Origin of the sequence: Corynebacterium provencense (assembly GCA_900049755.1) — a bacterium.
GTDB classification, from domain to species: Bacteria; Actinomycetota; Actinomycetes; order Mycobacteriales; family Mycobacteriaceae; genus Corynebacterium; species Corynebacterium neomassiliense.
Genome location: LT160592.1, coordinates 766,485 through 822,865, shown reverse-complemented (window position 1 = coordinate 822,865; position 56,381 = coordinate 766,485). Strand labels below are relative to the sequence as shown.

Genomic DNA, 56,381 nt, shown 5'->3' with positions numbered 1-56,381 from the left:
GTAGATGAGCAGGACGGCGCCTCCGAGCGCGGAATAGGGGAGAATCCAGCGGTAGTCCGGGCCGGTGACGGAGCGCACCAGGTGGGGAATCACCAGACCGAGGAAGCTCACCGGGCCTGCGGCTGCGGTAGCGGCCGCGGCCAGCAGTGCGATGATGACCATGCCGAGCACCCGGGCCCGACCGGTGTTGACGCCGAGTGCCGTGGCTACGTCGTCACCCAGGTTGAGCAGGTTGAGTGTGGGACCGGTCATGAAGGCGAGCAGCAGACCGATGAGGACCACGGGAAGGGCGGTCCAGAAGACGCTCATGTCCCGTCCGGCGATGGAACCGACGGTCCAGAACCTCATTCTGTCGAGGTTGTTGCTGTCGGTGAGGACGAACGCCGAGATGATGGCCTGGAGGACCGCATTCATGGCGGCGCCTCCGAGGATGAGAGTCATCGGATTGACGTTGCCTCCGGAGAAAGATGCCAGAGCGAACACCGCTACGGTGGCCAGGCAGGAGCCTCCGAACGCCCAGAGGGAGGTCGCCCAGGTCCCCGAGACGTTGAACACGGCGAAGGAGATGACGACGGCAAGTGCCGCACCGGAGGCGATACCGAGGATTCCGGGGTCTGCCAGCGGGTTACGTGTGTGGCCCTGTATCAGGGCGCCGGCGACACCCAGGGCGGCGCCGACGATGATGCCGATCAGGGTCCGGGGCCACCGGTACTCGACGATGACCTGGAGGTCGGTGTTCTCGATGTCGGTGGCGCCGAGAGTGCCCGGAACCTGCTTGAGCAGACCCCAGATGTCTGAGAGCGGGATGTTTCTCGATCCGAGGGCGAGGCTGAGCACGAAACCGACGACCAGCAGCACGGTCAGTACGGCCAGACCGGCTAGTCGTCGGCGGTGCAGAGCCGCGGTGGCGCTGAGGCCGCCGGGTCCCGGGGCTGTCGTCCCGGGCGGGACATCCCCGGTGGTGGTACCGGTTGTCATGGGTTCGCAGGTTCTTTCGTCGACGGCAGGACAGGTTAACCTTACGTAGCGGTGATTACGGGTGCAATCACCGCTGCAGTCTACGGCCCTGCAGGAACTCTGGTGCGGGGGCCGGTGCAACGTTTTGGTGCCGACGGTGGGGTGGTGGCATACTTGGGCGGTTGCCTGTGGTCCCGCAGCTCCGGCCCGTTGTGTCCGTGCCGTGGACGGTGGTCCCTCCGTCGGGGGGTGCCGTAACGGAACGGAGACCTCCGGGACTCCGCTGTGGAGGAGCCACGTCGAAGGCACGGACCGGTGCGTGCGGGACGGAAATCCACACGCGCACAGAACCACTAGGTCTACAAGGAGACTCGAAGTGATCCAGCAGGAATCACGTCTGCGGGTCGCCGACAACACCGGTGCCCGGGAAATCCTGGTCATCCGCGTGCTCGGCGGATCCACCCGACGTTCCGGCGGTATCGGTGACATTGTCGTCGGAACCGTCAAGGAAGCTGCCCCCGGCGGCGCAGTGAAGGCCGGCGACATCGTCAAGGCCGTCATCGTCCGCGCGAAGAAGGAGACCCGTCGTCCGGACGGCTCCTACATCCGCTTTGACGAGAACGCCGCTGTCCTGATCAAGGGCGCCGACAACACCGACCCGCGCGGTACCCGCATCTTCGGCCCTGTGGCCCGCGAGCTGCGCGACAAGCGTTTCATGCGCATCGTCTCTCTCGCTCCGGAGGTGCTCTGACCCATGAAGATCCGTAAGGGCGACAACGTCCTCGTCATCTCCGGCCCCGACAAGGGTGCCAAGGGCCGCGTCATCGAGGCCTACCCGGCCCGTGACAAGGTGCTTGTCGAAGGTGTGAACCGCATCAAGAAGCATGTCGTGAACTCTGCTCCGGAGCGCGGTGCCGAGTCCGGCGGCATCGTGACCCAGGAGGCTCCCATTCACGTGTCCAACGTGATGGTCCTCGACTCCGACGGGAACCCGACCCGTGTCGGCTACCGTTTCGACGAGAACGGCAAGAAGATCCGCATCTCGCGACGGAACGGGAAGGATATCTGATGAGCGAGAACTACACTCCGCGCCTCAAGGCCCGCTACAAGTCCGAGATCCGCGACGAACTCAGCACCGAGTTCCACTTCGACAACGTCATGCAGATCCCCGGTGTCACCAAGGTCGTCGTCAACATGGGTGTCGGCGAAGCTGCCCGTGACTCCAAGCTGATCAACGGTGCGATCCGTGACCTGACCCTCATCACCGGTCAGAAGCCGCAGATCAGGGTGGCCAAGAAGGCCATCTCGAACTTCAAGCTGCGTGAGGGAATGCCCATCGGTGCCCGCGTCACGCTGCGTGGCGACCGTATGTGGGAATTCCTGGACCGTCTGCTGACGGTGGCTCTGCCCCGAATCCGGGACTTCCGTGGTCTGTCCGACCGCCAGTTCGACGGACACGGCAACTACACCTTCGGTCTCTCCGAGCAGTCCATGTTCTACGAGGTCGACGTGGACTCCATCGACCGACCGCGTGGCATGAACATCACTGTGGTGACCACCGCCACGAACGATGATGAGGGCCGTGCCCTGCTGAGGAAGCTCGGCTTCCCGTTCAAGACCGCGGAGCACCACGACTAGCACAGGGATCTCGCGGAGCCGGCTCGATCGGCTCCGGAGTGCCTGGACCCTGACCCCGTACCGGTTTCCCGGTGCGGGGTTTTCGTGTGTCCGCGTCCGTCGGGGCCCGTGTGTCCCCGGCCGGAACGGGTAGACGCCGGATATGCCGGAAGAGGGGTGGATGTAAGGGGCTCTCAGATAATCCCTGTTGCACATGTTAAGCATGATGCTAATGTGACTGGTGTTACCAGAGAGTTCTGCATCACAGTCCGGAGTCCCCGGCTGTGATGAAGAGTCTGGTGCACGGGAGTGACGTGGTGGTGAACGCCGGCATGTCATGAGGTGAAGTACAGCTGCGTCCCGGGTTGGTCTGGGCGTCCCACCGGCGCATGAGCAGGCGTTCCGCTCCGGGAGGCGACTGTACTGAACCCGCTCTCAACTGCACAGATGCGGGCGGGGGGATTTTTCTCCGGTCTGGACGTAACGCCCGACAACTGTGATAGATATACATGATGAGGCTTCTGCGCCGCTGCCGGCCGCAGACCCGGGCCGAGCCAGCGACCTGCCCGGACTGTCTCACCATGACAACGACGCTTCAGGATTAAGGTCAACAACGATATGAAGAAGCTCTTCCGCTCTGTGAGCGCCGCAGCTGTCGCCGCGGCCGCCGCACTCAGCCTCGGTCTCGGTTCCGGCCCTGCTGTCGCTGACCCCGCTCCGGCCCCTGCCCCCGCCCCCGCCGACATTCCGGTGCCGACGACGCCCGAACAGCTGCTCGAGCAGATCAGCCGGTACGCTCCTCCGGTCAGCTTCACCAATCCGCTGCAAGGAAGCGGCCCCAAGCAGCTCGTCACCTTCGGTGACTCCTTCACCGCGATCGCCGGCAAGAACGGTTCCCGGGGCGAAGAGCCGGGCCAGCTGCCCTGGACCTTCAACTGCTCCACCGACATGGACAACTGGCCCAAGGTCGCGGCACGTCAGGCCAACGTCACCCTCGGCGACTGGTCCTGCAACGGCATGGGCGGGGCGCCGCTGGTCCAGCTGGTCGCCTACCTGGAGTCCGCCATCTTCTACGGTGACATCGGCCCCGGCACCAAGGACGTCGCGCTCATGTACGGCGGGATGGACACCTTCCAGTGGATCGACACCGCCGGACTGGTCTTCGGTTCCCAGCCCACCACCCCGGTCTTCGACGCGATGATGGCCTACGTCAAGCAGCGTGTCGAGACGGTCGCGCCCGGTGCCAAGGTCACGCTGCTGTCCTACCCGGAACTCGCCAACGGCGACGACATCTGCTTCGCGAACGTGTCCCCCGCCGTGATCGAGCGCTACCTGCCCGGCGTCACGGTCCCCGACTTCCCCGAGATCACCGCCAAGGTCACGGTCCCGGGTGCGAAGCACATCCAGGAGTCCCTGCGTGACAACATCAAGCACGCCGCCGACGTCAACGGACTGGGCTTCGTCGACATGTACCAGGCCACCATCGGTCACGGTCCGTGTAACCCTGTCCCGGCGGAACGCTACACGGTCGGCGTCGTCGACACGCAGGTGAGCACCATGCCGAACCACCCGACCTTCACCGGTTCTGAGGCGATGGGCAAGATCTTCGCCCAGCAGGTCTACAACCGCTAGCACCGGCTTCCCGACCGGTTTCCCCGGTCAGCTTCCCCGGTCACCGGGGGAGCGGGGAGGGGAAGTCCGCTGAGCGACGCGCTGAATGACACCGCCGCCGGCCCTCACAGGGGGCTGACGGCGGTGTTCTCTGTAGCCGAGGGCGTGCGGGGGAGTAGCAGGTCACGCCCCGCGCGGACGGACGGCGGCGAGATCGTCCCTGTCCATGGCCAGACGGTAGCCACGCTTGTACACGGTCTGGATCAGGTCGGGCTCGCCGACCGCACTGCGGACCCTGGCGACCGTGACCTCCACCGCCCGCTCAGTCGTCGGACCGTCGCCCCATCCCTCGGGACGTCCACCGTGGATGCCCGACGACAGCTCCTCGGCGATCTCCGACCGTGACATCACCCGGCCGGGACGGGCCGCGAGAATCCTCAGGACATCGGAACCGGACCTTCCCAGGGCGTGGAAGGCACCGTCAAGAAGCGCTCCACCGGTACGCACATGCAACGGTCCGTAGGCAGTGGGGGTGGCGGTCTCAGGTCCGGCGAGCTGCTGCACCGTCTCCCGCACGAGAGCGCCGAGCCGGAATCTCTCGGGGACGACAACCTCCATGCCCCGGGCCCGGAGCGGGGACGCCGTGATCGGACCCACCGCACCGAACATGGTTCGCTCACCGGCCATCTGACGGACCGCGGGAAGAGTTCCGATCTTCTCCGCCGTCCGGAGCCAGGCCCGTGCCCCCGGTGCCGAGGTGAACAGGACCGCGTCAACCGAACCTGAGGCGACCATGCCGGTGGTCCTCGCGACCAGTTCGGGGTCCGGCGGCGGCCCCCAGCGGTAGACGACCAGACCGCGCACCCGGGCCCCGGCGTCCTCGAGGGTTCTCTCCATCGCAGGATCGCCCTCCCCGTGGTGCTGGATGACCACCCGCATCCCCCGGACGCCCTCGGCCAGCAGGAACTCGATGATCTCCGCGGAGGTCTCGGATTCGGCGACCCAGTCGATGTCCAGCCCGACCTGCTGTACAGCCCCGCGGGCCTTCGGACCTCTGACCAGAATCTGCGCGCGGCCCAGGGCCTCGATCAGCTGGTCCTGTGTGCCGTCCTGCTCGGCGGCGTCCATCCAGCCACGAAAGCCGACACCGGTGGTCACAACGACCTTGTCGGGCGGATCCGCGATAAGTCGGTGGGTCTCGTCGAGAAGCTCGGCGTCATCGAAATGGGGGGTGATGGTCAGTGACGGTGCCACCGTGGTCTCGGCACCGTGCCGTTCAAGGGCGGAGGCGAACTCCCCGGAACGTCGGTCGACCGGCAACAGGATCCGGCAACCGTCAAGGGCATGGGAGAGCTGGCGGGCGCCGGTCACACCGCCACCCCCCGGGTATCCGGCACGCGGAGCAGGTCCGGGACCTCAGGCATCCGACCCGGGCGTGCGTGCAGCGCAGGAGCTGTGGGCACCCCGGGCACCCCGGGCACCCCGGGCACCCCGGGTTCGGCGGATTCCCGGGGTTGTGCGGGGCCTCCGGGCCCGGGCACTGCCGGAGGTACTGCGGCGGGGTGACGGAGGTGAGGGTTCACAGCCTGGACGCTAGCGGCCTGACCGACCTGTGTCACCTCGGTGCTGCCGGAGCGGTCCCCGGCGGAGCCCGACCGACGCACCGGTGCCGTCGGCAGCAGACCCTTGTCCAGCAGGTCCCGGATGCGGTGACTGACGCCGGCTGTACGTCGGGGATCGGGTTCCCCGGAGGACAGGGTTCCGATGCTCACCCCGTCCCGGCTGACCGTCGCAGCGATACGGGCAGATCCACGTGGGGCGCTCGCGGCGTCCACGCACCATATCCGGCGCTCGCGGCAGGCCCGGTCCACCTCCTCGTCGACCTGCGGATCACCGGTTGCGGTGTGGACCAGCCACGCCCCGGCGAGGTCGGACTCCCGGAAGCCGCGGGGAATCCAGGTGACGGTGCACCCGGATCGTCCGGGTGAAAGGGGAGGGCGTCCCCGGAGTGTGCGGCATGCCCCGTGGTCTCCGGGGGACCCAGGGGACCCGGGGGACCCGGCCCGGACGAGTGCTGCCGTGCGGGCGGTGATCTCCGGGGCGATGATGCGCAGGACCGCCCCCTCGCCGAGGAGACGTTCGGCACGTCGGGCGGTGACGTCACCACCGCCGACCAGGACGACAAGTCTGTCCCGGACGTCGAGTCCGGTCATCAGGAAAGTCACGGTGTTCCTCCGGGGTCGTTGAACCGCAGTGCGGTCTGCAGTGAGGGGTAGTCGCTGTGGGTCGTCGACTACGACGGTAGGGACCCCGGATTACACTGCCCGGTCACCTGCGCTACGGAACGGCGACAGACTCCGCACAACCGTGGCGACGGCGGTGTGAGATTTCCGTCGGGGGCTCGCCAGTGTCAGCGGACCAGGACCACCCGTCGAGGGCTGTCGGTGCCGTCGGTGACAGTCACCGTGAATGTCTCCAGGTGATGGTCGGGATCCTCGAGGGAACGTCCGTCGCTGAGCACGAAGCGTTGCTTGAGCAGGGGGGACGCCACGGTGCACTCCCCGTGGTGCTCGCCGACGATACCCCGGCTGATCACCGCCGCACCCGTGTACGGGTCGATGTTGGACACCGCGTAGACGGTGGGGAGGTCGCTGCTGCCGGGGGAACTGTCGTCACCGGTGGTTCTGCCGGCACGTCGGCGTCCCGGGGCAGGTATCCGGAACAGTGCGACCTGTGTCCCGTCGTCGAGCAGGACCGCCGCACCGAGATTGTCCTCCAGGTCGTCGAGGAGGCACACGGTGACGCTACGGTCGGTGGCAGGTGCAGTGGTCATGGGGAGGCTCTTCTCTGTGGTCGTGGTCTGTGGTCGCGTGCCGGGCTGGTGCGGGGCGGGGAGGGGTGGATCCGGGGTCACGGGCAGGCGCGTCGTCGGGGCGCCTAGGTCTCTTAGACTCATCGAGAGGGGTATAAGAGACAGCGCCTAGGCGGACTTCCGGGCCAGCGGCGGCAGGCCGGGAAGCGGCAGCGGGACCTTGCGGCCGTCCTGCTCACCGAATCTGACAGTGGGGTCAGGGGACTCCGGTGCGTTGACGAAGGAGACGAATCGACGCAACTTCTCCGGGTCGTCCAGGACTGCCCTCCATTCGTCGGTGTAGTCCGCCACATGCCTGGCCATGAACGCCTCGAGGTCTGCTGCGATGCCGAGGGAATCCTCGCAGACCACGTCACGGATGTGGTCGAGTCCGCCCTCGGTCGCCTCGATCCAGGCGGCGGTGCGCTGCAGCCTGTCGGCGGTGCGGACGTAGAACCCGAGAAACCGGTCGATGTACCGCACCAGGGTGATTTCGTCGAGGTCGGCGGCCAGGAGTTCGGCGTGCCGTGGGGTGGCTCCACCGTTCCCGCCGACGTAGAGGTTCCACCCGTGCTCGGTGGCGATGACGCCCACGTCCTTGGCCCTCGCCTCGGCGCACTCCCGCGCACACCCGGACACACCCATCTTCAGTTTGTGTGGACTGCGCAGGCCCCGGTACCGCAGTTCCAGGTCGACGGCCATCCTCACCGAGTCCTGCTGACCGTAGCGGCACCAGTCCGTGCCGACGCAGCTCTTCACAGCGCGCAGGGATTTGCCGTACGCCTGTCCGGACTCCATGCCGGCGTCCACCAGCCGTCGCCAGATCGCGGGCAGCTGTTCGACCCGGGCGCCGAACAGGTCGAGGCGCTGGGCCCCGGTGACCTTGAGGTACAGGTCGAAGTCGCGGGCGATCTCACCGATGACGATGAGCTGCTCCGGGGTGACCTGCCCTCCCGGCATCCGGGGCACGACCGAGTAGGAACCGTTGCGCTGGATGTTGGCGAGGAAGCGGTCGTTGGTGTCCTGCAGAGCCGCGTGGCCGTCGTCGAGGACATGGTGTGAGGAGTCGAGGATGGCGAAGATGGAGGCCATTGTCGGCTTGCAGATCTCACAACCGTGGCCTGTACCGAAACGCCGGATGAAGCGGGGGAAGTCCCTGATCCGGGTGGCGGCCGCGCATTCGAACAGTTCGGCCCGCGACTGGGGGAAGTGTTCGCACAGGGCCTTGGACTGTTCCACGCCTTCGGCGTCCAGCAGCTGTGACAGCAGTCCTACGCAGGATCCGCAGCTGGTGCCGGCCCGGGTGCAGGTCTTCAGGTCGGCGACGGAGCAGGCACCGTCGCCGACCGCACTGCGGATGTCGCGCTTGGTGACGTTGTTGCAGGAGCAGATCTGTGCGTCGTCCGGGAGAGCCGCCACCCCCACCCCGGCGGGGGCCCCGTCGCCGGCCGGGGTGATGAAGGTCAGCGGGTCGGACAGGGGGGAGCCGACCATGGGACGCAGCATGGCGTAGGAGGAGCAGTCACCGACCAGGACGCCACCGAGCAGCACCGACCCTGTGCTGTCCATGACAAGCTTGCCGTAGATGCCGCCCACAGGGTCATTGACGGTGAGGGGGCGGGCACCTTCGGTGGTGGCGTGGGCGTCGCCGAAGCTCGCGACGTCGACGCCGAGGAGTTTGAGTTTGGTGGACATGTCGGGGTCGCGGAACGGTTCGGGTTGTCTGCCGGTGAGCCGGTCTGCGACGATTTCCGCGGTCGAGTAGCCGGGGGCGACAAGTCCGTAACACATGCCGTCGACGGCGGCGCACTCTCCCACGGCACTGATGTGAGGGTCGGGTGTGCGGCACATCCTGTCGACGAGGAAACCGCCTCGGGGTCCCCGGGGCAGGGGTTCAGGTACGGCGGCGTCGGCGAGGGTGTCGATGGGGCGGACTCCGGTGGAGAAGACCACCACGTCGACAGTGAGCGGGGTGACCGGTGGGGCGGCGTCGGGGAAATCCTGCGCGGAGGCGGAGGGTGACAGGGTCAGGGCGAGGCGTCCCCCCTCATCGGAGATGAGGTCGGTGGCGGTGTTGACGTGGACCCGGACGCCCAGGTCCCGGACCTTCTCCGCCAGCAGGACGCCGCCGTCCGGGTCGACCTGCAACGGCATGAGCCGGGGCGAACGTTCGATGATGTGGGCTTCTGCCCCGAGCAGCCGCAGGGCGTTGGCTGCCTCGAGTCCGAGCAGTCCGCCGCCGATCACTGCGCCGCGGGGGGAGAGTCCCCGGGCCCGGGCGTCCTCCACCATGCGGCGGATGTCGTCGATGTCGTCGATGGTCCGGTAGACGGTGCACCCGGGGAGTTCATGACCGGGCACCGGGGGGACCCAGGCGTAGGAACCGGTGGCGAGCACCAGGTTGTCGTACTCCACGGTGCGGGAGTCTTCACAGGTCACGGTCTGCGAGGTGCGGTCGATTCCGGTGGCGCGGGTGTGCAGGACCTCGACCTGTCCCGGCAGGTCAGGCAGCGGCGGAAGCTCGAGGAGCTCCCGGTCCCAGCTGCCGACGTAGCTGGACAGCGCCACCCGGTCGTAGGCGTGGCACCGTTCCCCGGAGATCACGGTGACGTGCGCCGTGGGATCCCGGTCGAGCAGTTCGGTGGCGGTGCGGTGACCCACCATCCCGAATCCGACGATGACGGTCCGGGGGTTTGTGTGCGGGTTCACCGGGGAAGTCGTCTCAGCTGTGGTCATGTCTGGGACGCTAGGCTTCTCAGATCAGGAACGGCACAGATGAGAGCAGTGTTTTACGGTCGGTTCACGGCGGGGGGAGGGGTGCGGGAACTCCGACACAGCCCCGAAACACGGTGCCCGGGACGGAAATGTCGGGCCCGGTCCGGTGCACCTCTCCGGGCACCCTGCTGGGTGCACCTTGCTGGGTGCACCTTGCTGGGGGGGTACACGTCGCCGCAGGCACGCGTGACCGTCAGTAGACGTCACGGACGTAGCGGTGCTCGGCGGACATGCGGGCGACGAACTCCCCGGCCTCATCCTCGCCCATCCCGCCCTGTTCGGCGATGATGCGGCGCAGGGTCCTGTCGACGTCCCGTGCCATCCGCGCGGCGTCCCCGCAGACGTAGACGTGGGCGCCGCGGTCGATCCACTCCCACAGGTCACGGCCCTGGTCCCGCATCCTGTCCTGGACGTAGACCTTCTCCGCCTGGTCCCGGGAGAACGCGGTCGACAACCTGGTCAGCGTACCGTCACGGTTCATCGTGGTGAACTCGTCCCGGTAGAGGAAGTCCGTGGCCTCGTGGCGTTCCCCGTAGAACAGCCAGTTCTTCCCGGTGGCACCCGAGCCGCGGCGTTCGTGGAGGAAGCCGCGGAACGGGGCGACACCGGTACCTGGACCGATCATGATCATCGGCGCGTCGGGACGCTCCGGTGGACAGAACCTGCGGTTCGGCGAAATGAACAGACGGACCGGGTCACCGGGTGAGAGTCCGGCAAGCCACCCGGAGCACACGCCGCGGCGGTAGCCGCCGGTGGAGGTGAACCCGACGGTCGACACGGTGACCTCCACCTTGCCCGGGTCCGTCAACGGTGACGAGGAGATGGAGTAGAGCCGGGGGCGCAGGGCCGGCAGCGCTTCCAGCCACTCTGCGTCACCGGCCGTGACGGGGAAGGACGCCAGGACGTCGCAGAGCTGACGTCCGTGGGAGAACGTCCGGAGTGCCTGCGCGTCACCGGCCAGAGCCCCCAGCCCGGCAGCGGGACAGTGTCTGTCGATCAACCTCAGTGCCTGTGGTGACACCGAGGTGATGTCCAGTTCGCCGGTGAGTGACTCCACCAGGTCCGGGGTCGGGGTCATGCCGGTACGGGCGAGGAACTCCGCGACGACGGAAGGGTCGTTGCGCGGCCAGATCCCGAGGGCGTCCCCGACACTGTAGGTGAGTGTTCCAGGTGGCAGGTCGAAGGTGTACCTGCGGACCTCCCGCCCGGTCTCCTCCAGTGTCCCTGCGGTCAGTCTCGTTGACGCGCTCAACCTGGTGGTCAGCGGGTTCCTCCTGGACCACTGTCCTGTGCCGGCGGGCGTGGCCGCACCGGTGGCCCGGGGACCGGTGGAGGTCACCGCCCCGGCGTCCCCGCCCAGGGCCCCGATGACCCGGGCCACCCACTCTGACGCTGTGGTCTCGAAATCCGGTTCGCAGGACGCCCTCGGCACTGTCGCCTCTGCGCCGAGCTCGGCGAGCCGCGTGTCGAGGCGTCGGGCGAAGCCGCAGAAATCGGCGTAGGAGGAGTCACCGAAACCGAGGACGGAGTACCGGGTGGACGACAGGTCATGGTCAGCGGAGGTGAGCAGGTCCCACAGGGCGGTGGCGTTGTCGGGGGCCTCGCCGTCACCGGTGGAGGAGACGATGAACAGGACAGTTCCGGCGAGGTCACGGACACCGACCGACTCCGCGCAGCGTGCCCGCGCCGGGATCCCCGCCGCGGACAGTGCGGAGACCACCGCGGGGACATGGTCCTCGACGGTCCCGGTCTGGGAGGCCCACACCACCGTCACAGCTCCGTCATCCGCTTCGCCGTCCTGCCCGGACCTGGCACCGGGTTCCGTGGCGTCCTGCCTGCCCCCGCCCGGTGCCGGGGCAGTCTCGATGACCTTCACCGACACGGCGCAGGCCTTGAACGCCGGCTGGAGGGACTCCGGGTCCACGGCGTCACTGGTCACCGTGTTGACCGGGGTGTCCCGGTAGTGCATCGGGATGAAGAGGGTCCCCGGGGCGGTGTCGTCGGAGACCAGCGCCCGGGCGGACACCTTCCCCCTGCGAGAGGTGACCTCCACCAGATCCCCGTCGCAGATACCTGCCGAGACGGCGTCGACATTGCTGACCTGCACAAAACTGGAGGGGTTGAGCTTCATGAGCTTCGACACCCTCCCGGTCTTGGTCATCGTGTGCCACTGGTGAGGGAGCCGCCCGGTGGTCAGTATGAAGGGGAAGTCGGCGTCCGGCTCCTCGTGCAGGGGAAGGAAGGGACGGGGGATGAACCGCGCCCGCCGGTCCGGGGTGGGGAAGGCCAGCCGGGGGACCCTGCCGTCGGGGGTGACGTGGAGGCGCTGGCTGACACCGTTGTTGAGGTAACGCACCGGATTACGGGGACCGCACCCCGGTGCGGCGGGCCACTGCACCGGCCCGTCGGACAGGCGGCGGTGGTCCACGCCCCGCAGATCCCACCCGGTACGGGGATTGTGGAACTTCCTGATCTCGTCGAACACCTCCGCGGCGCAGGAGAAGTCGAAACCGGGGAACCCCATCTCACGTGCGACACGGCAGATCAGCTCCCAGTCCGCGAGAGCCTCCCCAGGGGGGTCGGCCACCGGCCGGGTCAGGGTCAGGCCCCGTTCGGAGTTGACCATCACCCCGGGGGTCTCCGACCACATCGCCGCGGGCAGGACCGCATCGGCGTGTGCGGCCGTCTCCGTTCCGGCGTAGGCGTCCTGGACGACAACGTAGTCGGCGGCGTCGAGGGCGGCGGTGACGCGGTCGCGGTTGGCCACCGACGCGGCAGGGTTGGTGCAGATCACCCATACCGCCCTGACGTCGCCACTGTCCAGGGCACGGAACAGGTCGACGGTCCCGCCCCCCAGCCTGGTGTGCAGGGTGCCCGGCGGCAGCTGCCAGATCCTCTCCACCTCGGCACGGTCCCCGGGGTCGAGGACTGTCCGCTGGCCCGGCAGACCGGGGCCCATGTACCCCATTTCCCGACCACCCATGGCGTTGGGTTGCCCGGTCAGGGAGAAGGGCCCGGCACCGGTACGGCAGATCGCCCCGGTCGCCAGATGGAGGTTGCACAGGGCGGTGGTGTGCCAGGTGCCGTGGACGGACTGGTTGAGCCCCATGGTCCACAGGCTCACGAACTTCCGGGTCCCGCCGATCCAGGACGCCGCGGTCCGCAGATCCTCGACGGGCACCCCGGTGATCTCCGAGACGGTGTCCGCCGGATAGTCGGCCAGGATCCCGGCCATGTCCTCCCACCCGTCGGTGAACTCGTCGATGAAGGCCCGGTCGGTGTCCCCGGCGTCCACGACCAGTCTGAGCAGGCCGTTGAGCAGGGCCATGTCCGTGCCGGGGCGCACGGCCAGGTGGAGGTCGGCCTTCTTTGCCGTGGCGGTACGGCGGGGGTCCACGACGATGAGTTTCGCCCCCTGTCTGACCCTGTCCATGAGTCTCAGGAAAAGGACGGGGTGACAGTCCGCCATGTTCGCGCCTGCGACGAGGAACACGTCGGCGTGGTCGATGTCGTCGTAGGAGCCGGGAGGCCCGTCGGCACCGAGTGACTGTTTGTATCCGGTGGCGGCGCTGGCCATGCACAGCCGCGAGTTGGACTCGATGAGGTTGGTGCGGAAGTGACCTTTGGCCAGCTTGTTGGCGAGGTACTGGGCCTCGGTGGACATCTGTCCGGACACGTAGAGGGCCACGGCGTCGTCACCGTGGGCGCATCTGATGTCGGTGAAACGGGCGGCGATCTCCGAGACGGCCTCGTCGGTGCTGACCGGTCGACCGTGCAGGAGGGCCGTGGTCTGCCTGCCGCCGGCGCGCAGCAGATCCGCGGTGGTGGTTCCCTTGGTGCACAACCTGCCGTGGTTGGCGGGATGGTCCGGTGTGCCCCGTGAGGTGAGGACGCCGTGCGCGTCGATGTCGAGGGTCAGTCCGCAGCCGACCCCGCAGTATCCGCAGACGGTGTCCACTGTTCTGGTTGCGCTCATGTACCCGGACGCTAAGTCGCCGGTGTTGCGGTGCGGTCTGGTCCGGGTTACCGGGACGGGAAAAGGATCTCACTGCCCCACGGTGTCCGGCGAGAGGCGCCGCACCCGGAGACCGGCGCCGGTGTGCGGAGGTCGACATCTGTGCCGCACCCGGGTGTCAAGCCCAGGAAACACTGTCCTACCTGCGGTGAAGTTCCTGTTTCCGAGTTTCCTGCGGTGTCGGTGACTGCCTATACCTGGAAATCGTCATCAGAAACCGTCATCATCTCCCTCTCAGACAGGAGTCTCCCGTGGCTGTGTCATCCCGAGTCCCGCCCAGTACCGCCGACAGCACCCGTGCCAGTGCCCGTGCCAGTGCCCGTGCCACTGCCCGTGCCACTATCCGGCCCGGTGCCGGAGGCACGTCCCGACCGGACCTCGAGGTCTCCGGGGGACGGTGGATCACCGACTGGCGTCCCGAGGACCCCGACTTCTGGAACGGGCCGGGGCGTCCCACCGCCAGACAGAACCTCATCTGGTCCGTGTTCTGCGAGTTCCTCGGTTTCGCGGTGTGGCAGATGTGGTCGGTCACCGTCATCTTCCTTCCCCGGGCAGGCATCGACCTGACATCGTCCCAGCAGTTCTGGCTGGTGTCCCTGCCGCCGCTCATCGGCGCGGCCGCCAGGATCCCCTACAGTTTCACCGTCCCGGTGTTCGGCGGGAGGAACTGGACAGTCATCTCCGCCCTGCTCCTGCTCATTCCCACGGTGTCCACGACACTGGCGTTGGCGGCGGGCAACCCTCCGGTCTGGCTGCTTTTCGTCATCGCCGCCACGGCGGGACTCGGGGGAGGTAACTTCGCCAGCTCCATGTCGAACATCACCTTCTTCTACCCGAAGTCGGAGAAGGGGCAGGCTCTCGGCATCAACGCCGCCGGAGGCAATCTCGGTGTCGCCGTCGCGCAGCTCGTCATCCCGGTCGCTGTCTCGGTCTTCGCGTTCGGGACCTTCGACCCCAACCTTCCGATGGCCGGGCTGATCTGGATTCCACTGATCCTCGTGGCGGCCTGGGGTGCCCACCGGTACATGCACAACATCGCCGACGCCAGGAACGACATCCGCGGGTCCCTCTCGGCGTTGAAGGAGAAGCACCTGTGGATCATCTCCTTCCTCTACGTCGGTGCCTTCGGATCCTTCATGGGCTTCGGTTCGGTGTTCCCCACCCTGATCAAGAACCAGTTCCCCGACTTCTCCTCCTTCACGGTCCTCGGAGCCAGTCTGACCCTGGCCTTCCTCGGGCCGCTGGTCGGATCCCTGTCCCGGCCCTACGGGGGAAGGCTCGCCGACCGGGTGGGCGGGGCGAAGGTCAGCATCGTCGTATTTCTGTGCATGGCCCTGGTCACCACGGTGATGGTGCTCACCCTCGACAGCATCAGCTTCGCCGTGTACCTGGTGCTCTTCCTGGTCCTGTTCACCCTCACCGGACTGGCCAACGGGTCCGTCTACCGGATGATCCCCACAGTCTTCGAGCTGTCCGTACCCGCCGACGATCCGGTCGGCCATGAACGCAAGAGTGCGGCGGCCCTGGGGTACATCGGTGCGGTCGGTGGTTTCGGGGGCTTCGTCATCCCGCAGGTGCTGAACCTGTCCAAGAACGCGACGGGCAGTTTCAGCACCGCGTTCTGGGTGTTCGCCGCGGCCTACCTGGTGATGGCGGGCGTCACCTGGGCGGTGTACCACCGGCCCGGGACCCGATTCGCCGCGGAGAATGCCTGACCGGTCTCACCGGGTGAGCAGCAGTTCCGCGGCGGCGGTGAGTTCGTCCCGTACCGCGGCAAGATCCCGGTCCGTGGCCGTGTCGAGGAGGGTCATGATCGTCTGGTGGGCCCGGCCCCGGTGGGCACGGTCCTCGTCGTCCCAGTCACCGGACAGGTGTGCGGTGATCAGATGGGCGTCGTCGTCGAGCACGAGCGCGGCGTCCGTGGTCGAGTCCGCCGCAGCTGTCGTCGCGTCGATGTAGTCCGAGACGATTCCACGCAGTTCGGGGGGGCAGTGGGGCAGACGGTGTGGTCATGCACCCCAGTCTTACGTCGGTGCCCGGGGGCGTGCAACCGGTGGGACACACTCCTCTCCGCAGTCGGAGCAGGCCCACGGGCACGCAGACCGCAGCGCCGGCAGGGCGCCGCCGGCTATCCGCCGATGGCGCTCATCGTCCGCTCCGGTTGCACGTATCCGGGATCGTCCAGCGTCACCCCGTCGGATCCGTAGGCCCGTGGCTTCAGCCGCATGGCGCCCGCCCACACCTCGGCGATCTCCCGGTCAGAGGCACCGGAGCGCATGACCGACAGCAGGTCGGTCTCCTGTCTGGAGAACAGGCAGCTGCGCACCCGGCCGTCGGCGGTGACACGGGTACGTGAACATGACGCGCAGAAGGACTCTGTTACCGAGGCGATGACGCCGACCTTGCCGAGGACCGGGGTGTCCTGCCCGGCGGTGGTCTTCTCCCGAACCTCCCACAGCTGGGCGGGTGCCGATCCCCGGGGTGCAGGATCGGGGGTCAGGTCGAACCGCTCCGACAGCCTTCCACGCACCTCGGCACCGGAGACGAGGTTGCGGCGGGCCCAGTTGTGGTCCGCGTCCAGGGGCATCTGTTCGATGAACCTCAGCTGGTAGCCGCGCTCGAGACACCAGGCGAGCAGGTCGGCGGCGCCGGTGTCGTTGACCCCCCGCATGAGCACGGCATTGACCTTCACCGGGTCGAGGCCCGCAGCCTTGGCCGCCGCCAGACCCCGGATGACCTGGGGGAGACGGTCGCGCCGGGTCACCCGGGCGAAGACCTCCCTGTCGACCGTGTCGAGGGAGACGTTGACCCGGGTCAGTCCGGCGGCGACGAGTTCGTCGACGCGCTTGTCGAGGTTGATGCCGTTGGTGGTGAGGGACACCGGAACATCGGGGTGCAGTGAGCGGAAACCGGCGATGATGTCGGCCAGGTCGCGGCGGACCAGCGGTTCTCCGCCGGTGAAGCGGACGTCGCGGACGCCGAACACCCGGACGCCGATGTCGGCGATCCTCACGGCCTCGTCGGCGGTGAGCAGGGCGTCCTTCTTCAACCAGGCCATGCCCTCTGCGGGCATGCAGTAGGTGCAGCGCAGGTTGCACTTGTCGATCAGGGAGATCCGGAGATCGTCGGCGACCCGTCCCCACCGGTCGGACAGTTGCCGGGCCGGCGCGCCGGCCGCCGGCGGGACAGGGGTCGGGAGAACTGTGGTCACGGGGAAGTCACTCTCCCTTCTCTGGCGGGCACCGGTGGTGCACGGCCGTGGTCTCCGGTTGCGCCGAACGGTCGTCAGGCGTCTCCGTCCGCTGGTCAGAGGGTCTGAACGGCGGGTCCGACAGGTACTCGTCCCGTTCTGCGGATACAGTAGGCCACTGTAACCCCCGGCCGCGAAAGCGACAACGGGAGCGAATTTTCCAGTCAGTTTCCCGAGAAGACATCCGGAGGGCCACCCATGCTCAGATCCGTCACGTTCAGATCCGCTCACCTGCCGCGAACCGTCGCTGTCGTCGTCGCACTGTGCGCCGCTGTCGTCCTGCTGCTGTCAGGCTGTTCGAACTCGCAGCATGACAGCAGCGGCACGACCCCGGCGTCCGCGGCGCAGGACGGTCAGGAGGACGCCGCCGTCACCGTCTTCGCCGCTGCGTCACTGAAGAACGTCGGCGACGAACTCGCCGCCGCCTTCGTCGCCGACGGGCACCCCGGAGCCCGGATCACCTGGAACTACGCCGGATCGTCCAAGCTGGTGCAGCAGATCGGGCAGGGCGCGGAAGCCGACCTGTTCATCAGTGCCGACGAGGAGAACATGGCGGAGGCCCGGAAGCTCGACGAGTTCCGGGACGCCGACCCGGTCGTCGTCGCCACCAACCGGCTGGTGCTGGCCACCGCTCCCGGGAACCCCGGTTCACTCACTTCGCTCGACGACCTGAAGACGGACCGTGAGCTGCGCATCGCCCTGTGCGCCGACGGGGTGCCCTGCGGCACGCTGGCGCACCGCTACCTCGACTCCGCCGGGGTGAGCCTGGAGTCACCTACGGAAGAGGCCAATGTCTCCGACGTGTCCACGAAAGTCTCGGCAGGGGACGTCGACGCCGGGTTCATCTACTCTACCGACGCCCAGGCAATGCAGAAGAACCTCCGTCCGGACCAGGGGAAGGTCGAGACCTTCGACATCCCCGGAATCGAGGACAACCGTTACCCGGCGGCCCTGACCACCGGGGGCGCGCAGAACCGGACCGCGCAGGAATTCCTCGACTGGTTGAAGACCGACCGCGCCCGCAGCATTCTCGCCGGCTACGGTTTCGGCGCCGCGTAGCGACGGGACCGTGTCACGGCGATGAAGGACAACCGTTCCGGTGACGGGCCCCGGGCTGCGACAGCGGTGCCCGCGGCTCTCGTCGTCGTGGCGTTCGTCGCGGTCCTGTTCCTGCTCGGGCCGCTGGTCGCACTCCTGCTGAACATTCCGTGGGACCGCGCGGTGGAACTGGTCACCGGTGCCGGGGCAGTGGAGGCTTTCGGACTGTCGCTGACGACTGCGGCGGTGTCGACCGTCCTGTGTATCGTCCTCGGACTTCCGTTGAGTCTGTGGCTTGTCGAGCTGATCCGCCGGCGTCCCCGATTCGGCGACGCGGTGACCCTGGTCGTCTACGCGCCACTGGTCCTGTCACCGGTGGTGTCGGGGCTGTCGCTGGTGTTTCTGTGGGGACGGCACGGTCTGATCGGAGAATGGCTGGACACGGTCGCCGGCGTCCGGGTCGCCTTCACCCCGCTCGCGGTCATCGTCGTGCAGGTTTTCGTCTCCCTTCCCTTCTTCGTCTCCACCACGGTCACCTCGTTGCGGGCTGTTCCCGCTGTCGTGCAGGAGGCCGCACGTGTCGACGGCGCTTCGCGTTGGCAGGTCCTCGGCCGGATCACGGTACCGTTGGCGGGCCCGGGGATCGCGGCAGGCACCGTCCTGGGGTTCGCCAGGGCCCTGTCCGAGTACGGCGCAACCCTCACCTTCGCGGGTAACGTCGCAGGGGAGACCAGGACGATCCCCCTTCTCATCGAACTCGGTCTGAGTTCCAACGACATGGACCAGGCCCTGGGCGCCTGCATCCTGCTTCTCGGCATCTATGTGCTGGTTGTCGGCGGGATCGCCACGACCACCCTGCTGGGACGGAGACGCTGAGACCATGGAGAAAGGCTGCACCAGAACCACGCGTGAACATGTGGACGCCGTCCGCGCACTGCTCGACCCCGCGAGGTTGACGCCGGTGGTGGACATGCCTGTCGCGTCAGCCGTCGGACTGCCGCTCGCCGCGGACGTCCCCGCCACGGAGGACTCGCCCCGGTTCGACAACTCCCAGATGGACGGCTACGCCCTCGGGACGGCGCATCTGGGCGGGGGGAGTTTCGGTGTGGGGCCGACCGTTGCGGCGGGGGCGGACCCGGGCCTGGTCGTCCCCGCCGGGGTGGAGGACGCCGTGGTGCCTGTGATGACCGGTGCGAAACTTCCCGCCGGCACTGCCGCGGTGGTGCCGGTGGAGGACTGCGTCCCCGGAGAGTTCGGCGTGGGGACCGTGACGGTACCGCCGACGGTGGGGGGCAGGTTCATCCGGCCCCGCGGATCGGACATCGCCGCCGGGTCGGTGCTGCTGCGGGCCGGTCATGTCGTCAACGCCCGCACCGTCGGGGTGTGCGCGGCGCAGGGGATCACCCGTCTGCCGGTGCGCAGGCCCGCCCGGGTCCTCATCTGCACCGGTGGTGACGAGGTCGGCGACGGAGGGGGTGCGGGATCCGGCGTGGCGATGATCAGGGACGCCAACGGTCCGATGCTCGAGGCCTTGTGTGCCCGCCACCGGATCACGGTCGCCGGACATGTGCGCACCACCGATGATCCGGTGGCCTTCGGCGTCCTGCTGCGGGCGGCGGTCCGCCGTCACGGGCCTGACCTGGTCGTCACCAGCGGGGGGATCAGTCACGGGCGGTTCGAGGTGGTGCGGCAGCTGCTCTCCGACGGGCCGGACGCCTGGTTCGGGCATGTCGCCCAGCAGCCGGGAGGCCCGCAGGGTCTGGCGTCCTTCGACGGCACCCCGGTGGTGTGTCTGCCGGGCAACCCGGTCTCCACCGCCGTGAGTTTCCGCCTCTTCGTCGCCCCGGTGTGCGGGGTGGCCCCGGAGGCCGCGACCGCGGTCCTGGACGCCCCGGTGTCAGGGCTTCCGGAGCGGGACTGCTACCACAGGGCGGTCCGCACGGTCGTCGACGGCGTGGTGCGGGTCCGGCCGGTGGGAGGGGCCGGATCCCACCTGCTGGCACAGTCGGTGGCCGCGGACTGTCTCCTGCACGTGCCGGCGGGCCCGCCTCCGCGACCCGGTGACGTGGTCACCGTTCTCGGACTGTGACCCTGCCGCCAGCCGGTGTGCGTGGGCCGGTGTGCCCGGCCGGAATGTAGCGTGTAGCCCATGCTCCTGACCCAGCTCGCATACTTCGAGGCGCTGGCCCGCGAACGGCATTTCGGCCGGGCGGCGGCGTCCTGCTACGTCACGACGTCGACACTGTCCGAGGCCGTCCGGAAACTCGAGGCAGAGGTCGGTACTCCGCTGGTGAACCGGAGCCGCTCGTCGTTCCAGGGTCTGACCCAGGAGGGCGAACTCGTCCTCGGCTACGCCCGCCGGATCACCGCGGACCAGCGACATCTGGAGGAGGATCTGGCAGCGGCCCGCGGTCAGCTTGTCACAGTTCTGCGGGTGGGGGTCGTCCCGGCCGGCTCGGGGTGGGCCGCCGAGGTGCTCGCCAGACTCGGCCGGCGACACCCGGGTGTCCGGTTCGACATCCGGTCCGGGGTCCGCAGTGAGGAGATCATCGAGGACCTCAGGTCCCACCAGCTGGATGCAGGAATCATCCACACAGCCCCCGGAGGGGTGCGGGGCCTGCACGTCACCGCCCTGGGCACGGTGCGATTCTCCGTGGTGGGCACCGGACACGCGTTTCAGCGTGAGTTCGGGCAGGTGCCGTCCCGCATCACCGGCAGTGAACTCTCCCGTCTGCCGGTCGCTCTGCTGTCGCCCCGGATGCTCGCCCGTGAGGAGTTCGACCGGGCCGTGCAGGACAGTGGGGTGACGGTGACGCCGGTGGTCGACGCGGACTCCGTCGGGTCACTGCTGTCATGTGCCGCGACGGGGCAGTGGTTCTCCGTCGTGCCCGAGGGTGACGGGCAGGGGGACGGACTGTGCCTGGTCCCGTTGGTCGACCCCGAGGTCCGTCTCGGCACAGCCGTAGCCAGGCTGGACACCAGGCCGGTCCCGGGTATCGCCACCGCCGTGGACCTGGCGGCGGAGGAGACCGGCGACGCTGTGGCGTCCGACCCCTGTTCACATCCCCCGGTGGGGTGAGGGTACGGTCACTGGGCGTGAACCATGACGTTTCAACCGGTACAGCACAGACCGAGAAGCCGTCCTCCCCGGACGGTGCGATGAACACGGCGGCAGACGCCGCGATCCGGAAGAAATCCGGACTGTTCGCTGACGACCCCCTGCGCTACGGCGTCCGGGCGGTACTCGCAGGAGCGTACCTCACACTCGGGACCGCCTTCGCGGTCGTCGCCGGAGACGCGGTCAACGACGTGGCACCGGGACTCGGCCCCGTGGTGTTCGGGATGTGTTTCTTCATCGGTCTGGCGATGATCCTCCAGGTGGGGGCGGAACTGGCGACCGGGACGATGATGTTCATGGTGTTCGGCGCGGTCCGCGGGCACCTGAGCTGGGGGCGTGCCGTCAGCATCATCATGTGGACGGTCGTGCTCAACCTGGTCGGCGCCGTACTGGTCGCCGTGATCCTCGGACAGTCCGGGAAAATGGGCGGGCTGGGGGCGGACCATCTGCTGGCGACCCTCTCGGACGGGAAACTGCACAAGGGACCGTGGGGCGTCCTCTCAGAGGGGATCCTGGCGAACTGCCTGGTGAACGTGGCCATCCTCGGTGGCCTGACAATGAAGGACTACGCCGGGAAGTTCCTCTTCATCCAGTTCGTCATCGGCGCATTCGTCGTGCTGGGACTCGAGCACGTCATCGCCAACTTCTCCCTGTTCACTCTGTCCCTGTTCTGCCTCGGGGACGGCTTCGCCTCAGGCGCCGACGTCCTGCCATCGTTGACCTGGTCGAATGTGCTGGACAACTGGGGGATGGCATTGCTGGGCAACTTCATCGGCGGCGGACTGATCATCGGCGGACTCTACTCGTGGCTCAACCACGGCTCGTCGCAGGGGGCACGGCTCTACCGGGACTGAGCCGGGACACCCGGTGCTCACAGCCGGAGGAACTGCACCTCGGCACCGGCTGCAAGCCCGGACGCCGGGACGACGAGCAGGACATCCCCGGTCGCGTACCCGGTGAGCATGTGCGAGTGCGCCCCGGCGACAGGTGAACAGACTCCGTCGGCTCCGATCCGGGCGGGGACCAGCCTGATCCGGTCCCGGTTCAGCGGGGGCAGCTCCACGGCACAGACCCCGGTCGACAGGGCGGCCGGGGCGAACAGGGTGGACGGGGTGACGGCGTCCCGGCCCTCCGGCGTGCCGGCGCCCGGGACCCCCGCACCAGCTGTTCCCGTCCCGTCCGCAGTCCCCTCCTCAAACCCCTCCGTACCAGCGGCGATGAATGCTGCAACCGCGGGTGCGACGAAGGAGTGCAGGGCCACATGGGCGGCGAAAGGATTCCCGGGAGCGCCGACGATCAGCTGGGAGCCCCGTCGAGCGAGCAGCGTCGGGTGCCCCGGCCGGCACCGGACCTCGGTGGACAGGATCTGCCCGTCCGCCCCCGCGTCCCTGACCGACCGGGTGATGAAACGTCGTGCGAAATCCTGGCCGGAATGCCCGGACCCCCCGGTCACCACGACAATGTCGGCATCCAGGGTCGACGGACGGCGCAGCAGGTACTCCACCGCCACCGGGTCGTCGGCGACGGACTCGGTCGTCACCGCTCCCGACCCCCAGGACCGCAGCAGGGCGGGGAATGACACGGAGAAGGCGTCACGCACCTCACCCGGCCCCGGGACCCCTGAATGCACCACCTCGTTACCGGTGAAGGCACAGACCACCTGCGGTCCACGTGTGACCTCCACTGTGTCGACACCGGCGGTGCACAGCATCGCGACATGTCGGGCGGTGAGCCTCGTGCCCGGTTCCACGAGCAGTGACCCCGCGGAACGTTCCTGACCGGCGGGCCGGATGTCCCGGCCCGGTTCCGGTTGCGCGGCATGGAGGATCCTGCCGTCGCAGGTGACCTCGGCGTCCTCGGAACGGACCACCGCCTCCGCCCCGTCGGGGAGCAGAGAACCGGTGAGCACCGGGAGAGCCTCACCGGGGCCCAGGGTTCCGCCGGCGCGGTGGATGTTCCGCCCCGCGGGCCCCTCCACCGGTGCGGCGAGCAGCCTCCACGGTCCGGCACCTCGGACGGCGTACCCGTCCATCGCCGAGGACGTGTAGTGGGGGACGTCAGTGGGGGAGAGCACGGGGGACGCGACGGTCCTGCCGACAGCCTCATCCACCCCGACCGTGGCGGTACCGCGCCGGCCGTGTGACAGGACCGCGGACACCACCGCGTCCCGCGCGTCGAACCAGGTCAGAATTCTGTCCGGTGACTCCGTCACGACCTACCCTTCCTTTCCGGGCGTGTGCCCGCGCGTGCGGCGGTGCGTGAATCCGTGCTCCAGGGCGTCTTCCCAGGTGTCGACATCTGCGACGGTCGCGGCAGACATCCGGATGACCGGGAGGTCGAGTGCCCTGATGATCCGCATGACAGGGGCATCGACGAGGTTCCCGGAGCACGCTGCCCTCAACTGCCCGGCCGGTGCCCGGAAGATCAGCGGCTGGAGGTGCCCGTCCGCCGACACCACCCCGGGCCCGGTGAGGCCCGCCACCACCGCCTCCGGGCGGGCCAGGTCGGCGGGCAGGACAATGAGGGGGACCCGCAGCCCGGCGTCGTCGGCCGCGCGCCCGGTGACAGCCGACAATCGTGCCGACCGGGCATACCGGCCCAGAGAGGCTCGCAAAAAGTACGCTGAAAGTTGTTGCTGGGGGGGGGGGAGATGGGCTCCGCCGCTGACTCGCGAGCCCGAGCACGCGCCCCCCGCCGCGATTCCCGCCGCCGGCCCCGCCAACGGCGGATCCTCACGCAACAGGGTCACGTCCGCCGGCAGCGGTACGGGCCCGGAGACGACGATGCGTCCACGGCAGCTTGTGCAGGCGTCGAGGACGCGGTCGATCAACCTGCGGCCCGTGGCGTCCTCGAGAAGGGGCTTGACGGGGACCGGGGCGGGGGCGGAGGCCCGGAGGCGTTCACCGGTGCCGCCGGCGACGATCACTGCGAACACGGGGACCTACCCTCCGGCGAAAGGTGGAAGGACATCGACTCTGGCAACTTTACCCAGGTCGACGGACGCCGCGGCGTCACGGGTGACCGTCCGCCCGTCGACGAGGAAACTGCACCGTTCGAAGATCTGTCCGAGCGTCATCCCGCCGGCAGTCGCACCGGTGTGCGTTGCCCCGAGGATGTCCAGCAGCTCCGCCAGTGTGGCCGGCACAGCGGCCCCGTCGAGTACCTCCCGTGCGACCCCCCGGGCGGCCCGGGCGGCGGCGAAGTAACGGATCTCAACCATGGTCGTCCAGTGTAGGCGGGACGCCGGAGTTCCGTGGGGCCGGTACCCCGCAGATCATGCCCCTGTGCAGCTCACCGGCATGGGTGGCGGGTGGACCGGTCGACCCGCCTCCACGTGTTCCGGAGCCGGTGGCGACCGCGTAGTCTCGACTGACATGGCAGACCCGACGGCAGACCTTTCCCTCAGTGACGTCACTTCCGGAGAGCCCGGCAGGCCCGGAGTGCCCGGCGGCACGGCCGTCCCCCGGACCGTCTCCGCGACCCCTGACGACCGGGGGACCGGTGGTCTCACCCACGTCCGTGAGGACGGTTCCGCCCACATGGTGGATGTCACCGGCAAGAACGAGACCAGCCGGACCGCCGTGGCCACCGGCAGGGTCCGTACCCGACCGGACGTCCTCGACATGGTCTTCGCCGACGGCAGTGAAGGACTGCCCAAAGGTGACGCCCTTCCCGTCGCCCGCGTCGCCGGGATCATGGGTGCGAAGAAGACCCCGGAGATCATCCCCCTGTGTCACCCACTGCCACTGGGGAAGATCACCGTCGACTTCCGGAGGGAGGACGCCGCCACCCACGGTGCCGACGCGGTCCGCATCCGGGCGTCAGTGAAGACCCGCGGGGTCACCGGAGTGGAGATGGAGGCGCTCACCGCGGTGACCACAGCCGCACTCACCGTCTACGACATGATCAAGGCCGTGGACAGGCACGGCGTCATCGACGATGTCCGGGTGCTGGCGAAGTCCGGGGGAAAGTCCGGGTCCTGGGATGTCCGTGATGCTCCGGCTGACGGGCCGACCGGCGGTCCGGTCAGCGGTCCGGTCAGCGGCCCCCACGGGGAGGGCGCATGACCACCGCCCTCGTCATCGTCGCCTCCACCCGTGCAGCCGCCGGAGAATACACCGACCGCACCGGTCCGGTGCTGGTCGAGTGGCTGCGGGGCCGGGGCCTGACGACCCCGGACCCGGTCGTCGTCGCCGACCGGGACATCCCCGGCTTCCTCGGCGACCTCTTCGCCGGTGACCCACCCACGGTCATCCTCACCACCGGCGGTACGGGCATCAGCCCCGGCGACCGCACGGTCGCCGCAGTGAAGCCCCACCTCACCCACGAGCTTCCCGGACTCCCGGCCGCAGTCTGGCGTCGGGGGCAGGACGCCGGCGTCCCCACCGCCCTGCTGTCCGGCGGGGTCGCCGGAGTAGTCGGCCGGTCCTTCGTCATGACCCTGCCGGGTTCCACCGGCGGTGTGGCGGACGGCGTCGCCGTGCTCGACCCGGTGCTCAGCCACCTCATCGACCAGCTGGAAGGAGAAGGCGACCATGAGTGACCGCAGCAGTACAACCGGCCCTGACCCCGCCTACGTCGCAGAACAGACCGGTGTCGTCGTCCACACCGCCGTCTGCGGTTCACCGCTGGAGGACCGTATCGCCTCAGCCAGGGAAGTGACGGGCACCCCGGCCATGGGTGCCGTCGTCACCTTCGAGGGAACAGTCCGCGACCACGACAACGGCTCTGGGGTCACACGGCTCAACTACACCCACCACCCGACCGCGCCCGAGGTGCTCGCACGCATCGCGGCCGAGACCGTCGACGAGTTCCCCGAGATCCGGCTGTGGGCGGAGCACCGTACCGGGACACTGGACATCGGGGACCTGGCCTTCCTGGTCGTCGTCGCGGCAGCCCACCGCGGCCCCGCCTTCGAAGCTCTGGCGTCCTTCACCTCCAGGGTGAAATCGCAGGTGCCGATCTGGAAGGAACAGGAACACACCGACGGCTCCACCGGATGGGTGGGACTGTGATGCAGGACCGCACCCCGGGAACCCCGGTGGACGTCCCCAGGTTCCGACGCCAGATCTCTCTCGCAGGGTTCGGTATGGAAGCCCAGGAGAAACTCGCCGCCTCACGGGTCGCGGTGATCGGTGCGGGAGGACTGGGCTCGCCGGCCCTGCTGTACCTCGCCGCCGCCGGTGTCGGTGCACTCACCGTCATCGACGACGACACCGTCGAACTGAGCAACCTTCACCGCCAGGTCATCCACACCGACGCCGCGGTCGGGTACCGCAAGGCCCGTTCGGCGCGCCGGGAGATCCTCGCCCGCAACCCCGGCGTGCAGGTCGACGTCGTCGAGGACAGGCTCACCGTCGGCAATGCCGTGGAACTGCTCCGTGACGCCGATGTCGTCGTCGACGGCACGGACAATTTCGCGGCACGGTACGCAGCATCACACGCCTGCGCCGTCCACGGGACCGCCCACGTCTGGGCATCGATCCTCGGTTTCGACGCCCAGCTCTCCGTGTTCGGCGTCCCCGGGGCGGACGGCACCGCCGGCCCGGTGTACGAGGACGTCTTCCCGTCCCCGCCGCCGGCCGGCACCGTACCTTCCTGCTCGACTGCAGGTGTCCTCGGCCCGGTCGTCGGGGTCGTCGGCACAGCCATGGCACTGGAGGCGGTGAAGGTCCTGACGGGGGTGGGGACGCCACTGTCGGGGCAGATCGGCTACTTCGACGGGCTGTCGGGCAGGTGGGAGTACATTCCCGTGTCCGCGGACCCTGCGGTGGCACAACGCGTGAAGGACGCGCCGACGCCTGTCCCCGGGGAGTTCGCGGCGGAGCCGTCGGAGGGTGCGGAACCCGACGGCAGGGACCGGCCCGGCCGGCCCGGTCAGTCCGGTGTGGCAGGCCTGCCCGACCTGGACGGTGCAGTGCTCATGGATGTCCGGGAACCTGACGAGTACACGGCAGTCCACATCCCCGGTGCGGTGAACGTCCCCCTGTCCGTGCTGCGGACGGGAACGGCCGCTGCGGGCGACGAGGTCACCGCACTTGCCCGTGAGGCACGCGAGTCCGGGCGTCCTCTCGTCGTCTACTGCGCATCCGGTGTGCGCTCGGCACGTGCCGTCGAACTCCTCGCCGGTGGCGGTATCACCGCGGTCAGTTACCCCGGAGGTATCGAAGCCTGGCTCGCACAGCGCTATGCCGGCGTCCGCGATCACGCGGGGGCGTAGCACCCCAGAGCACCGGAGAAGAGAACACTGGAACAGCGCCGAAAAAGGAGAAAAGGTGAACACACTGAACTATGCGGACATCGCCTTCGACAACTACGTGAGAGCCAGGCAGAGGGCGAGAGGTGTGGAGAACAGGGTCGACGTCTCCGGGGTAGCCGGGTGTGAGCTTGACCCGCGGGACGCGAAGCTGATCAGACAGGCCCGGACATTCTTCATGGGCACGGTGACCGGCAGTGGCTGGCCCTATGTCCAGCACAAGGGAGGGCCTGCCGGTTTCGTGAAAGTTGAGACAGCGGAGGGAAGGTCGAGGATCCTGTTCCCGGACTTCGCCGGCAACCGTCAGTTCGTCACTGCGGGAAACCTGGACAGGGATGGTCGGGTCTGTCTTCTCTTCGTGGATTTCACCACCCGGTCCCGGGTCAAGGTGTTCGGATGTGCGCGCAGCACAGGCGTGGACGAAGACGCAGCACTCGTCGAACGGCTCCGGGATCTGGGGGACCGCCGCATCTCTTCGGCAGTCGAACGCGCGGTCATTGTTGACGTTGTGGCCTCCGACTCCAACTGCGCGAAGCAGATCCTGCCCCGATGGACCCGCGAGGAGATAGAGGAGAGAATCGACCTGTACCGGGCGGACATAACCGACAGAGACCAGCGAATCAGGCAGCTGGAACAGGAGGTAGAAGACCTGCGGGCGCAGGTGGAACTGTCACGCTCCGGACGGTGACGACAGGTCACCGCTGTAGAGGTTGAAACGGTCGTCCCTGGTGAAACCGGTGAGCAGCAGCCCGGACTCCCGGGCCATGCTCACAGCCAGGGATGTCGCCGCGGAGACTGCGACCAGTCCGGAGAATCCGGCCAGCACCGCTTTCTGCACCAGTTCGAAGGACGCCCGCGAACTCATGACGAGGTACACGGGGGTGTCCGGGTCACCGTCCGGGCCGAGTCCGGAGTTGACGGCACGTCGCCGCACCTCACCGGGCAGACGGTCCTCCAGCAGCAGAGCGCCGATCACCTTGTCGGCGGCGTTGTGGCGTCCGACATCCTCCCGGATGACCAGCGGCCGCCCGTCCGCCGTGAAGGCACCGGCCGCGTGGATCCCACCTGTCCTGCGGAAGGTCTTCTGCCCGGACGTCAGCAGCCGTGGCATGGCCACGATGAGCTCGGCGGTGGGGTGGACCGGGGTGAGCGTGTACCGCTTCTCCTTCATGAGGTCATCGATGGTCGTCGTGCCGCACACCCCGCACGCGGAGTTCGTGACCAGGTTGCGGACGGGCAGTACACGGCCGCCGCGCGGGACGGTGACCCCGCCGACCGGCAGAGAAGGGCAGGACGCCCCGACCGCGGCCGGAACTGCCCGCACACCTGTGTCCGCGGTCCCCGACCCTGAGACGCCCGATCCCGGGACACCTACGTCGGCGACGCTCACGCCGTCGCCGTCACTCAGCGTCACGTCGAGGGTGTTGTAGGTGTTCTCGCCCATCGGCCCCACTGCACCGGCGCAGTAGCGCGCCTCCGTGATGTCCGACCGTCCGGTGATCACGCCCTCGGCGTGCAGTAGACCGTGGACCAGTTCGATGTCATTGCCCGGTGTCCTCATCGTGGTGGTGAGGTCGGTACCGTCGACCCGGATCTGCAGGGGCTCCTCGACAGCAAGGGTGTCTGCCCGGGTGTCCACCGAGATCTCCCCGGCGTGCAGCCGGACTTTCGTGACCCGTGCGTTCTCCGTCAACCTGCCCATGTGGGTGCAGCGTACTCCCGGTCCCTACTTCTCGTCTGCCGGCATCGGGGGCATGTCCCCGGCGCGCCGGCCCGTCGGTTCGAGGTGGATCGGCATGGACTTGGACACCGGTGTGTTCGAGCCGACGGCGGAGTGGTCGAGGGGGATCAGAACGTTGGTCTCCGGGAAGTAGGTGGTGCAACCGCCCCGGGAGTGGTCGTACTCGACCACCCGGAAATCCGGGGCGCGTCGTTCCCCGTCCGACCATTCAGAGACGAGGTCGACCATGTCCCCGTCGCGGACGCCCAGCTCCCGGCAGTCTTCCGGGTTGACGAGCACAACTCGGCGTCCTCCCCGGATACCCCGGTAGCGGTCGTCCATGCCGTAGATGGTCGAGTTGTACTGGTCGTGGGTCCGGACCGTGTTCATCATGAGCTCGCCCGGCTTGAGTTCCACAGGGCTGATCTCGTTGACGGTGAGGTGGGCCTTGCCGTCGGGGGTGGTGAACCGGCGTTCGCGGGGCCCGTTGGGAAGGTAGAAACCTCCGGGATGCAGGATCTTCTCGTTGAAGTTCCCGAAGCCGGGAATGGTGTTGGCGATGTGGTCGCGCAGGACGCCGTAGTCGTCGATCATCGGCTGCCAGAAATCATCGCCGAAAGTCTCCCTGCCGATGGAGCAGAGGATGTCGACCTCACTCTTCAGGTCGGAGTTCCGGTGGGCACGGCGCTTGCCGGTGGAGGCGTGGACCTTGCCCGCGGAATCCTCGACGGTGACGGACTGCCGGCCCGACTTCTGCATGTCCAGGTCGGTACGAGCCCGGACCGGGAGAATCAGCGAGCGGCGGCCGGGCCAGGCGTGGGAACCGTTGGGTTTGGTCGACAGGTGGACCGTCAGCTCATTGGACTCCATGCCCCGTTCCAGGACGGAGGTGTCCGAGGCGACGCGGACGAGGTTGCCACCCAGGGAGAGGAAGAACTTCACCTTGCCGTCCCGCATGGCCTGCAGGGAGGCGACGGTGTCATAGCCGTGCTCACGGGGGACGTCGAACCCGAACTCACGTTCCAGGGCGGAGAGGAAACTCTCCGGCATCTTCTCCCAGACACCCATGGTGCGGTCGCCCTGGACGTTGGAGTGTCCGCGCAGTGGGGCGGTGCCGCAGCCGGGCTTGCCGATTCGACCGGTGAGCAGGAGGGTGTTGGTCATCTCCCGGATGGTCGCGACCGCGTTCTTGTGCTGGGTGGCACCGAGGGTCCAGGTGATGATGGTGGTGGGTGCCGCTTCGATGCGGTCGACGGTGGCGAGGACCTGTTCACGGGGAATTCCGTGTGCCGCGGCGAGTTCGTCGTCGTCCAGGGAGAGGAGGTGGTCGCGAAGTTCCTCGAAGCCGGTGGTGAAGGTCTCGATGAACCAGTGGTCGATTGCCCGGTCGCGTCTGACCAGTTCCTTGTTGATGGCCAGGAACAGGGCGCGGTCACCGTCGAGCCGGACCTGGAGGTAGTCGTCGGCGAGCTTCTGCTTGGCTCCGAGGTAGGTCTTCACGGCCTGCGGTTCGCGGAAGGCCATGAGACCGGCCTCGGGCATGGGGTTGACGGCGACGATCTTGCCGCCGTTCTCCTTGCACCGGGAGTATGCGGTCAGTGCACGGGGGTGGTTGGTCCCGGGATTCTGTCCCACGGAGATGAGCAGATCGGTGGTGTGGAAGTCGTCGATGGTCACCGACCCCTTGCCCAGGCCGAGGGTGGCTGACAGGGCGGTGCCGGTGGACTCGTGGCACATGTTCGAGCAGTCCGGGAGGTTGTTGGTGCCGAGGCGTCGTGCCAGCAGCTGGACTGCGTAGGCCGATTCGTTGACCGCCTTGCCGGAGGTGTAGAAGACCGCCTCGTCCGGTTCGATGGAACGCAGTTCGTCCGCGATGATGCGGAAGGCGTCCTCCCAGCTCACGGGCCTGTAGTGTCCGTCTCCGGAGTCGCGGTCGTAGAGCAGGGGGAGGGTGATCCGGCCCTGTCGGCCCAGCCAGTGGTCCGTCTTCTCGCGGAGTTCCTCGACGGTGTACCTGGCCCAGAAGTCCGCTCCCGCGGTGACGGGGGTGGTCTCCTCGGCGACGGCTTTCGCACCGTTCTCGCAGAATTCGACGATGTTGAGGTCGTGCTGGTCCGGTTCCGGCCACGCGCAGCCGGGGCAGTCGAACCCCTTGTGCTTGTTCATGGTCAGCAGTGAGGGCAGGGCGCGGTTCGGCACCGCGTACTGCATGGCGTGGAGAACCGCGGGGATGCCGGTGGCGACATGCTCGTTCTCGCTGACCCGCGGGTGGTCGAATCGGTTGGCCACCGGATTGACCTGGTCGGTGACCGGTGGGAGTCCCTGCACATTCGTCATGTCGCCGATGGTAGTCGGAGGTGTGACCTGCGTCATGTCAGACGCATCAGTTTCTGCCGAACGGGTGTTTCACTTCTCCGTCCGACCGGCCGCACCGGTGTCCCCGGCGCGGGCGGTGACGTCCCCGAGAATCTGGGAGGGGTCCAGGTCGGACCTGCCAGCCGCCAGGCCGATGAGAAATGCTGTCACCGGGGCTGCCGGGCGGGACCGGTTGTGTGCCACCGCCGAGGTGAGCTTCAGGACGTCCCCCACATACGACCGGGACTCCTGACGGTCGAGCCCCAGCAGGTCCGCGACCTCTTCAAGCCAGGCGTGGGCGGACTGCATCTCTTCCGGTGAACCCTTGGCGGGTGTTGTGTCGCTCATGGTGTTCAGCCTATGTCGGCCCGGGCCGTCACGAGGAGGTGGCCTCACGGTGGGCGTCCGGGTCATACAGTGCGGACGCCGCGGACAGCAGCATTTCGCCGGTCTGGGGTCCGAAGCTGAGTGCCTGGGAATCGGGGATCGCGAGGATCCGACGGTGCTGCCCGGCCTTCGTCTGCGCGATACCGGGTCTGGCGAGCAGCCCGTCGATGTTGCCCGTGGATTCCAGACCCGCCGACATCATCACGAAGATGTCGGGGTCAAGTTTCGCCAGTGCCTCCGCGTTCGCCGGAGCCATGTCCGTGATGCCGTTCTCCTTGGCCACGTCGACCGCCCCGAGCCCCTCGATGAGCTCACTGGTGCCGGAGTCGGGGCCGAGAATGTAGAACACCCCTCCGTCCCCGCGGGCGTAGAGGAAAGCGGCGCGCAGGGGAGTGCCGCCGGTGGCGCCAGAGGCCAGGTCTCCGATGGCAGGGGAGTGCCGCCGGTGGCGCCAGAGGCCAGGTCTCCGATGGCGCTGCGGGCGCGGTCGGCCTCGTCTGCCGCACGGTCCGCCAGCGTCCTGCCTTCCCCGGACAGCCCGACGACGTCCGCGACGGTGGTGATGGATTCCCTGACCGATTCCTCCGTGTACTCGGGGTCCTCCAGTTTCACCACCGGGACGCCGGCGTCCCGGATCTGCTGTACGGCGTCCTCCGGGCCGATCGAGTCATTGAGGATGATCAGCGTGGGGTCGAGGTTCAGGACCGCCTCCGCACTGATCGAGTGACCCCCGTGGGTCACCACGGGCAGGTCCGCCAGGCTCGGTTCCATCGAGGACACGGACCTGCCGACGATGTTGTCCCGAAGACCCAGACCGGCCAGGGTGCGGGAGATCGTGCCCGAGATGTCGAGTGGGACGATCCGGGAGACGTCAGTGACGGTGACGTCCTCACCGTCGGCGTCGGTCAGGTTGACCGGCAGTGCAGGGGCGGCGTCGGTGGTGACAGGAGTGACGTCTCCGACGTATCCGGCGAAGGAGACGTCACGGGCGTCCGCGGCAGGGGGTACGGCGTCCGCCTTCGGCAGTGCGTCCAGGGCGGTGTCGAAGCTGGTCTCGCGGGCGTCACCGACGCCGCCGCTGTTGCCGGCGCCGACGCCGCAGGCGGACAGTCCGAAGGCCAGCACGGCGGAGAGGACCGACGACAGAAGAGCAGCGGGGAAGGCGGGCCGGGCCCGACGGCCGGCAGTCGAGACACTCATAGGGATGAATGTATCACGGCTGTGAGGCCAGGCTAAGCGTGGTGCTGCCGGTCAGGCCGCACCGTCGCCCGTGGAGAGGGCCTGTCGGGCGTGGGCCGCGATCTCGACGGCCATCCGGGGAAGTTCATCCCTCCACGTGGTTCCCGCCGCGTCACCGGCGTCATCGCTGACGACCTTGATCAGCTGCACGGGGACGCCGAACCACCGTGCCACCCGTGCCACCGCGTAGCCCTCCATGTCGACGAGGTCGGCGTCCTGCGCCAGCCGGTCCCGCAGTGGCGCGGACTCCACGAAGACGTCGCCGGTGGCCAGGGTCACCGTCACTGCCGCATCCCGGTCGACCCCGTCGAGGGTGTCGATTTCGGCGCGCTCCCCGGGCAGGTCGGAGTCGAGGTCGATCAACGGGTACTCGTCGGCACCGGTCAGCGCGGCAACCGAGGCATGGGAGAAGTCGTGCAGTCTGACCCGGTTGATCCGGTGCACCCCGGTCAGTCCCGGACGCAGTGCCCCGGCGGTGCCGAGATTGATCACCGCGGCGGGCAGTCCGCCGGCGGCGAGGTAGCGGTGCAGGCAGTCGGTCAGCGCGAGGGTGGCGTTGATCCGGCCGATACCGGAGAGCAGGACGGGGAGGTCGTCGAACCGGGGGTCTCCGGAGGTGAGTTCGGCGGCCTCCCCTGCGGTGGCGACGACCAGCAGGGGGCGCCCCGGGGTGATCTCTCCGTGGTGCAGAGCGGCGGTGGCGGGCAGCTGTCTGTGTGGCGTTGAGTGGTTCACGCAGACCAGCCTAGGACCGTGTGTGCCGGCCGGCACCGGAGTTCCCCCGGACAGGTGTCAGGTCTCCCGCGGACCGCCGTCCACCGCGGGCCGCCGTTGCCGGGAGGTTCAGCTCTCCTGAGCCTCCGCGACCCAGTCGAGGTACTCCTGGGTCACAGTGCCGGTGACGTACTCACCGGTGAAGCAGCTGAGGTCGAGGCCGTCGAGCTTCTGGTCGGTCTGTCCGTCGAGGATCGCCGCCTCCAGATCCTCGACCTCCTGGTAGATGAGGTGGTCGGCGCCGAGCAGTTCACAGATTTCCGGAATGGTCCTGCCGGCGGCGATGAGTTCGGACTCGGTGGGGATGTTGATCCCGTAGACATGCGGGTACCGGATGGGCGGGGCAGCGGAGGCGAAGGTCACCTTTCTGGCACCTGCGGCGCGGGCCATCTCAATGATCTGGGAGCTCGTGGTGCCCCGGACGATGGAGTCATCGACCAGCAGGACGTGCTTGCCCCTGAACTCGGTGGACATGGCGTTGAGCTTCTGCCGGACGGACTTCTTGCGCACGGCCTGGCCCGGCATGATGAAGGTACGGCCGACATAGCGGTTCTTGAAGAAGCCCTCCCGGTACTCGATGTCGAGGACCCGGGCCACCTCCATGGCCGCGGGTCGGGCGGAGTCGGGGATGGGCATGACCACGTCGACGTCCTCCACGGGCATGTGCTCGGCGATCGTCCTGGCGAGCCGGGCCCCCATGCGCAGCCGTGAATCGTAGACACTGATGCCGTTCATCACCGAGTCCGGTCGTGCGAGATAGACGTACTCGAAGGAGCAGGGTTCCAGGACCGGGTGCTCGGCGCACTGCCGTGAGTACAGTTTCCCGTCCGCGGTGATGAACACCGCTTCGCCCGGGGCGACCTCACGGACAAGCTCGTAGTTGCCGTTCTCCAGAACGAGGGATTCGGACGCCACGACCCATTCGTCGTGGGCGTCCGGATGCTCCTCCAGCTGTTGCGGGGTGGGGCGGCGGCGTCCCAGGACCAGGGGCCGGATCCCGAAGGGGTCGCGGAAGGCCAGGAGTCCGTGGTGGGCGATGATCGCGACCACCGCGTAGGCGCCGTCGATGCGGCGGTGGGTCGCTGCGACCGCGTTGAAGATACCGTCGGTGGTGAGGTCGGTGGGGCCGGTGGTGTCCTGGAGTTCGCTGGCGAGCACGTTGAGCAGGAGTTCGGTGTCACTGCTGGAGTTGACGTGACGGCGGTCCCGGTTGCGCAGTTCATCGGTGAGTTCGCGGGTGTTCGTCAAGTTCCCGTTGTGGACCAGGGTGATGCCGTAGGGGGAGTTGACGTAGAACGGCTGCTGCTCCTCCTCCGAGGACGCCGCACCCCTGGTGGCGTACCGGACATGACCGAGGCCGACCGCGCCCGGCAGCGCCCTCATGTCACGGGTGCGCACCACCTCCCGCACCTGGCCCCGGGCGCGGAAAAGGTGGAGATGACCGCTGGCTTCGGCCGTGGCCATGCCGGTCGAGTCCTGTCCCCGGTGCTGCAGGAGCAGGAGGGCGTCGTAGATGTCCTGGTTGACCGGGCTGTTGCCGATCATGCCGACGATACCGCACATGGTTTCTGGGGCTTTCCTCACTGACGGAGACTCCCGCCGGACGGTACCGTCGTGGACGGTGTGCGTCCGCGGACGAGTTCTCGGGCCGGACTGACTCCCAGAGATTACGCCGCCGACCGTCCGGAGACCGAGTCGGGGTGGGGACGCCGTGGGCCGGTTTGACCCTGTTCTGCCAGGTTGCTAGCGTGGACAGGTCCAGTTGCGCGTCCGGTCTCCCGGTGAGGGGGCCGTCGAGGCATGTCGGACAGAAGCATTCAACCACTTTGTCGCAGGCCCTCCGCCCTCATGCGGCCGCGTCGTCACCAGGTAGCGAGCAATCCGGGTTACTGAGTCCGGGGAGCGTGAAGTTGCCGACAAGGACGCGGTGACGCCCGGGTGGAAACGGGAACCGTGACGAGAAAGGCACAAGGTCATTTCGTCATGACGATGACTGATCCCATCGCGGACATGCTGTCCCGCGTGAGGAACGCGTCCAACGCGTACCACGACAGCGTGTCCATGCCCTCTTCGAAGCTCAAGGCGAACATCGCCGAGATCCTCAAGAAGGAGGGCTACATCGCCGACTACACCGTCGAGGACGCCAAGGTCGGCAGGCAGCTCACGCTGGAGCTCAAGTACTCCAACTCGCGTGAGCGTTCCATCGCCGGTGTCCGCCGCGTCTCCAAGCCGGGTCTGCGTGTGTACGCCAAGTCCACCAACCTCCCGAAGGTCCTCGGCGGCCTGGGCGTGGCGATCATCTCCACGTCCCAGGGGCTGCTGACCGACCGTGAGGCGACCGAGAAGGGCGTAGGTGGGGAAGTCCTCGCCTACGTCTGGTAGAAGGAGGACTCCACATGTCACGTATCGGTAAGGCCCCCGTGGCCGTCCCCGCCAACGTCACCGTCACCATCGACGGCCAGAGCATCGAGGTCAAGGGACCCAAGGGGACCCTGACCCAGCAGATCCCGGCCCCTATCACCGCCGCCCAGGAGGGGAACGAGATCATCGTCTCCCGTCCTGACGACAACCGTAAGAACCGTTCCCTGCACGGTCTCTCACGTTCGCTGATCAACAACATGGTCATCGGCGTCACCGAGGGCTACGTCACGAAGATGGAGATCTTCGGGGTCGGCTACCGCGTCCAGGCCAAGGGAAAGAACCTCGAGTTCGCCCTCGGCTACTCCCACCCGGTCCTCATCGAGGCTCCGGAGGGTATCACCTTCGCGGTGGACGGGAACACCAAGTTCTCTGTCGCAGGTATCGATAAGCAGCAGGTCGGACAGATCTCCGCCAACATCCGCCGTCTGCGGAAGGACGACCCCTACAAGGGTAAGGGCATCCGCTACGAGGGTGAGCAGATCCGTCGCAAGGTCGGAAAGACGGGTAAGTAATGTCTCAGAGCAACGACAACAAGCGTCTCCCGGTCGGCAAGGACATCTCCACCCGCCGTCGTATCGCGCGTCAGCGCCGTCACGAACGTCTGCGCAAGCACATCTCCGGCACCGCCGAGACCCCGCGTCTCGTCGTGCACCGCACCTCCCGTCACATGCACGCCCAGCTGATCGACGATGTCGCCGGTCACACCCTGGCGGCGGCCTCCACCATGGAAGCCTCTGTCCGCGCCCTTGACGGTGACAAGAAGGCCCGTGGTGCCCGGGTCGGCGAGCTCATCGCCGAGCGCGCCAAGGCCGCCGGTATCGAGACCGTGGTCTTCGACCGCGGCGGCTACCAGTACCACGGCCGCGTCGCGGCCCTGGCCGAGGCAGCCCGTGAAGGTGGTCTGAAGTTCTAATGCGCATTGACAGAGTTATCACCGACGGAAGGACTGCGTGATGTCGGAACGTGATCGTAACGGCGGACGCACCGCCGACAGCAACAACCGCGGTCGTCGTGACGACCGTCGTGGCGGCAACCGTCGCAACCAGGATGACGAGCGCTCGCAGTACATTGAGCGCGTCGTCACCATCAACCGCGTCTCCAAGGTCGTCAAGGGTGGTCGGCGCTTCAGCTTCACCGCTCTCGTGATCGTCGGCGACGGCCAGGGCATGGTCGGCGTCGGCTACGGAAAGGCCAAGGAAGTTCCGGCCGCGATCCAGAAGGGTGCCGAGGAAGCCCGCAAGAACTTCTTCCGCGTCCCGATGATCGCCGGGACCATCACCCACCCTGTCCAGGGTGAAGCGGCCGCCGGTGTAGTGTGGATGGCTCCGGCCGCCCCCGGTACCGGTGTCATCGCCGGTGGTGCCGCCCGTCCGGTGCTTGAATGCGCCGGTGTCCAGGACGTGCTGTCGAAGTCTCTCGGCTCCGACAACGCCATCAACGTCGTCCACGCCACCGTGGACGCCCTCAAGCAGCTGGTCAGGCCCGAAGAGGTCGCCGCACGCCGTGGTAAGACCCTCGAAGAGGTCGCTCCGGCCGCGATGCTCCGTGCCCGTGCCGCAGGACAGGGAGCGTAACCATGGCACTGAAGATCACCCAGCGTAAGGGCACAGTCGCCACCAAGCCGAAGCAGCGCGAGTCGCTGCGCTCACTCGGCCTGAAGCGTATCGGACACTCGGTCGTCCGCGAGGACACTCCGGTGGTCCGCGGTCAGATCAACACCGTGCGCCACATGGTCGAGGTCGAGGAAGTTGCAGGGGAGTAGTATCATGAGCGAACCCATCAAGCTCCACGACCTCCGTCCCTCCAAGGGTGCGAACACCGCAAAGACCCGTGTCGGTCGTGGTGAGGCATCCAAGGGTAAGACGGCCGGTCGGGGTACCAAGGGTACCAAGGCACGTAAGCAGGTCTCTGCCGCCTTCGAGGGTGGACAGATGCCGCTGCACATGCGGCTGCCGAAGCTCAAGGGCTTCCGCAACCCTGCGAAGGTCGTCTTCCAGGTCGTCAACGTCGCCGACCTGGGGAAGGCATTCCCCGACGGTGGCGACGTCACCGTGGCCGACATCGTGGCCGCCGGCCTCGTCCGGCCGAAGCAGCCGGTCAAGGTTCTCGGCGACGGTGAGATCTCCGTCGCGGTGAATGTCACCGCCGACAAGTTCTCGAAGTCGGCTGTCGAGAAGATCAAGGCAGCCGGCGGCACGACCACCGAAGCCTGATCCCCACTGTGGAATGAACCCCGCGTCCTGCGACTGCAGGAGGGCGGGGTTCTTCCGTGTCCGGCCCGGGTTGAGGGCCGGGCTGAAGCCCAGAGTGTGGCCCGGAACTGTCGGACCGCCCCCACACACCCCACGGGTCGCCGCGTCCGGGGGCGTCCCTGCTATCCTGTTACAGTTGTCCATTCTCCGCCGCGGCCATGTGCGTCCGGTCATGTCTTCCAGGTGCGTCCACCTGGGACGGTGTGCCGAAGTCACCGGCTGACCAGCAGGAGTCGTATACACAAGTAGACCCATCGACACGGCGTGCGCCCGCTACGCACCGGCGCCGGCGGAACGCGTCGTGCTCGAGCCAGGAGGCAAATGTGACCGCCATACTCTCGGCGTTCCGGGATGCTGATCTGCGCAGGAAGATCCTCTTCACCCTGGGGATGATCATCCTGTACCGGATCGGCTCTCAGATCCCGACGCCCGGCGTTGACTATGCGAAAGTCACAGAGCAGGTCCGTAACCTGACTTCGGACGGCCAGACCAGCATGTACAGCCTGATCAACCTCTTCTCCGGAGGGGCGTTGCTCCAGCTGTCCATCTTCGCGATCGGCATCATGCCCTACATCACGGCGTCGATCATCGTCCAGCTGCTCACGGTGGTGATCCCCCGGTTCGAGCAGTTGAAGAAGGAGGGGCAGTCCGGGCAGGCGAAGATGACCGAGTACACCCGGTATCTCACCGTGGCCCTGGCACTGCTTCAGTCCTCCGGGATCGTGGCGCTGGCGAACAACCGCCAGCTGCTCGGCTCCGGCCAGCAGGTCCTGCGCGACGGGACCGGGATGTTCGGCATCATCACGATGGTGGTCATCATGACCGCCGGTGCGGTGCTGGTGATGTGGATCGGTGAGCTGATCACCGACCGCGGCATCGGCAACGGCATGTCCCTGCTGATCGTCGCGGGCATGGCGACCCACCTGCCTGCGCAGGGCATGAGTATCCTGCGGGAATCCGGCGGGTTCGTCTTCGCCGGAGTGGTCGTGGCCATGCTTGTCCTCGTCGTTCTCGTGGTCTTCGTCGAACAGGGGCAGCGCCGAATCCCCGTGCAGTATGCCAAGAGAATGGTCGGACGCCGCCAGTACGGGGAGACCTCGACCTATCTGCCGCTGAAGGTCAACCAGGCCGGAGTCATCCCGGTGATCTTCGCCTCATCACTGCTGACCGTACCGATCCTCATCACCCAGATCATCCAGTCCGGGGGCGACGGTCAGTCGGACAACTGGTGGAACCGGGACGTCATGCGGATTCTGTCCGACCCGTCGGACTGGGTCTACATCATCATCATGGCGGTGCTGATCATCTTCTTCGCCTTCTTCTACGTGTCGATCCAGTACGACCCGAACGACCAGGCCGACAACATGAAGAAGTACGGCGGGTTCATCCCGGGCATCAGGCCGGGGCGTCCCACCGCCGAGTACCTGGGGTGGGTGATGAACCGCCTCCTGGCTGTCGGTTCCGTCTACCTTGCTGTCATCGCCATCATTCCGAACCTGGCCCTGACCGCGGGTATCACCTCCAACGGAGGGGGTAGCGGCCTTGGCGCGTTCGGCGGTACAGCTATCCTGATCATGGTCTCGGTCGCGCTGACGACAGTGAAGCAGATCGAGTCCCAGCTCATGCAAGCCAACTATGAAGGATTCCTCAAATGAGACTCGTTCTCCTCGGCCCGCCCGGTGCGGGCAAGGGTACCCAGGCGGCCATCCTCGCGGATGCCCTGAAGGTCCCGCACATCTCCACCGGTGACCTGTTCCGCGAGAACATCGGCAAGGAGACCGAGCTCGGCAAGCTGGCACAGTCCTACATCGACGCCGGCAAGCTGGTGCCCACCTCCGTCACCGCTGACATGGTGCGCTCCCGTCTGGCCCAGGATGACGCGGCCGACGGTTTTCTCCTCGACGGGTTCCCCCGCACGGTCGAGCAGGCAGAGATCCTCGCCGGTATGCTCGACGAGTCCGGTGAGAAGCTGGACGCCGTCATCAACTACTCGGTGTCTGAGGACGTCGTCGTGGAGCGCATGCTCTCCCGTGGCCGTAAGGACGACAACGAGGACACGATCCGTACCCGGCTCAAGGTCTACCGCGAGGAGACCGCACCGCTGATCGACTTCTATTCCGACATCATCGTCAACATCGACGCCGAGGGAACGGTGGAGGACATCTCCTCCGCCACCCTGGACGCCCTCGACCGCTAGGAGCACCGTGGGCTTCCGCCGTTCACACAAGGTCATCCGGGGGAAGACCCCGCTCGAGCTCGACGCGATGCAGGCCGCCGGCGAAATCGTCGGCCGTGCCCTGCAGGCGGTCAGAGCCGCCGCCGGGCCGGGAGTGTCAACCCTGGAACTTGATGCGGTGGCAGAGGCCACGATCCGGGACGCGGGAGCGGTGCCGACCTTCAAGGGTTACGGCGGATTCCCGGGGAGCATCTGTTCCTCCGTCAATGACATGATCGTCCACGGTATCCCGGACAGGGAAACCGTCCTGAAGGACGGTGACCTGGTCTCCATCGACTGCGGTGCCACCCTTGACGGCTGGGTGGGGGACTCCGCCTGGACCTTCGGTATCGGCGAACTCGCCGATGACACACGAAGGCTGAACGAGGCCACAGAGTACGTGCTCTACGAGGGGATCAGAGCCATGGTCCCGGGCAACCGCCTCACCGACATCTCGTGGGCACTGGAGGCCGCGACAACCGCGGCGTCCGACAAATTCGGTGTGCCTCTGTTCATCGTCGACGGCTACGGTGGACACGGCATCGGGCACGAGATGCACGAGGACCCGTACCTGTCCAATGAGGGACGCCCCGGTAAGGGCCCCCTGATCGAGGTAGGGTCCACACTCGCCATCGAGCCGATGCTCGCACTCGGTACGATGGACTCCTACGTGCTTCCCGATGAGTGGGGCGTCAAGACACTCGACGGCTCGCCGGCGTCCCACTGGGAGCACACCGTGGCAGCGACGGCGGAGGGGCCCCGCATCCTCACCGCCCGCCACTGACATCCCTACGCGCTGCCGGCGCCGGCCCGGCGGGTTGGCGTGCCGGGGCGTCATGCCGTAAGCTCTTCCTCTGGTGTACACGTGGATTCCCTGATCGTTCAGCGGTCGCGGTTTCTCAGGCGTGGACGCCGTCCGAACCAGAACGTGTGGTGAGGCTCCGGCCCCGGCAAGATGTCGGTGAGCTGCCCTGACCTGGAAAAGTGGAGGATATGGCTAAGAAGGAAGGCGCCATCGAAGTCGAGGGCAAGATTGTCGAGCCCCTGCCGAACGCAATGTTCCGCGTGGAACTGGACAACGGGCACAAGGTGCTCGCCCACATCTCCGGCAAGATGCGTCAGCACTACATCCGTATCCTTCCCGAGGACCGTGTGGTCGTGGAGCTGTCGCCCTACGACCTGACGCGCGGCCGCATCGTCTACCGCTACAAGTAGACCGACAGCGGATCCTCAGTCTTTCTCCTGCCGTTGGTTCGGCAGTCAGAACATTCGCCTCCGTCCACCATCCTGTGACCGTCGCCGACGGTGCTGACACAGGGCCCACCTCCGGCCGCGGCGGCCGGAGCCCGGACGACCCCACCGTGGGACGTCGGGATGTGTGCGGAGCAAACCGCCGCCAATCATCCGGAAGGAACCTGCCACATGGCACGCCTTGCTGGTGTTGATCTCCCCCGCGACAAGCGTATGGAGATCGCACTCACCTACATCTACGGCATCGGCCCCGCCCGTGCCGCCGAGCTGCTGGAGAAGACCGGCATCTCCCCGGACCTGCGCTCAAAGGACCTGACCGACGAGCAGGTCTCCGCTCTCAAGGACGTCATCGAGTCCTCCTGGAAGGTCGAGGGTGACCTCCGCCGTGAGGTCGCCGCCGACATCCGCCGCAAGATCGAGATCGGCTGCTACCAGGGACTCCGCCACCGTCGCGGTCTCCCCGTCCGTGGCCAGCGGACCAAGACCAATGCTCGCACCCGTAAGGGCCCGAAGAAGACGATCGCAGGAAAGAAGAAGTAAGAGATGCCCCCGAAAGCACGCTCGGGCGCGCGCCGTACCGGCCGCCGCGTCGTCAAGAAGAACGTGGCGCACGGCGCCGCGTACATCAAGTCCACCTTCAACAACACTATCGTCTCCATCACGGACGAGAAGGGCGCCGTCATTTCGTGGGCGTCCTCCGGGCATGTCGGGTTCAAGGGCTCACGTAAGTCCACCCCGTTCGCGGCCCAGATGGCCGCCGAGTCCGCCGCCCGCAAGGCGATGGAGCACGGCATGAAGAAGGTCGACGTTTTCGTCAAGGGGCCGGGCTCCGGCCGCGAGACCGCCATCCGTTCCCTGTCCACCGCCGGCCTTGAGGTCGGAACGATCTCCGACGTGACGCCTCAGCCCCACAACGGCTGCCGTCCGCCGAAGCGTCGTCGCGTCTAGTAGAAAGGATAGGGAAGAGAAATGGCCCGTTACACCGGTTCCGCAACCCGCAAGTCCCGCCGTCTCCGCGTCGACCTCGTCGGTGGAGACCGCTCCTTCGAGCGTCGCCCGTACCCGCCCGGACAGGCCGGCCGCGGTCGCATCAAGGAGTCCGAGTACCTCACCCAGCTGCAGGAGAAGCAGAAGGCCCGCTTCACCTACGGCGTCATGGAGAAGCAGTTCCGCCGCTACTACGCAGAGGCGAACCGTCGTCCCGGCAAGACCGGTGACAACCTCGTCATCCTGCTGGAGTCCCGGCTGGACAACGTGGTCTACCGTGCGGGGCTGGCGCGTACCCGTCGCCAGGCCCGCCAGCTTGTCTCCCACGGTCACTTCACCGTGAACGGCAAGAAGACCAACGTGCCCTCCTACCAGGTCTCCCAGTACGACATCATCGACGTCCGGGACCGTTCCCGGTCGATGCTGTGGTTCGAGGAGGCCCAGGAGAACCTGCTTGACTCCGTCGTCCCGGCCTGGCTGCAGGTCGTGCCGTCCACCCTGCGCATCCTCGTGCACCAGCTGCCCGAGCGCGCCCAGATCGACGTTCCGCTGCAGGAGCAGCTCATCGTCGAGTTCTACTCCAAGTAAAAGGGACCGTCCGGTTCACCTGTTCACCTCATGCGGCGTCAAATAGCGGACGCCGAGAAGGAGAAGTTCCCCGATGCTGATTTCCCAGCGCCCCCAGCTCACCGAGGAGTACATCAGCCCGTCGCGTTCCAGGTTCGTCATCGAACCTCTGGAGCCCGGCTTCGGCTACACCCTCGGCAACTCGCTGCGCCGTACCCTGCTGTCGTCCATCCCGGGCGCTGCGGTGACCTCCATCCGGATCGAGGGTGTGCTCCACGAGTTCACCACCATCCCGGGTGTCAAGGAGGATGTCTCCGACATCATCCTGAACATCAAGTCCCTGGTTCTGTCCTCGGATTCTGAAGAGCCGGTCACCATGTACATCCGTAAGGAGGGCCTCGGTACCGTCACCGGTGCTGACGTGGTCGTTCCCGCCGGTGTGGAGGTCCACAACCCGGACCTGCACATCGCCACCCTGAACGAGCAGGGCAAGCTGGACATCGAGCTCGTCGTCGAGCGCGGTCGCGGCTACGTCCCGGCCGCCCCGACGACGGGGGAGATCGGCAGGATCCCTGTCGACCAGATCTACTCCCCGGTGCTCAAGGTCAGCTACAAGGTCGAGGCCACCCGTGTCGAACAGCGCACGGACTTCGACAAGCTGGTCATCGACGTCGAGACGAAGAACTCCATCACCGCCCGGGACGCCATGGCGTCCGCCGGCGGAACCCTGGTGGAGCTGTTCGGCCTGGCGCGCGAGCTGAACACCGAGGCTGAAGGTATCGAGATCGGCCCGTCCCCGCAGGAGACGGAGCACATCGCCGCCTACAGCCTGCCCATCGAGGACCTCGACTTCTCCGTCCGCTCGTACAACTGCCTCAAGCGTGAGGACATTCACACGGTCGGTGAGCTTGCCAGCCGTACCGAGTCCGATCTGCTGGACATCCGGAACTTCGGTCAGAAGTCCATCAACGAGGTCAAGGTCAAGCTCGCCGAGCTGGGCCTGGGTCTCAAGGACGCGCCGGAGGGCTTCGACATCAACGATATCGAGGGCTACGACCCGGAGTCCGGTGAGTTCCTGGACACCGAGGGCGAGGACATCGCCGAATAGGGCTGAACCGGGTTCCCCGGAACCTGAAGTAGCTTTCCGCGTCGGTCGGCCCCGCAGGTTGACCGCCGCACAGCGCTCACAAGAAATTCACGAGGAGAAGTTATGCCTACCCCGAAGAAGGGTGCCCGCCTAGGCGGATCTGCTTCCCACCAGAAGAAGATTCTCGCCAACCTGGCAGCTCAGCTCATCGAGCACGGCGCCATCAAGACCACGGACGCCAAGGCCAAGCTGCTGCGCCCGTACGTCGAGAAGATCATCACCAAGGCGAAGAAGGGCACCGTGGCCGACCGCCGCAACGTGCTCAAGCTCATCCCGAACAAGCCGGTTGTCACCTACCTGTTCAATGAGCTCGCCCCGAAGTTCGAAGGTCGTCCCGGTGGCTACACCCGGATCATCAAGCTGGAGAACCGCCGTGGCGACAACGCCCCGGTGAGCCAGATCTCGCTGGTCCTCGAGGAGCTCGCCTCCACCGAGGCAGAGCGTGCGACCAGGGCTGCCGCCAAGACCGCGCCGGTCGAGGACGCTCCCGAGGTTGAGGCTGAGGAGTCCACCGACGCCGACGCCGCCGCCGAGGCCGCCGAGGTCGAGGCTGAGGACGCCGCCGAGACCGCGGAAGCTCCCGCTGAGAACGACGACAAGGTCGAAGAGAAGAAGTGACCCGGTCCGGGGCCTGACCTCAGGCCCGGGCTCCGTGTACGTGTGCGCCCGTCCCCGGATGACCGGGGGCGGGCGCTCGCACGTGCGCTGCTAGAATCGGGACAATGTCCCCGCTGTCTCCGCGGTCAACACTGCACAGTCCCGTCTCGTACCGAACTGCCGGCGTCCTTCTCGTCGTCAGCGGCGTGCTGCTGCTGGTCGGCCAGATTGTGGGGATGCTGCGGTGGCGCGGAATGTTCTCCCTGATGGACAACCGACCCTCTGACCTGGTCGCGTCGACGTGTGGCGTACTCCGGGACTCCTACGGAACACGTTTCGTCTGTAATCCGGTCCACGGGTTCACCGCCCTGACAGTTGTCCTGTCGGGTGTCGCGGTCCTCGTCGCCGCAGCGGTGATGGTTTTCGCGGCCCGCAGGGACGGTGACCGGGGGGTCTACGGAACCTCCGGGCTGCTGGCGTTTTCCGGACTGATGACCTGCGCGTCCGGGGTCGTGACCGTGGACAGGTACCCGGTGGCGCACGATGTCTTCCTGGTCCTGTACCTCCTGTCGGTGTGGGGGGCCATGGAGGTCCTCGTCGATTCGGCGACCCGTCACGCTGAGACGACCGGGGACGCCCACCCGCTGATCTACGGGGCGTATGTTCCGGTCACGCGGGTGATGGAGTTCCTGTCCATTGTCGGTGCGCTGACACTGGTGTTCTCCGGACGCGACGTGATGCCCGGGGCGTTCGAACGGGTCGCCCTGGACACGTTGACCCTGTGGACCGTCGTATTCGGGCTCGGCATGTTCAGTCTGGGCGGGGCCGCCGACCGGGAACGGCTCCGGGTGGTGGAGATGGAGAGGATGCACAGGGAGGCCAGGGCCGGGCAGCCGAGCAGCGCATCACTCGACGGATTCGGGCGGGAGGAGAGCGAACGTTGACATCACGGGACAGCAGTGTTGATCGTGTTGATCGTGTCGATCGTGTTGATCGTGAGAACCGAGTTGAACGCGCAGCCGGCGGAACGGTGAGGGTGCGCCTCGACATCGCCTACGACGGCACCGACTTCCACGGATGGGCCCGTCAGAAAGGCCCACAGGCGGGACTGCGTACGGTCCAGGCTGTCCTGGAGGACAGTCTCTCGATGGTGCTGCGCACCCCGGTCGAACTCGTGGTTGCGGGGAGGACGGACGCCGGCGTGCACGCCGAGGGCCAGGTCGCACATGTCGACGTCCCGGTGTCGTCGTTCGGTCAACGTTCGCTGCAGAGTCCCGGGGACCTGGTGCGGCGGCTGTCGAGAATCCTGCCGGCCGATGTGAGGCTGCACGGGGCTGTGGAGGCGCCGAAGGGTTTCGACGCCAGGTTCTCGGCGCTGCGACGTCACTACCGGTACCGGGTCACCACGTCTCTGACGGGCCCGTCCCCGCTGCGCGTACGGGACACCGCCAGGTGGCGTCACACCGTCGACCTCGGGGCAGTGCAGACGGCGTCCGACATCCTGGTGGGGCTTCACGATTTCGCCGCCTTCTGCCGGTACCGGGAAGGCTCGACGACGGTTCGGGACCTCCAGGAGTTCACCTGGCGGGACGTGTCCAGTGGGACGGAGCCGGAGACCTTCGAGGCGACCGTCGTAGCCGACGCCTTCTGCTGGTCCATGGTGCGCTCCCTGGTCGGCGCGGTGCTGACGGTGGGGGAAGGACGCCGCGACGCGGGGTTCACCGGTGAACTGCTGGGTCAACGCTCGCGCAGCCCGCAGGTGCCGGTGGCTCCGGCGTGCGGGCTGAACCTCGTGGCCGTGGACTACCCCGCGGACGGGGAGCTCGCGGCGCGGGCCCTGGAGACCCGGGTGAAGCGGGAACCGGTGGTGTGAGCGGCACAGCCATGTGAGGTGCCGGACGGGCCCGCCTGACCGGGACCGCCTGACCGGGTCCGCCTGACCGGGACCGACCGTCAGTTTCTGCCGTACCTGCGCAGGTATTCCCCGGTCGTCATGGAATGGTGGGCCTTGAATGCCCGGCAGAATGAGGAGACATCCGCGTAGCCCACCCTGTTGGCGACCGCTGCGAGGGTGCCCCCGGCGCGGAGCAGCTGGGCTGCGGCCGTCAGACGGACCCGCGTCCGCCACTGCCGGATGCTGATTCCCGTCTCTGCCGTGAACTGTCGTTGGACGGTGCGCAGGGAAGTGTGTACAGACTCTGCGAGTTCAGCGAGAGTGCGTTCGTCGCCGGGGTTGAACCTGATCGCCTCGGCGATGGTGCGGGCCGGAGAACTGGTTGGCGTGGGCAGCGAGTCCATGATCTTCGGGGCGTCCTCCAGAAGGGAGAGCACCTGACGGCTGATGTTCGCCCGGGGTCTGATGGCGGTGGTGGTCTGCTGCAGCTGGGCGAGGATGAGCACCTGCAGAACCGGATCGACCGGAACCACCACGGGTCCGGACAACCGTGTCGCCGTCGACGCGACCGGGTAGAAGGTGGGGATCATCGTCGAGTTCGCGTTCACGTGGACCGAGTGAAGGACGCCGGCAGGCAGCCAGAGCGCATGTCCCGCGGTGAGCTGCCGGTGCTCGGCTGTGCTGTCCGTCGGTGTCCGGAGACGGAAGTCGGACTCTCCCCGGACCTGCCAGAGCAGCAGGTGCTCCCCGGTGTGCACGCGCTCAGCCAGATCGGTGGAGGGAATGTGGACGAGCGCCGCGGCGGTGTCCGCCGACCGGGGAAGTGGCATCGGTGAAATCCTGTGGTCGAGGTGTGGTGGTCATTGTCGACAGACGTGGCGGGAACAGTGGATGTCACTTTACGCACACCCGTCACAGTTCCTGCTGACTAACCTACTCTGTCAGTCCGGGTGCCGGAACAACGGCGTGAAGCTACTGGTAAACCACGGTGAGCGTACTCCCCGGCGTTGACCGGCGGTACGTGGACGCGGCCGGAACGGCGTTCACGGAAAGCGACAGCTGCCCCGGCAGAAGCCCTTGACAGTGAAGGACAGTGACACATGCCACGCTCCCTGCGCCCCATGACGATCCACCCGATCACCACGCGCACTCTCGAGGTGCTGCGCGTCGCCGACGTGACACCCGGGATGCGACGGATCACCCTCGGCGGCCCCGGGCTCAGGGCACACACCGCAGCCAACGGGTACCCCGTCGAAGAGATCCACTGCGACGGATTCGACGACCACTGCAAGTTCATTCTCAGACACCCCGACCTTCCCGCGGACGCCCCGACACCAGCCCCCACACAGGCAGACGGCGTCCTCAACTGGCCCACCGACGAGCTGGCGGTGAACCGGAGCTACACGATCCGGAAGTGGCGTCCCGATGCCGGTGACCACGGTGAGATCGACGTGGACTTCGTCCGGCACGGTGTCGGTCCAGCTACCCGGTGGGCGTACACCGTGCAACCCGGGGAACGGATCCAGATTGCCGGCCCCAAAGCGTGCGCACTGCAGCCTGAAGGAGCTGACTGGCTGCTCATCGGCGGTGACGAGACAGCTCTGCCCGCCATCGGGAGATGGCTCGAGGAGATGTCCCCCGACACCCGCGGACAGGTGTTCATCGAAGTGGACCGGGACGACCACATCCAGGACCTGGATCACCCGGTCGGGGTGGAGGTCACCTGGCTGCCCCGCAACGGGGCAGAAGCCGGGACCACCACGGCGCTCTACGACGCCATCACCGGTTGCGAATGGTGGGACGGCAGAGTCTTCGCCTGGGTGGCGGCCGAAACCCTCACACTCGTGCCTATCCGTCGCTGGCTGAGACGGGAGAAGAGTCTGCCGCGTGAGCAGGTGGACATTTCCGGCTACTGACGGCGGGAAGAGGTCGTCGACGACACCGCCGAGAACTCCGCAGAGAAGTTCCACGAACTCACCGAGATTTTCCCGGGAATCGCTGTCCGTGTCGCCGCCACACTCGGACTCGGCCCCGCACTCGCATCCGGGGACCGGACTCTGCCGGAACTCGTCGACGCCACAGGTGCCGACCCGGTCGGTCTGGGAAAGCTGCTCAGGTACCTCAGCTCACTGGACCTCGTGGAGGCTGTCGGTCCGGACGAACCTGCGGAGACTCCGGCGTCCCCCGGCCCCGCTTCCGCTTCCGGTCCTGCGGGCAGAAGCTACCGGCTGACCCGCGCCGGGGCGGCCCTCGACGATGACACCCTCATCGACCGGCTCAGACTCGGGGGAGTCCATTCCCGCAGAGAGGCAGGCCTGCTGGCGCTGCCCGCAGCGGTCAGAACCGGAACCGGTGACTATCCCCGTTGGTTCGGCACGGAATTCCACGAACTGCTGCAGTCCACCCCGGAACTGCTCAACGAGCAGATGACCGCAGAATCCGAGGACAGTTCCTGGTCGACCTCCCCCCTCGCGGAAGAACCCGTGTTCGGGGACATCCGCACCCTGCGTGTCACCGGCAGGGCAGCCGTCGACGTCGCCGGAGCGCTCACCCGCCGACATCCGGAACTGGAGGTGGTCGTGCTCGCAACACCGGCCGAGATCAGTTCAGCATCCGCCGTCAGGCCCGACCTTGACGCCGATGACCGGATCACCTTCGAGCCGGGAAGTCCGCTCAGTCCGCCGTCCCGCCGGGTCGACGCCACCCTCATCACCGGCGGCCTGTCCCGATATCCTGACGCCGATGCAGTGCACATCCTCAGTCGGGCGGCCGGCACCAGTGCGACAGTGCTGCTGTTCGGCAGAGTTCTCGATGAACGGCTCGCGCACGACCACGACTATGAGGAGGATCTCCTTGACTTCACCCTCTACGGTGGAGGCTCACGGACCGATGCGGCACACCGTGTCCTCTTCGGTCAGGCAGGCCTGGACGTTGTAGGACAGTCCACCGTCGGATGGGGTCTCACCCTCTACCACCTCGCACCGTAGACACCTCCAGCAAACCTACCTGACCAGCAGCGGGACCACGCGGACCATCACCACCATCACCACCAGTTCGACCAGGGTCTGGGTGACCACCACCAGAGGCGCAGCAGAGAACACCGGCGGCAACGTCAGCGCCGTGGGCAGGACCACCAGAGAATTACGGGTCACCGCCGTGAACACCACGGCCCTCCGCGACGCCACACCCAACCCCGCAACCCTGCCCACCATCGCGCCGATGACGGGCATCACCGCCGAAAATGCCACGAAAACCGGGATGACCGCCGCCAGTTCCCGCCAGTGGGCGAGGACGGCGCCGATCTGGGACGCCACAACCACCGCCAGGGTCAGCATCATCAACGGCACAGTCAGCACCCCGCACGCCTCTGAAATGCAGTGACCTGCCCTGCCCGGACCACTCGGCCTCGCAGCCAGCCACTGGGTTGCCGCAGCAGCAGTCATCGGCACCACTATCAACCACAGGAACGCCGAGATGAACGGACCGGGATCCAGCGCTTCCACCACCTCTGGACCGGTGAACAGCCCCAGCAGCACCGGAAGCAGCAGCATCTGTGTGAGCATCAGCAGGGGAGTGGCGGTCAGCAACCGGTCAGCGGCTCCTCCCGCCAGTCCCGTGAAAACGATGACGTAGTCGACGCACGGCGCCAGCAGCACCAGGTGGACACCCACGACAAGGGCGACGTGGTCGACGTGGTCGACATGGTCGATGCCCGTTTCTGTCCAGGAGAGGGGCCGGGTCAGGAGCCACACCACCGGTGGGACACACAGGAAATTGACTGCCGTGACCGCACACAGGAACCGCAGATCCCGGACAGCCGCCCCCAGTCTGCCGAAAGGTACAGCAAGAAAAGTGGTGAACAGCAGCAGCCCCAGTACCGGCTCCACGACGAGTCCGGCGGCCTCCGGAACTCCCGGTGAGATCAACCCTGCTGCAGCGCCGACAGTCAGGGCGGTCAGGTACAGGCCGACCTGACGGCGCTCCATCGTGGTCGACAGGGAGGTCAGCATGGGGTCACAGTCTATGGGGCAGGGAGTGTGTCTGCAGCAGGCACTCAGAACAACGGAAGTGGCCGGAACCCGGTCACCCGGTGCCCGCAACGCAGTTCCCCGACGTCCACGTCGACAACGACGTCCGCGTACACCCCCACAGGGACGGTCGGTGAGGGTGCCAGGACTACCCTGCACGACTGGGGATGCCAGGCGTCCCTCCACCGGGAGACCAGATCGTCGACACGCTGCCCGGTACCGTCTACAACGGTCACGTCACCGCCCTCACAGCGTCCCGTGGCGGGAAGTGTCTCCACCAGCCCCGGGCCTCCCTCACCGCAGATCACAACCGTGGACCCCGGTGGAAGATTGACGGTCACCGGGATCCCGCCACCGTCGGTCCCCACCATCCACCCCGGCAGCGGATCAGCGACGACGGTCCCGGACACCACCTGCGCAGCCGCCGGCAGCACCGGAATCTCCCTGGCGAGCAGACCACATCCCGCCGCCGCCCACGGCATGAGCGCCCCGCCCGGCCCGGAAACCCCGACCAGACAACGCGTTGACGGGCGTCCCAACGCCGCCAGTCCCGCATACGTCCGCTGCACCGGCCCCACCGGCCGGGGAGGAGGAGCCGTCGCCAGGACAGGACGCGACTCCGACCGCATCCCCGCTGACAACCTGTCGACAAGCGACCGGTCAATGCTCACCGGTCCGCGCGCCCCCCACAGCGACACATGGGGCGGATGCACATGGAACCACACCGGACGTGCCTCCGCGGTTGTTGCGGCGTCCTGCACTCTCCTGTACCCCTGACCCGCCAGCACACCTGTACCGACCGCAGCTGTCACGGCTGTCACCGTACCCAACACCCCTGCACCCCTTCCCCCGAGGCAGTCCCCGGCAGGCCTCCCCTGAAAGCCTCCCCTGATGTATCTTTCAGATCAGAATGTACATGACGATGTGCCGCAGTGTCAGGGGGTGGTGCGTCAGGGGATCACCGGGGACCCGCCGGGGGGAGAACACACATGAGAACAACAGGTCTGCAGGTGTCCGGATACTCGTTCATCCTGCGTCGCACCGAACTTGCACTGGTCACCGGAGACCCACGAATGGCGCATGACCCGCTGCGAACCCAGCGCCGTGCGACCGGGGTCGGAGTCCTGCTCGCACTCCTGGTCGCAGGCGGTGTGGCGCTCACGGCTCTGCTGCGTCCCGCACCCTCGGTCGGAGACGCTCTCCTGGTCACAGATGAGACCGGAACCCTGCATGTCCGGCTCGGGGAGAGATTCCACCCGGTCACCAACGTAGCCTCCGCACGTCTGCTGCTCGGTTCCGCGGAGAACGTGGACAAGGCCACCGCATCGGAACTGGCAGATCTGCCGGCCGGTCCCCCGGTCGGTATCCCCGATGTACCGGGCCTGTCACCGGTGCCCGGAGGATCCGCCACAGACTGGTTCTACTGTGCAGACACCGTCGTAGCCACGGACGCCTCGGTCGATGCCGGACCCCAGATCCTCGTCGCACCGTCCGGGTGGTGGTTGGCCGTCGACGGACGACGGATGCTGATCCCTGACAAGGGGGACACCGTGGCGCGTGCGTTCGGCGCAGTACCGGTGGAGACCGCGGACACTGTCGTCGCCGTACTGGACAGGGGACCCGACGTTGTCCTTCCCGCGGGGCCCGCGGGCGCGGATCCGGCCGCCCAGGATACCCCGTTCGCCCCCGGCACCCTGGTCACCGCCGGAGACCGTGCCTTTGTCGCCACCGCCGGCGGAATGGCTGAGGTCAACGGGGCGCGCCGGGCGGTCGCCGAAGCCCTGTCACCGTCGCCTCCGGTGGCATCAGACCTCGGTACGGTGCTGAGACTCCCGGGTGCCCGGGCGCTCGAACATGTCCCGGCCGGGCTCGTGTTCCGGCAGGTGGGCGAGGTCTGTGCAGGTGTGCGCCTCGTGGAGAGACCGTCCCTGGGAGAATCCCGTGCGGAGCATTCCGCCGGCACCGGTTCCGGCACCGGACTGTACGACGGGCCCCGCGGCACCGTGGCACTTGCCACCGAGCGGGGATTCGCACTGGTCAGTGCATCAGGAATCCGGTATTCGGTGCCTTCGCAGGAAGAACTGGACGCTCTCGGTGTTCTCGGCGACGGGGAGCTACCTGTGGTCGTGCCCTGGAGAGTCATCGACGCCCTGCCGGACGGAGGGGAACTGTCAGCCGCACGCGCGGGGCACGGACTGAACTTCACCGTGTACGCATGTCCGGTACCGCGCGGGGACGCCGGCGGATGACGGTTCCCACCACAATGGCTGAGACCAGCAGTGCGAGCGTGGTGGGAACCCGCGGATCACGCAGGTGAGGGGGAGTCGTCGCCGGCATCGTGGCAGGCACAGCGGGAGCAGGTCGTGCATCCCCGTCTGTCCGGACCGGTTCCCCGGCGGATGCTGCGGTCACCGCAGCAGACGGATCGACCACGGGCACCGGGCCCGGACTGGCGGACTCCACCAGCAGAGTTCTGACCTGTTGCGGGGTCAGCTCCGGCCGGACCTGCCACACCAGCGCAGCTGTGGCGGCCACCACCGGAGCGGCGAAACTCGTGCCGATGAACGGTTCAGGGTCGCCTACCACTGTCACGGTCCTGCCGCCGGTGTCCAGGACCGTGGAAACGGGACCGCCGGGCGCAGCGATCTCCACCCAGGGGCCCGGGAGTGAATACTCCGCGGTGCGGCGTCCCCTCCCCAGATCATCCAGGGTCGCCGGATCCGGGTGCCGCATCTCGACCCCGCCCACAGCCAGGACCCCCGGGAGAGAGGCAGGGAAGGGTTGCTGGTCTGCACCGCACTGTCCGGAGTTCCCCGCTGCGGCGACAACCAGAAGTCCCGCATTCTCCGCGTCGGCGACCGCCCGACGCAGTTCCGCGGTGTCCTGACAGGCAACCAGCGACATGTTGACGACCCGCACGCGGGGAGAACCGGGTGCACCGGGACCTCCGGAATTCGCTACAGCGCGGTCAAGTGCGTCGACGAGCCCAGCCACGGTACCGCCACCATGGTCGGTGAGCTGGCGGTGCGACACAACGAGCGAGTCCGGAGCGACCGACCTTATGACCCCCGCCACTGCTGTGCCGTGGAGTACGCAGTGGTCCAGGTCCCCCGACCCTTCCCGGCCGTCACCGGCCACCACCCCCGGGGAGGACGCCCCGGTGTCCACCACCGCCACCGCCACCCCGGCACCGGTGGCCCGGTCGTGGGGGAGGGGGACGTCCACCGGCAGAGTGCCGCCTTCGGCGGCGACCGCACACCGGACAGACTGGGGATTCGCCGTCGGCACCACTGCCAGAGAGGTGACCACGGTCAGGGCGAGGGCGACAGCACCGACCGGGGGCACTCCCGAGACACAGGATCGGCGGCTCCGCCGGCCCCTGGTCATCCGAGCCCCCTGACCAGACCGAAGACTCCGGTCGTCGAGATGAGCAGGGGTACGGCCACAGCAAAGGCGACCGTCTCCACGACATCGGTGACCCGGCCGACAAGAGGGGACCGGACCCGGATCAGGGGAAGCACCACAGGAAGTGGCGCCAGCACCGGCCACAGACCCGGGCAGTGCATCAACGTCCAGCTGAACACCAGCGTGGCGGTGAGCGTCACGGACACGGCGTGGACCTGTCCCTTTTACACATTTTGACCTTTATAATAGATAAGGCCGGGACCGCGCGGGGGCGCCCGCGGGGGAAGGGTTCCCCCACAAAGGCTGAGAACAGCAGGGCGCGTGGGGGGGGGGCCACGGGAAAGGCCGCGGCCGGGCGGATGGGGGCAGTGCGGGGTGCCCGGGTCATGCGGGAGGGGGACACTGTGCCCTGTCTCTTACACACTTAGAGTTGTAAACGCGCGGACAGTCCGGCGGCAGCGACGGCCAGACCGCCCGCCACTGTCTGCCAGTCCGGACGCGAGCCCGGCGGTATCAACTGGAACACGCCGGCACAGATCACGGTGCATGCCGCCAGGACAAGCGCGGCGTGGGTGGTCAGGGCGGACGCCGTGGTGGGGTGTCCGTCATTCCCCGGTCCACCCTCTTCCACGGCCTGGCCGTGGCGTCCACCGGATCTGCCGGATCTGTCGGATCTGTCGTGGATCCCGTGTCGGCCAGCTTCGCCGTGGCCTCCGGGCCCAGCCTTCACTGACCCAGCCTGTACTGGCCCAGCCTGTTCTGACCCAGCCTGTTCTGACCCGTGGAACAGTCCGGTCGCCGGTATGCGTGGCAGGGGAACCCCTGCCACGCCCAGGGCGAGCTGTCCGGAGAACACGAGGACGACCATCCCGGCCAACACAGTCACCCCCGGCCAGAAGTTGACCGCGGCCGCCAGGGCCAGACACACCGTGAACACCCGCTCCGGCCCGGACCGCCACACCGCGCATGCCGCGAGAACACACCCGGTGAGCACATTGACCTGCAGCCCGCTCCCGAAGGCCAGCAGTGCAGCGACGGGGGTCAGACGACGGTCGTGCAGACTGCACGCCGCCACCGCCACCGCGGCAAAGACGGTGAAGACCGTACAGACCGTGGCAGTGACACCCCCGGGATCGCCGGTACCGTCGAAGACGGACCGGGCGCGTTCAGTGACCTCCAGAGGGTGCCACGCCGGCGTCCCCGCCCAGAGCGGTGGCAGGGCTACCGTCAACCCGGCCGCGGCCACGGCAGCCACATGTACCGCGGGGCTGGGAGGAATGACAGTGCTCAGCTGTTCCACCGTGTCCGGTGGAGGTGCAGGAACAGCGTCCCGCGTCAGTTCGAGACGTTCCCCGGGTCTGACCCCCGCCTCCCCCAGACCGAGCTCCGGTCTGAGCACCCCTCCCGGACCGACGAGCCGCCAGTGCTCCCCGGGCAGTGCGTCCACCAGGTGCGGCAGTAGTTCGGCGACCGGGAGAACGTCGGAGACCGTGGCCTCCACGACCCGTCCCCGTGCGTCCCCTCCGTCGGTGACAACTGTGATGCTGACTGCGATCATCCGTGATATTCCCCCTGAACTGTCCGCGACGTGTACCGCGGTACGGACTTCCGCGTCCCCTTCTCCCGACCCCCTGCGGTGATCCGCTGCGGCCCC

The 56,381-nt window shown here is 67.5% G+C and carries 57 protein-coding genes and 1 pseudogene (1 of these 58 only partly in view); 35 read left to right on the top strand and 23 right to left on the bottom strand.

Annotated features, from left to right (window positions below):
* Positions 1-978 carry the 5' portion of a FecCD family ABC transporter permease gene (locus BN3906_RS03765; protein ID WP_078057083.1) on the bottom strand. The gene continues 123 nt to the left of window position 1, outside the view, so only the first 978 of its 1,101 coding nucleotides appear in the window; the start codon lies at positions 976-978; its stop codon lies beyond the left edge, outside the window.
* A gap of 355 nt (positions 979-1,333) precedes the next feature.
* Between BN3906_RS03765 and rplN the strand changes: the two genes are divergently transcribed.
* The 4 genes from rplN to BN3906_RS03745 all read left to right on the top strand — a co-directional run bounded on the left by rplN (position 1,334) and on the right by BN3906_RS03745 (position 4,206).
* Positions 1,334-1,708, top strand: a complete 375-nt coding sequence (gene rplN / locus BN3906_RS03760) for a 50S ribosomal protein L14 (RefSeq protein ID WP_066584307.1) — start codon at positions 1,334-1,336, stop codon at positions 1,706-1,708.
* A gap of 3 nt (positions 1,709-1,711) precedes the next feature.
* On the top strand, positions 1,712-2,026 hold the full coding sequence (gene rplX / locus BN3906_RS03755; RefSeq protein WP_066584301.1) for a 50S ribosomal protein L24: 315 nt from the start codon (positions 1,712-1,714) through the stop codon (positions 2,024-2,026).
* Positions 2,026-2,595, top strand: a complete 570-nt coding sequence (rplE, locus tag BN3906_RS03750; protein ID WP_066584288.1) for a 50S ribosomal protein L5 — start codon at positions 2,026-2,028, stop codon at positions 2,593-2,595. Before rplX ends, rplE begins: the two co-directional genes overlap by 1 nt.
* Positions 2,596-3,192: 597 nt before the next feature.
* Positions 3,193-4,206 carry an SGNH/GDSL hydrolase family protein gene (locus BN3906_RS03745; protein ID WP_066584285.1) on the top strand — a complete coding sequence of 338 codons (1,014 nt, stop codon included), beginning with the start codon at positions 3,193-3,195 and terminating at the stop codon, positions 4,204-4,206.
* A 162-nt stretch (positions 4,207-4,368) separates the two neighbouring features.
* Here the strand turns inward: BN3906_RS03745 and BN3906_RS03740 are convergent, their stop codons facing one another.
* From BN3906_RS03740 to BN3906_RS03720, 5 genes are all read right to left on the bottom strand, one after another.
* Positions 4,369-5,556, bottom strand: coding sequence for a uroporphyrinogen-III synthase (locus BN3906_RS03740; RefSeq protein ID WP_066584282.1), 1,188 nt, complete (start codon positions 5,554-5,556; stop codon positions 4,369-4,371).
* On the bottom strand, positions 5,553-6,410 hold the full coding sequence (locus BN3906_RS03735) for a precorrin-2 dehydrogenase/sirohydrochlorin ferrochelatase family protein (RefSeq protein WP_066584278.1): 858 nt from the start codon (positions 6,408-6,410) through the stop codon (positions 5,553-5,555). The genes BN3906_RS03740 and BN3906_RS03735 overlap by 4 nt, the downstream gene beginning before the upstream one ends.
* 185 nt (positions 6,411-6,595) lie before the next feature.
* Positions 6,596-7,018: a nitrite reductase (NAD(P)H) small subunit gene (locus BN3906_RS03730; protein WP_066584268.1), complete on the bottom strand. Its 423-nt coding sequence runs from the start codon at positions 7,016-7,018 to the stop codon at positions 6,596-6,598.
* 147 nt (positions 7,019-7,165) lie between these two features.
* Positions 7,166-9,772 (bottom strand): nitrite reductase large subunit NirB, encoded by a 2,607-nt coding sequence (gene nirB, locus BN3906_RS03725; RefSeq protein WP_066584262.1) that lies wholly within the window; start codon positions 9,770-9,772, stop codon positions 7,166-7,168.
* 232 nt (positions 9,773-10,004) lie between these two features.
* Positions 10,005-13,787, bottom strand: coding sequence for a bifunctional nitrate reductase/sulfite reductase flavoprotein subunit alpha (locus tag BN3906_RS03720; protein WP_066584258.1), 3,783 nt, complete (start codon positions 13,785-13,787; stop codon positions 10,005-10,007).
* Positions 13,788-14,077: 290 nt separating this feature from the next.
* On the opposite strand from BN3906_RS03720, the gene BN3906_RS03715 reads away from it, so the two are divergent.
* Positions 14,078-15,541: an MFS transporter gene (locus BN3906_RS03715; RefSeq protein WP_261796820.1), complete on the top strand. Its 1,464-nt coding sequence runs from the start codon at positions 14,078-14,080 to the stop codon at positions 15,539-15,541.
* Positions 15,542-15,547: 6 nt separating this feature from the next.
* On the opposite strand, the gene BN3906_RS03710 is transcribed toward BN3906_RS03715, so the two are convergent.
* The gene (locus tag BN3906_RS03710) at positions 15,548-15,733 is read right to left on the bottom strand and encodes a hypothetical protein (RefSeq protein ID WP_261796819.1); all 186 of its coding nucleotides are present in this window, start codon (positions 15,731-15,733) and stop codon (positions 15,548-15,550) included.
* 221 nt (positions 15,734-15,954) lie between these two features.
* On the bottom strand, positions 15,955-17,037 hold the full coding sequence (gene moaA / locus BN3906_RS03705; protein ID WP_066584252.1) for a GTP 3',8-cyclase MoaA: 1,083 nt from the start codon (positions 17,035-17,037) through the stop codon (positions 15,955-15,957).
* Positions 17,038-17,274: 237 nt separating this feature from the next.
* Between moaA and modA the strand changes: the two genes are divergently transcribed.
* The 5 genes from modA (at position 17,275) to BN3906_RS03680 (ending at position 22,086) form a co-directional block, all read left to right on the top strand.
* A complete protein-coding gene (gene modA / locus BN3906_RS03700; protein ID WP_066584249.1) occupies positions 17,275-18,135 on the top strand; it encodes a molybdate ABC transporter substrate-binding protein in 861 nt (286 codons plus the stop codon).
* 21 nt (positions 18,136-18,156) lie between these two features.
* Positions 18,157-18,990, top strand: a complete 834-nt coding sequence (locus BN3906_RS03695) for a molybdate ABC transporter permease subunit (RefSeq protein WP_066584243.1) — start codon at positions 18,157-18,159, stop codon at positions 18,988-18,990.
* Between the two features lie 4 nt (positions 18,991-18,994).
* Positions 18,995-20,203: a molybdopterin molybdotransferase MoeA gene (locus tag BN3906_RS03690; protein WP_066584240.1), complete on the top strand. Its 1,209-nt coding sequence runs from the start codon at positions 18,995-18,997 to the stop codon at positions 20,201-20,203.
* 60 nt (positions 20,204-20,263) lie between these two features.
* Positions 20,264-21,193, top strand: a complete 930-nt coding sequence (locus BN3906_RS03685; RefSeq protein WP_066584236.1) for a LysR family transcriptional regulator — start codon at positions 20,264-20,266, stop codon at positions 21,191-21,193.
* 80 nt (positions 21,194-21,273) lie between these two features.
* Positions 21,274-22,086 (top strand): formate/nitrite transporter family protein, encoded by an 813-nt coding sequence (locus BN3906_RS03680; protein WP_066586006.1) that lies wholly within the window; start codon positions 21,274-21,276, stop codon positions 22,084-22,086.
* 17 nt (positions 22,087-22,103) lie between these two features.
* Here BN3906_RS03680 and BN3906_RS03675 read toward each other — a convergent pair whose 3' ends face one another.
* From BN3906_RS03675 to BN3906_RS03665, 3 genes are read right to left on the bottom strand one after another with little or no spacing between them, the layout of a single operon-like run.
* Positions 22,104-23,444 (bottom strand): molybdopterin molybdotransferase MoeA, encoded by a 1,341-nt coding sequence (locus BN3906_RS03675; RefSeq protein ID WP_227871184.1) that lies wholly within the window; start codon positions 23,442-23,444, stop codon positions 22,104-22,106.
* A gap of 3 nt (positions 23,445-23,447) precedes the next feature.
* Positions 23,448-24,167 (bottom strand): NTP transferase domain-containing protein, encoded by a 720-nt coding sequence (locus BN3906_RS14000; protein ID WP_078057082.1) that lies wholly within the window; start codon positions 24,165-24,167, stop codon positions 23,448-23,450.
* Between the two features lie 6 nt (positions 24,168-24,173).
* Positions 24,174-24,452: a MoaD/ThiS family protein gene (locus BN3906_RS03665; protein ID WP_066584224.1), complete on the bottom strand. Its 279-nt coding sequence runs from the start codon at positions 24,450-24,452 to the stop codon at positions 24,174-24,176.
* Between the two features lie 319 nt (positions 24,453-24,771).
* Between BN3906_RS03665 and moaC the strand changes: the two genes are divergently transcribed.
* From moaC to BN3906_RS03640, 5 genes are read left to right on the top strand one after another with little or no spacing between them, the layout of a single operon-like run.
* Positions 24,772-25,299, top strand: coding sequence for a cyclic pyranopterin monophosphate synthase MoaC (gene moaC / locus BN3906_RS03660; RefSeq protein WP_261796877.1), 528 nt, complete (start codon positions 24,772-24,774; stop codon positions 25,297-25,299).
* Positions 25,296-25,775, top strand: a complete 480-nt coding sequence (locus BN3906_RS03655; protein ID WP_066584222.1) for a MogA/MoaB family molybdenum cofactor biosynthesis protein — start codon at positions 25,296-25,298, stop codon at positions 25,773-25,775. The genes moaC and BN3906_RS03655 overlap by 4 nt, the downstream gene beginning before the upstream one ends.
* A complete protein-coding gene (locus tag BN3906_RS03650; protein WP_066584220.1) occupies positions 25,768-26,247 on the top strand; it encodes a molybdenum cofactor biosynthesis protein MoaE in 480 nt (159 codons plus the stop codon). Before BN3906_RS03655 ends, BN3906_RS03650 begins: the two co-directional genes overlap by 8 nt.
* Positions 26,247-27,452, top strand: a complete 1,206-nt coding sequence (locus tag BN3906_RS03645; RefSeq protein WP_066586000.1) for a ThiF family adenylyltransferase — start codon at positions 26,247-26,249, stop codon at positions 27,450-27,452. Before BN3906_RS03650 ends, BN3906_RS03645 begins: the two co-directional genes overlap by 1 nt.
* Positions 27,453-27,507: 55 nt before the next feature.
* Positions 27,508-28,176, top strand: coding sequence for a pyridoxamine 5'-phosphate oxidase family protein (locus BN3906_RS03640; protein WP_066584217.1), 669 nt, complete (start codon positions 27,508-27,510; stop codon positions 28,174-28,176).
* Here the strand turns inward: BN3906_RS03640 and BN3906_RS03635 are convergent.
* The 6 genes and pseudogenes from BN3906_RS03635 to purF form a co-directional block, all read right to left on the bottom strand.
* Positions 28,159-29,190 (bottom strand): formate dehydrogenase accessory sulfurtransferase FdhD, encoded by a 1,032-nt coding sequence (locus tag BN3906_RS03635; protein ID WP_066584214.1) that lies wholly within the window; start codon positions 29,188-29,190, stop codon positions 28,159-28,161. The genes BN3906_RS03640 and BN3906_RS03635 overlap by 18 nt on opposite strands.
* A gap of 24 nt (positions 29,191-29,214) precedes the next feature.
* The gene (locus tag BN3906_RS03630) at positions 29,215-31,545 is read right to left on the bottom strand and encodes an FdhF/YdeP family oxidoreductase (protein ID WP_066584212.1); all 2,331 of its coding nucleotides are present in this window, start codon (positions 31,543-31,545) and stop codon (positions 29,215-29,217) included.
* Positions 31,546-31,614: 69 nt separating this feature from the next.
* Entirely contained in the window at positions 31,615-31,911 is a 297-nt protein-coding gene (locus tag BN3906_RS03625) for a DUF6457 domain-containing protein (protein WP_066584209.1), read from the bottom strand.
* A gap of 28 nt (positions 31,912-31,939) precedes the next feature.
* Positions 31,940-33,150, bottom strand: a pseudogene (locus BN3906_RS03620) (heme/hemin ABC transporter substrate-binding protein).
* Positions 33,151-33,201: 51 nt separating this feature from the next.
* A complete protein-coding gene (locus tag BN3906_RS03615; RefSeq protein ID WP_078057080.1) occupies positions 33,202-33,924 on the bottom strand; it encodes a nucleosidase in 723 nt (240 codons plus the stop codon).
* A gap of 108 nt (positions 33,925-34,032) precedes the next feature.
* Positions 34,033-35,526, bottom strand: coding sequence for an amidophosphoribosyltransferase (gene purF, locus BN3906_RS03610; protein ID WP_066584208.1), 1,494 nt, complete (start codon positions 35,524-35,526; stop codon positions 34,033-34,035).
* Between the two features lie 420 nt (positions 35,527-35,946).
* On the opposite strand from purF, the gene rpsH reads away from it, so the two are divergent.
* The 17 genes from rpsH to BN3906_RS03525 all read left to right on the top strand — a co-directional run bounded on the left by rpsH (position 35,947) and on the right by BN3906_RS03525 (position 47,273).
* The gene (gene rpsH, locus BN3906_RS03605; protein WP_066584205.1) at positions 35,947-36,345 is read left to right on the top strand and encodes a 30S ribosomal protein S8; all 399 of its coding nucleotides are present in this window, start codon (positions 35,947-35,949) and stop codon (positions 36,343-36,345) included.
* 14 nt (positions 36,346-36,359) lie between these two features.
* The gene (rplF, locus tag BN3906_RS03600; RefSeq protein ID WP_066584203.1) at positions 36,360-36,896 is read left to right on the top strand and encodes a 50S ribosomal protein L6; all 537 of its coding nucleotides are present in this window, start codon (positions 36,360-36,362) and stop codon (positions 36,894-36,896) included.
* A complete protein-coding gene (gene rplR, locus BN3906_RS03595) occupies positions 36,896-37,297 on the top strand; it encodes a 50S ribosomal protein L18 (RefSeq protein WP_066584201.1) in 402 nt (133 codons plus the stop codon). The genes rplF and rplR overlap by 1 nt, the downstream gene beginning before the upstream one ends.
* A 40-nt stretch (positions 37,298-37,337) precedes the next feature.
* Positions 37,338-37,958 (top strand): 30S ribosomal protein S5, encoded by a 621-nt coding sequence (gene rpsE / locus BN3906_RS03590; protein WP_066584199.1) that lies wholly within the window; start codon positions 37,338-37,340, stop codon positions 37,956-37,958.
* Positions 37,959-37,960: 2 nt separating this feature from the next.
* On the top strand, positions 37,961-38,146 hold the full coding sequence (rpmD, locus tag BN3906_RS03585) for a 50S ribosomal protein L30 (RefSeq protein WP_066584197.1): 186 nt from the start codon (positions 37,961-37,963) through the stop codon (positions 38,144-38,146).
* A gap of 4 nt (positions 38,147-38,150) precedes the next feature.
* Positions 38,151-38,597: a 50S ribosomal protein L15 gene (rplO, locus tag BN3906_RS03580; RefSeq protein WP_066584194.1), complete on the top strand. Its 447-nt coding sequence runs from the start codon at positions 38,151-38,153 to the stop codon at positions 38,595-38,597.
* Positions 38,598-38,959: 362 nt separating this feature from the next.
* Positions 38,960-40,291, top strand: a complete 1,332-nt coding sequence (secY, locus tag BN3906_RS03575; protein WP_066584192.1) for a preprotein translocase subunit SecY — start codon at positions 38,960-38,962, stop codon at positions 40,289-40,291.
* Entirely contained in the window at positions 40,288-40,833 is a 546-nt protein-coding gene (locus tag BN3906_RS03570) for an adenylate kinase (protein WP_066584189.1), read from the top strand. Before secY ends, BN3906_RS03570 begins: the two co-directional genes overlap by 4 nt.
* 7 nt (positions 40,834-40,840) lie before the next feature.
* Complete coding sequence (gene map / locus BN3906_RS03565) at positions 40,841-41,635, top strand: type I methionyl aminopeptidase (RefSeq protein WP_066584187.1); 795 nt, start codon at positions 40,841-40,843, stop codon at positions 41,633-41,635.
* 209 nt (positions 41,636-41,844) lie between these two features.
* Positions 41,845-42,066 (top strand): translation initiation factor IF-1, encoded by a 222-nt coding sequence (gene infA, locus BN3906_RS03560; RefSeq protein WP_014010831.1) that lies wholly within the window; start codon positions 41,845-41,847, stop codon positions 42,064-42,066.
* A 207-nt stretch (positions 42,067-42,273) separates the two neighbouring features.
* A complete protein-coding gene (gene rpsM, locus BN3906_RS03555; protein WP_066584184.1) occupies positions 42,274-42,642 on the top strand; it encodes a 30S ribosomal protein S13 in 369 nt (122 codons plus the stop codon).
* A 3-nt stretch (positions 42,643-42,645) separates the two neighbouring features.
* Positions 42,646-43,050, top strand: a complete 405-nt coding sequence (gene rpsK, locus BN3906_RS03550) for a 30S ribosomal protein S11 (RefSeq protein WP_066584182.1) — start codon at positions 42,646-42,648, stop codon at positions 43,048-43,050.
* Between the two features lie 21 nt (positions 43,051-43,071).
* Complete coding sequence (gene rpsD, locus BN3906_RS03545; RefSeq protein WP_066584173.1) at positions 43,072-43,677, top strand: 30S ribosomal protein S4; 606 nt, start codon at positions 43,072-43,074, stop codon at positions 43,675-43,677.
* A gap of 73 nt (positions 43,678-43,750) precedes the next feature.
* Positions 43,751-44,764: a DNA-directed RNA polymerase subunit alpha gene (locus BN3906_RS03540; RefSeq protein WP_066584172.1), complete on the top strand. Its 1,014-nt coding sequence runs from the start codon at positions 43,751-43,753 to the stop codon at positions 44,762-44,764.
* A 102-nt stretch (positions 44,765-44,866) separates the two neighbouring features.
* A complete protein-coding gene (gene rplQ / locus BN3906_RS03535; RefSeq protein ID WP_066584168.1) occupies positions 44,867-45,421 on the top strand; it encodes a 50S ribosomal protein L17 in 555 nt (184 codons plus the stop codon).
* Between the two features lie 104 nt (positions 45,422-45,525).
* Positions 45,526-46,344, top strand: coding sequence for a hypothetical protein (locus BN3906_RS03530; protein WP_227871186.1), 819 nt, complete (start codon positions 45,526-45,528; stop codon positions 46,342-46,344).
* Positions 46,345-46,430: 86 nt separating this feature from the next.
* On the top strand, positions 46,431-47,273 hold the full coding sequence (locus BN3906_RS03525) for a tRNA pseudouridine synthase A (RefSeq protein WP_187119882.1): 843 nt from the start codon (positions 46,431-46,433) through the stop codon (positions 47,271-47,273).
* Positions 47,274-47,353: 80 nt separating this feature from the next.
* Here BN3906_RS03525 and BN3906_RS03520 read toward each other — a convergent pair whose 3' ends face one another.
* The gene (locus BN3906_RS03520; RefSeq protein WP_066584164.1) at positions 47,354-48,124 is read right to left on the bottom strand and encodes a helix-turn-helix transcriptional regulator; all 771 of its coding nucleotides are present in this window, start codon (positions 48,122-48,124) and stop codon (positions 47,354-47,356) included.
* 270 nt (positions 48,125-48,394) lie between these two features.
* On the opposite strand from BN3906_RS03520, the gene BN3906_RS14995 reads away from it, so the two are divergent.
* A complete protein-coding gene (locus BN3906_RS14995; RefSeq protein ID WP_261796817.1) occupies positions 48,395-49,210 on the top strand; it encodes a siderophore-interacting protein in 816 nt (271 codons plus the stop codon).
* Positions 49,211-49,432: 222 nt separating this feature from the next.
* On the top strand, positions 49,433-50,281 hold the full coding sequence (locus tag BN3906_RS14990; protein WP_261796816.1) for a methyltransferase: 849 nt from the start codon (positions 49,433-49,435) through the stop codon (positions 50,279-50,281).
* A 15-nt stretch (positions 50,282-50,296) separates the two neighbouring features.
* Here BN3906_RS14990 and BN3906_RS03510 read toward each other — a convergent pair whose 3' ends face one another.
* Positions 50,297-51,304, bottom strand: coding sequence for an arsenic resistance protein (locus BN3906_RS03510; protein ID WP_066584162.1), 1,008 nt, complete (start codon positions 51,302-51,304; stop codon positions 50,297-50,299).
* Between the two features lie 44 nt (positions 51,305-51,348).
* On the bottom strand, positions 51,349-52,134 hold the full coding sequence (locus tag BN3906_RS14365) for a hypothetical protein (RefSeq protein WP_227871187.1): 786 nt from the start codon (positions 52,132-52,134) through the stop codon (positions 51,349-51,351).
* Between the two features lie 177 nt (positions 52,135-52,311).
* Here BN3906_RS14365 and eccB point away from each other — a divergent pair, with 177 nt between their 5' ends.
* Complete coding sequence (eccB, locus tag BN3906_RS03500) at positions 52,312-53,571, top strand: type VII secretion protein EccB (protein ID WP_066584157.1); 1,260 nt, start codon at positions 52,312-52,314, stop codon at positions 53,569-53,571.
* Here eccB and BN3906_RS03495 read toward each other — a convergent pair.
* From BN3906_RS03495 to BN3906_RS03485, 3 genes are all read right to left on the bottom strand, one after another.
* Positions 53,525-54,667, bottom strand: coding sequence for a S8 family serine peptidase (locus BN3906_RS03495; RefSeq protein ID WP_261796815.1), 1,143 nt, complete (start codon positions 54,665-54,667; stop codon positions 53,525-53,527). The genes eccB and BN3906_RS03495 overlap by 47 nt on opposite strands.
* Positions 54,668-54,705: 38 nt before the next feature.
* Positions 54,706-54,933 carry a hypothetical protein gene (locus BN3906_RS03490; protein ID WP_066584148.1) on the bottom strand — a complete coding sequence of 76 codons (228 nt, stop codon included), beginning with the start codon at positions 54,931-54,933 and terminating at the stop codon, positions 54,706-54,708.
* Between the two features lie 218 nt (positions 54,934-55,151).
* Positions 55,152-56,285: an EsaB/YukD family protein gene (locus tag BN3906_RS03485; RefSeq protein ID WP_066584145.1), complete on the bottom strand. Its 1,134-nt coding sequence runs from the start codon at positions 56,283-56,285 to the stop codon at positions 55,152-55,154.
* Between the last annotated feature and the right edge of the window lie 96 nt (positions 56,286-56,381).

Coding starts and splice junctions, on each gene's coding strand:
- rplX (WP_066584301.1), top strand. CDS start 1,712: ATGAAGATCCGTAAGGGCGACAACGTCCTCGTCATCTCCGGCCCCGAC.
- rplE (WP_066584288.1), top strand. CDS start 2,026: ATGAGCGAGAACTACACTCCGCGCCTCAAGGCCCGCTACAAGTCCGAG.
- BN3906_RS03745 (WP_066584285.1), top strand. CDS start 3,193: ATGAAGAAGCTCTTCCGCTCTGTGAGCGCCGCAGCTGTCGCCGCGGCC.
- BN3906_RS03730 (WP_066584268.1), bottom strand. CDS start 7,018: ATGACCACTGCACCTGCCACCGACCGTAGCGTCACCGTGTGCCTCCTC.
- nirB (WP_066584262.1), bottom strand. CDS start 9,772: ATGACCACAGCTGAGACGACTTCCCCGGTGAACCCGCACACAAACCCC.
- BN3906_RS03720 (WP_066584258.1), bottom strand. CDS start 13,787: ATGAGCGCAACCAGAACAGTGGACACCGTCTGCGGATACTGCGGGGTC.
- modA (WP_066584249.1), top strand. CDS start 17,275: ATGCTCAGATCCGTCACGTTCAGATCCGCTCACCTGCCGCGAACCGTC.
- BN3906_RS03695 (WP_066584243.1), top strand. CDS start 18,157: ATGAAGGACAACCGTTCCGGTGACGGGCCCCGGGCTGCGACAGCGGTG.
- BN3906_RS03690 (WP_066584240.1), top strand. CDS start 18,995: ATGGAGAAAGGCTGCACCAGAACCACGCGTGAACATGTGGACGCCGTC.
- BN3906_RS03685 (WP_066584236.1), top strand. CDS start 20,264: ATGCTCCTGACCCAGCTCGCATACTTCGAGGCGCTGGCCCGCGAACGG.
- BN3906_RS03680 (WP_066586006.1), top strand. CDS start 21,274: ATGAACACGGCGGCAGACGCCGCGATCCGGAAGAAATCCGGACTGTTC.
- BN3906_RS03665 (WP_066584224.1), bottom strand. CDS start 24,452: ATGGTTGAGATCCGTTACTTCGCCGCCGCCCGGGCCGCCCGGGGGGTC.
- moaC (WP_261796877.1), top strand. CDS start 24,772: ATGGTGGATGTCACCGGCAAGAACGAGACCAGCCGGACCGCCGTGGCC.
- BN3906_RS03655 (WP_066584222.1), top strand. CDS start 25,296: ATGACCACCGCCCTCGTCATCGTCGCCTCCACCCGTGCAGCCGCCGGA.
- BN3906_RS03650 (WP_066584220.1), top strand. CDS start 25,768: ATGAGTGACCGCAGCAGTACAACCGGCCCTGACCCCGCCTACGTCGCA.
- BN3906_RS03645 (WP_066586000.1), top strand. CDS start 26,247: ATGCAGGACCGCACCCCGGGAACCCCGGTGGACGTCCCCAGGTTCCGA.
- BN3906_RS03635 (WP_066584214.1), bottom strand. CDS start 29,190: ATGGGCAGGTTGACGGAGAACGCACGGGTCACGAAAGTCCGGCTGCAC.
- BN3906_RS03630 (WP_066584212.1), bottom strand. CDS start 31,545: ATGACGAATGTGCAGGGACTCCCACCGGTCACCGACCAGGTCAATCCG.
- BN3906_RS03625 (WP_066584209.1), bottom strand. CDS start 31,911: ATGAGCGACACAACACCCGCCAAGGGTTCACCGGAAGAGATGCAGTCC.
- purF (WP_066584208.1), bottom strand. CDS start 35,526: ATGTGCGGTATCGTCGGCATGATCGGCAACAGCCCGGTCAACCAGGAC.
- rpsH (WP_066584205.1), top strand. CDS start 35,947: ATGACGATGACTGATCCCATCGCGGACATGCTGTCCCGCGTGAGGAAC.
- rplF (WP_066584203.1), top strand. CDS start 36,360: ATGTCACGTATCGGTAAGGCCCCCGTGGCCGTCCCCGCCAACGTCACC.
- rplR (WP_066584201.1), top strand. CDS start 36,896: ATGTCTCAGAGCAACGACAACAAGCGTCTCCCGGTCGGCAAGGACATC.
- rpsE (WP_066584199.1), top strand. CDS start 37,338: ATGTCGGAACGTGATCGTAACGGCGGACGCACCGCCGACAGCAACAAC.
- rpmD (WP_066584197.1), top strand. CDS start 37,961: ATGGCACTGAAGATCACCCAGCGTAAGGGCACAGTCGCCACCAAGCCG.
- rplO (WP_066584194.1), top strand. CDS start 38,151: ATGAGCGAACCCATCAAGCTCCACGACCTCCGTCCCTCCAAGGGTGCG.
- BN3906_RS03570 (WP_066584189.1), top strand. CDS start 40,288: ATGAGACTCGTTCTCCTCGGCCCGCCCGGTGCGGGCAAGGGTACCCAG.
- infA (WP_014010831.1), top strand. CDS start 41,845: ATGGCTAAGAAGGAAGGCGCCATCGAAGTCGAGGGCAAGATTGTCGAG.
- rpsM (WP_066584184.1), top strand. CDS start 42,274: ATGGCACGCCTTGCTGGTGTTGATCTCCCCCGCGACAAGCGTATGGAG.
- rpsK (WP_066584182.1), top strand. CDS start 42,646: ATGCCCCCGAAAGCACGCTCGGGCGCGCGCCGTACCGGCCGCCGCGTC.
- rpsD (WP_066584173.1), top strand. CDS start 43,072: ATGGCCCGTTACACCGGTTCCGCAACCCGCAAGTCCCGCCGTCTCCGC.
- BN3906_RS03540 (WP_066584172.1), top strand. CDS start 43,751: ATGCTGATTTCCCAGCGCCCCCAGCTCACCGAGGAGTACATCAGCCCG.
- rplQ (WP_066584168.1), top strand. CDS start 44,867: ATGCCTACCCCGAAGAAGGGTGCCCGCCTAGGCGGATCTGCTTCCCAC.
- BN3906_RS03530 (WP_227871186.1), top strand. CDS start 45,526: ATGTCCCCGCTGTCTCCGCGGTCAACACTGCACAGTCCCGTCTCGTAC.
- BN3906_RS03520 (WP_066584164.1), bottom strand. CDS start 48,124: ATGCCACTTCCCCGGTCGGCGGACACCGCCGCGGCGCTCGTCCACATT.
- BN3906_RS14995 (WP_261796817.1), top strand. CDS start 48,395: ATGCCACGCTCCCTGCGCCCCATGACGATCCACCCGATCACCACGCGC.
- BN3906_RS03510 (WP_066584162.1), bottom strand. CDS start 51,304: ATGCTGACCTCCCTGTCGACCACGATGGAGCGCCGTCAGGTCGGCCTG.
- eccB (WP_066584157.1), top strand. CDS start 52,312: ATGAGAACAACAGGTCTGCAGGTGTCCGGATACTCGTTCATCCTGCGT.
- BN3906_RS03485 (WP_066584145.1), bottom strand. CDS start 56,285: ATGATCGCAGTCAGCATCACAGTTGTCACCGACGGAGGGGACGCACGG.